Source organism: Haladaptatus sp. HS23 (genome assembly GCF_056892285.1).
Genome location: NZ_JBXGLH010000001.1, coordinates 220,604 through 275,736, shown reverse-complemented (window position 1 = coordinate 275,736; position 55,133 = coordinate 220,604). Strand labels below are relative to the sequence as shown.

Below are 55,133 nucleotides of genomic sequence, written 5' to 3'. Positions count from 1 at the left end.
GATGAACAGGTAGGTCAGCCCCAGTTCGTTCTGCAAGTCCTGTAGCAGGTTCAACACCTGCGCCTGAACGGACACGTCCAACGCCGAGACCGGTTCGTCCAGCACGATGAACTCGGGTTCGAGCGCGAGCGCGCGAGCGATGCCGATACGCTGGCGCTGTCCTCCCGAGAACTCGTGTGGGTACCGGTCTATCTGTCCCGCCGACAGGCCGACGCGTTCCATGAGGTCTTGTACGCGCTCGCGGCGCTCCTCACGCGACGCGACGCCGTGAACGTCGAGCGGTTCGCGGATGATTTCGCCCGCGGTCATCCGCGGGTCGAGGCTGGAAAACGGGTCCTGAAAGACGACTTGTGCCCGCTTTCGGAACTCCGTCAGGTCGTCCATGTCGTAGACGTCCTGTCCGTCGAAGACGACTTTCCCGTCCGTCGCATCGCGGAGGTTCAACAGAGTCTCCCCCGTCGTTGATTTGCCACACCCGGATTCGCCGACCAATCCCAACGTCTCGCCCTCTTCGATGGCGAACGAGATGCCGTCGACCGCTTTCACGCTTTTCGGCTCGCGGCCGAGGATGCGGTCGGTCAGGGTGTTCTGTTCGAAGTAGTACTTCTGCAGTTCTTCGACGCGAACGAGGTGGTCGGTCATCGTTTCTCCTCCGTTTGAGCGTCCTCGAAGTAGTCCGTCGAGAGCGCACGTGCCTCGTCGTACTCGGTTTCGGTGAGGACACAGCGCGCTTCGTGTTCGGTGCTTCCGCCCGCGTCGTGCATCGACGGATGGGAGAGACACTCCTCCATCGCCTTCGGACAACGGTCGGCGAAGTAACAGCGGTTGCCCATCTCCGAATCCAACAGGTCGGGGACGTTCCCCTCGATGGGCTGCAGGCGTGGCGCGGGGTCCTCCAAGTCGGGGAGCGACCCGAGCAATCCCTGCGTGTACGGGTGGACCGGCGTGTCGAACACGTCTTCGAGGGTACCGTGTTCGACCAGTTCGCCGGCGTACATCACGCCGACGCGGTCACACATTCGCGCGACGACGCCGAGGTTGTGCGTGATGAGCATGATGCTCATGCCGGTCTCGTCCTGCAGGTCGCGCAGGAGGTCGAGGATTTGGGCCTGAATCGTCACGTCGAGCGCCGTCGTCGGCTCGTCCGCGATGAGCAGGTCCGGTTCCCCGGCGAGTGCTTGCGCTATCATCGCCCGCTGGAGCATCCCGCCCGAGAACTGGTGGGGATACTCGTCGGCGCGCTCGGCCGGGTCGGGGATGCCGACCTGCTCTAATAGTTCGATCGCCTTCGACCGACTCGGTTCGCTGACGTAGCTTTGGGACGGGAGGATGGTTCCTGCGACGAGGTTCCCCAGTCCGTAGCCCTGCGTCCGCGAACGCGTCGAACGCGGGTTGGCTTTCGCCCGTTGCTGAACCTCGACCGCTTCGGCAATCTGCTCGCCGACGGTTATCGACGGGTTCAGACTGCTCATCGGGTCTTGGAAGATCATGCTGAACGACGGGCCGCGTAGAGCGCGGCGTTCGCGCGTCGTCAGCTGGCGAATATCGACGAACTCGCCGTCGACCGCTTCTGGGCGGTCGTCCTCGACTTCTTCGGCGAGCGTGGCGTTTCGGTACCACACCTCTCCCGACGTAATTTTGCCGGGAGACTCCACGAGGTCGATGATGGAGAGCGCTGCGACGCTCTTTCCCGACCCAGACTCGCCGACGACGCCGAACACTTCCTCTTCCCGTACGTCGAAACTGATGGACTCACAGGCGTTGACCTGCCCCTTCTCCGTGAAGAAGCGGGTCGAGAGGTCACGCACGCGAAGCAGATCGCTCATACGCCACCTCCTTCGCCTTCGATGCCGGGGTCGAGGGCGTCACGCAACCAGTCACCGACGAGGTTGATGCCGATGACGGTGATGACGATGGCAAGCCCCGGGACCGTCGAAATCCACCACGACGTCGCGAGGTAGTCTTTCCCCTGTGAGATGTCGAATCCCCACGAGAGGTTCACCCCGGAGAATCCGAGGTACGAAAGCGAGCTTTCGAGGAGGATGATGGCGGCGATTTGAATCGTCGCCAGCACGATGATGGGCGTTACGCTGTTCGGCAGGATGTGCTTTCGAAGGATGAACGAGTCCTTCGCGCCGACCGAACGGGACGCTTTGACGTACTCCTCGCCGACCACCGTCAAGGCCTCGCCGCGCGAGACGCGGGCGAACCAGACCCAGTTGACGAGCGCGACGACGATGACGACCGTTCCCGGAATCGCTATTTGACCCGGCATTCCCGAGACGAGACCGGCCGCCACGAGCGGGTCCGGTATCGTGAACACGGACCGTCTGAACATGCCGACCAGCGCTATCGCTAACACTAACGAGGGAAACGCGAGCATGATGTCCGCGCTCCGCATCAGCGCGTCGTCGACGAGTTCGCCGTAGTACCCCGCGACCAGACCGACGGTGACGCCGATAAGCATCGCCAACAGCGTCCCGAAGAGACCGACGAGCAGCGACGTCCTCGCGCCGTAAATCACCCGCGACAGCATGTCGCGCCCGAGTTGGTCAGTTCCGAGCGGGTGCGACGGCTGGGCCTTCACGTACGTCGTGTTGTTCATTATCTTCACCTGACCATCGACTAGCTGTGAGGTCGTCTGCGTCGTCTTCTTGCTGAACCCGAGCGGCGGCAGTTTGGAGTTGTCCAAATCCTGCCGATACGGGTTGTGCGGGGCGATTACCGGGGCGAACGCCGCGATAAGCACCACCGCGATGAGGACGACGATACCGATTTTCGCCAACAGGCTGCTCCGATACTCCCGTTTGAGGTTCCGGAGCGTCCGTGGCGAAATCATTCGTAGACCACCTGCGGGTTGATGTACGCATACAGGAAGTCGACGAAGATGTTCACGAGCACGAACCCGGTCCCGATGACGATGAGCGACCCTTGAATCAGCGGCCAGTCACGGGCGTTGATGGACGTGATGACCAACGTTCCTAATCCCGGCCACGCGAACACCGATTCCGTGATGACCGCGCCGCCGATGAGCGTCCCCAACTGTAGACCGAGGACGGTGATGACGGGAATGAGGGTGTTTCGGAGCGCGTGCTTGTATCGCACCAGCGTCTCCGGCAATCCCTTCGCCCGCGATGCACGGATGTACGTCTTCCCCAATTCGTCGAGCATGCCGCTCCGTGTGAGTCGCGTGATGAGCGCGGTGAAGTACGTTCCCAGCGTTATCGCCGGGAGGAAGATGTGCTTCGCCCAGGTTACGAGGCCGCTTATGCTCCCCTGTGAGAACAGCATCTCCACTGCGGGAACGAAACCGATTCCACGATGACTCGTCGGAAACGGTCCCGCGACGGCGAGGAGCAACACCAGCATTATTCCGAGCCAGAAGTTCGGGGTGCTGATACCCGCGAGCGAGAACGTCGTCGCGGCGTAATCCACCGGGTCGTGTCGTCGCGTCGCGCTGATGACGCCCAGCGGAATCGAGAGCACGATTGCGACGATGCTCGATGCGACCGCTAGCTCGACGGTCGCCGGAAGGCGAGCGAAGATGCGCGTGCTGGCTTGCGTCCCCGAGATGAACGAGTAACCCATGTCCCCGTGGAGGAGGTTCCAGATGTACTCGCCGTACTGGACGTACAGCGGTTGGTTCAGCCCGAGTTCGACCGCGATTCGATGTTTCAACTCCGGACTGGCATCCAAGGGGGCGATGACCGTAATCGGATTTCCCGGTGTGATGAATCGAAGCAGAAACACCACCGTCACGACCCCCCAGATGACGAAGATTCCTTGCACGCTCCGGCGGAGCAGGAATCGTCCCATCGACATCTATGAACACCCCATCGATTGCAATCTCATCTACTTTGGAGAGATGGCGTATGCGTCGATGCGTTCGTCCGTCCGAGCCTTCCATTTGAGACGCTCACTAACGCCGTACACGCTGTACTGCTGGTTGAGGTAAATCCACGGAGCTTGGTCGTGGAGGACCTTGTTCACCTCCTTGAGTTTCGAGGTTCGCTTGTCCCCGTCCGGCATGTTTTGTGCCTCCTTCATCAGTTTGTCTACCTTCTCGTTGCTGTAGGAGGTCAACGCTCCGTCGGTCGTGAGAAGCGGGATGATGGTTTGGCTCGCGTCGAACGTCGCGTTACCCCAACCGATGAGGTAGAAGTGCGGCCCCGTTTCGATGTCGCCGTCGGTCAACTCCCCGGCGAGCGAGTTGAAGTCACGCTGTTTCACCGAGCAGTTGACGTTCTTGAGTTGGTTTATCTGCTGGGCCACCGCCTGTGCGATTTCCAAATCCTTCAGATAGCGTCCGACGGGCGTGTGAAGGGTGATCGTCGCTCCCGCGTTGCCGCTCTCTTCGACTAACGACTCCGCCTTCTTCTTGTTCGTCGGGTACGGCTTGGCGTTCGAGTTGTAGCCGGTGAACTCCTTCAACGTGGGCTGACCGGTTTGGTCGGCGAAGCCCGAAAGCACGTTCTTGACGATGCTCGGGAGGTCGATGGCGTAGTTCATCGCCTGCCTAAACTTCGGACTGTCGAACGGCTTCACGTCGTACCGCATCGCGTTGTAGATGATGCGCGTACTCGGGACCGCCGCGAGTCGGGATTTCGAGTTCCCTTTCACACGTCCCGCGTCCTGCGGCGGAACGTTGACGATGATGTCCGTCTCGCCGTTGACGAGTTGGTTCACGCGCGTGCTGGACTCTTTCGCCGCGTTGAACGTGAGCTCCGAAACTGAGGCCGGGTCCTTCCAGTAGTCGTCGTTGCGTTCGAAGACGACCTTCACGTCCTCCGTGTAGTTCTTGAGCTTGAACGGGCCGGTCCCGTTCATGTGCTTCGCGATGTAGTTCTTGTCGTGGTTTTCCACCCACGACTTCTGCATGATGTCGCCGTAGGACGCGAAAAGGGCGAACACGATAGGGTTCACGCCGTCGGACGTGACTTCCACCGCACCGTCCATGGCTTTTGCACTCTTCACACCCGAAAGCTGGTCGCTCTGCGGGCTTTCGAGTCCGCCGACGCCGGACTTCACGATACGATTGATGCTGAAGGCGACGTCCTCCGCGGTCAGGGTATCGCCGTTGTGGAACTTCACCCCTTCGCGAATGGTGAATTTGACCGTCTTGTCGCCGCTCCGCTCGTACTTCGTCGCTAACTGCTGGATGATTTTCCCTTCTGCGTCACGCGAGAGCAGACCCTCGTAGGCCTGTAGGACGACGTTGTCCGTGGTCGTCTCCCGGTGGTTTTGCGGGTCGAGCGTGGACGCCATCTGTCCCTGCGTGATGGTCGCCGGGAAGTCCCCCGTCGGGTTTCCACCGTCGCTCCCGTCGCTCTCGGTCGTCGACGTCTGACCGTCACTGGTTCCGGTGCCGTCTTGGTTCTGATTGTCGTTCCCGCCACCGGTGCAACCTGCGAGGGCGGCCGATGCCGCTGCGCCTCCTGCAAACTTCAAATACGTGCGCCGATTTAGTCTCTCGTCGGGCATACCCTGACATGGCGGGCAATCGCATATATATCTGTGGTATTGGACAACATAACCCGTATTCTATTCTATCATTGCATTTTCTGTCGAATTCAACCGCAGATTTATGTAATTCGACGTCGAACCCCGTGATATGGCCGTTAACGGCCGTCATCCCTCATTACGAGACCTGTTCGATGAGTCGCCCACTCCACACATCGCCCACCCACCCCACACCCATCACCGTGATTTCTACGTCACGAGCGACGGGTCGTTCGACCGGGACTCCGGTGCCGGTGGACTCGGCGTCATCATCGAAACACGCGACGGCAGGCGCGTCGCCCGTCTCTCCGTCCCGGACGGTGACGTTCCCGACAACAACGTGGCCGAGTACCGAGCGCTCCACCTCGGACTCGACGTATTGGCCGTCCGCGCACCGAAAAACGCACGGGTCGGCGTGCTGGTAGACCACGACCAACTGGCCGCCAACGTCAACAACGCCGTCCTCGCTCACAATCGGACGGACTGCCGACCGCCGAAACCGTTCTCGGTTCCGCTCGCGGGTAAACACCACTGGCGGGGCATCCGCGCCAGAATCGCCGGGTTCGGAGAACTCCGGGCCGCACGGATTCGAAGCGAGCAGAATCCCGCCCATCCGCTGGCGAACGCGCCCGACCAGTACGTCCACGTCAACCGCGAACCCGAGCGGTGTCTCCTCCCCGACGCGTCGGGGTCGAGCGAGACGCAGATTCCGCCGCCGTCACGCGCCGACAGGCACGCACGGGGCTAACGACCGTACTTCGTCCTCTGTTTCCCGAGCGACGACTCGGTTGCGGAGGTACCGACCGGTCCGCTCGCCCGAACCGAGTCGTCTCCGAGACGGGTCGATAGGCGAATTATGACAACTGAAATTTAGGTTCGATACCCGACGGAACTTCGCCGTCCGATTTCGTTCAGTCGGCCGCTAGAATTGCTCACGAATCAGGAAGATAGAGACAGCGAAACGACTACTATCCCCGTTTGAGTGGTTAATCCAAGGTGGCACGCGAATGGGCACGCGGATAACGAATTGGATCTCGCGGTACTGGAAGCGAAAGACGAATCGACCCGACTACAGGCAGGCGTACGTCAAACTCCCGCTGGACACCGACCTCCCCGTGTTGGCGACCGAGTTCGAACGCGTCTGCGAGGGCAGACTCGACCGGGTTCCGCGCCGGGATTCGCTGGTCGTGGATACCGATTTCGTTCCCGACGGACGGTTCGACGCGGAACACTTTGCGGAGTTGGTCGCCGAACTGAAGGCGCGCGCCCCGCGGCAGTACATCCTCCACGATTCGACGAAGTGGCGACGACACGAGGGCGGCGTGGCGAAGATGCACACCGTCGTCCCGGTGAAGCGGTTGTACTCGGTCGGCGAGGAGGAAAAAGAGGTGACGGAGACGAGCATCCGCTAAGCCACCTTTTTTACGCTCGGGTGTCCTCGTGCCTCCGGCACTGCGGGCACCACTCGCGCAAAAAATCTGCACCGACAGAGCGAAGCGCTGACGAGCCGTTCGTTCGCTCCTTTCAGTCGCTCACGAAGAGGACCAAAGAAGACCCGCTCGCTCGGTTCACGGCTCCGTTCCGTCGCCGTTCACTGTCGAGGCGCGGAGCGCCTCGCGTCGCTCGCGGTGATTACTCTTGCTGTGCGTCTACGACCGCTACACCAGCCAGATTCACGATGTCCTTGACTTCGTCGCCGCGCTGGAGGACGTGGACGGGTTTGTCCATGCCGACGAGCATGGGGCCGATGGCTTCCGCGCCGCCGAGACGCTGGAGGAGTTTGTAGCCGATGTTGCCCGCTTCGAGGTTCGGGAAGACGAGGACGTTCGCGGGTTGGTCCAACTCCGAGAACTCGTACGTTCCGTTCAGGATTTCCTCGACGACTGCGGTGTCGGCCTGCATCTCGCCGTCCACCGGGAAGTCCACGTCGGGGTCCTCGCGGAGCATCTTGGAGGCCTTGCGCGGCTTGCGCGTTCCCTCGTTGTCTACGCTTCCGAAGTTCGAGTACGAGAGGAGTGCCGCGCGCGGTTCGACGTTGAACCGTCGGGCGAGTTTTGCGGTCTGTTTCGTCACTTCCGACAGCACGTCCTCGTCGGGTGCCTGATTGACTGTCGCGTCGGCACAGAAGACGACGCGGTTCTTGAACGTGAGCATGTACACGCCGGCGGCGTAGTTGACGTCCGGCGCGGTGCCGATGACTTGGAGCGGCGGGCGGAGCGCCGACGGGTAGTGGTGAGTCAGCCCCGTCAACATGGCGTCCGCGTCGCCACGTTCGACCATCACGCTGCCGAAGTAGTTCGAGTCCTTCTCGATGAGTTCGCCCGCCTCGCTGTGGGTGATACCCTTCCGGCCGCGCAGTTCGTAGAGTCGGTCGGCGTACTCCTCGTTGTCGCCGTTCTCCGGGTCCACGATGTTGGGGTCGAAATCGAGGCCGAGGTCGTCGACGTTCGTCCCGATCTCCTCGCGGTCGCCGATGAGGACGGGGTCCGCGATTCCCTCCTCGCGCATCTGGTACGCCGCGCGAATCATCTTCCTATCCGTCCCCTCTGCGAGGGCGACGCGCTTGGGGTCGCTCTTAGCCTTGTTCAGGACGACGCGCATCATCTCGCGGGATTTGCCGAGGCGCGCTTCGAGCGTCTCGACGTACTCTTCAGGGTCGAGTTCGCTTCGGGCCACGCCGGTTTCCATCGCCGCCTCCGCGACGGCGGGCGCGACTTCGAACAGCACGCGCGGGTCGAGCGGTTTCGGGATGATGTAGTCGGCCCCGAACTGGAGCGGTTGGTCGCCGTAGGCTTTGACGACGGCGTCCGGCACGTCCTTCTTTGCGAGTTTCGCCAGCGCGCGTGCGGCGGCGACCTTCATCTTCTCGTTGATATCGCTCGCGCGAACGTCGAGCGCGCCGCGGAAGATGAACGGGAAGCCGAGGACGTTGTTAACCATGTTGGGGTAGTCCGAACGCCCTGTCGCCACGATGACCGTGTCGTCGCGGGCCTCCTTGGCATCCTCGTAGCGGATTTCGGGGTCGGGGTTCGCCATGGCGAAGATGATGGGGTCCGCGGCCATCGACCGCACCATATCCTGACTGACGATGCCGCCGACGGAGAGGCCGACGAACACGTCAGCCCCTTCCATCGCGGTTTCGAGGTCGCCTTCCGGCACGTCGCGGGCGAACTCGGTCTTGAACTCGTTGACCTCGCCGTTCCGGACGCGGTTTTCGGTGATGATTCCCGAGGAGTCACACATCAGGATGTTCTCCTTTCGCGCGCCGAGAGAGACGTAAAAGCGAGCGGTGGCGATGGCGCTCGCGCCAGCGCCGGAGAAGACGATTTTCAGGTCGCTCAGGTCCTTGTCGGTTATCTCCGCCGCGTTGAGGAGGGCGGCCCCGCTGATGATGGCGGTGCCGTGTTGGTCGTCGTGGAAGACGGGGATGTCCATCTCCTCGCGCAGGCGCTCCTCTATTTCGAAGCACTCCGGCGCTTTGATGTCCTCGAGGTTGACGCCGCCGAAGGTGGGTTCCATCGCGCTCACGGTTCGAACGATGTCGTCCGGGTCCTGCTGGTCGAGTTCGATGTCGAATACGTCGATGTCGGCGAACCGCTTGAAGAGGACGCCTTTCCCCTCCATCACGGGTTTCGACGCCTGTGCACCGATGTCCCCGAGGCCGAGAACGGCACTGCCGTTCGAAACGACGGCGACGAGGTTCCCCTTCGCGGTGTACGAGTACGCCTTTCCGGCGTCCTCGGCGATTTCGTTACAGGGGGTGGCCACGCCGGGGGAGTAAGCGAGACTCAAATCGCGCTGCGTGTTCGTCGGTTTCGTCGTCGAAATCTCTATCTTCCCCGGTGGGTCGCTCCGGTGGTAGTCGAGTGAATCCTCGTCGAGTCCCATGCCGGGTACGTTTTCGCCCGCCTGTAAAAAGGTATCCCAATGCGTCGAATTTACCTTCGACGTCCGTCGAAATCAGAGTTCGAGTACCGCAGGACGCGGGAGCGCGCCCTCGTAGTCGAACGCCATCACGGATTCCGTCGGCCAGTTCCCCGTCTCCGTGAGGATTTCCATTCCGCTTTCCCCGACGAGAACTGTGTCCTCACTCTTTGCACCCTGCACGGTCGGGTTCCACGCGTAGGCCATCGGCAGCCGAATTTCGTCGTCCGTCGTTGGCGTGGCTATCCACTCCCGTCCGGCGTACCCCGCCGCACCACCCTGATGGTGGAGCTTCCACTCGTCCGCGTAGCCGACGTGTTCGTAGGCCGCTCGAATCGCCTCGAACACGTCCTTCGCCTGCCCGTCGAAGGCAGCTATCTGCCGGGTCGCCGCGAGCGCCGTGGTCTCCACGATTGCCGCTGCTCGGTGTCGCTCCGCGAGCCAGTCCGGCGCGTCGAACGCGACGGTTCGCGTACAACTCGCGTGCAAGCCGCCCCGTTCCGCGGTCACGGAGACGTGCGCGTAGTCGCCCAACTTCGCCTCGGTCGGCGTATAGTGACGGTACTTCTGTGCCCGTTCGCTCCCACCGACGAGCGCCACGGGCGTCTCGATGCCGCGTGCGGAGAGCGCGCCGCGAACAGCCGACACGATTTCCCGTTCCGTGTCGTCGGACTCCAACTCTCTACAGATGGCTTCGACCGCCGCGGCCGTCTCCGCACCCAGTTCCCGGTAGTCGTCCGCGTCCTCGTCGGTGAGCGGTTCCCGAAGCGGCGAGGCGTCCACCGACTCGAATCCCGGCACGTCGAAATCCGCCGCGGCGGGCGTCGTCGCGCGCTCCGCGACGGCCTCGCCGAGCGACGACTCGTACCACGGATACTCCTCGACTGGAACGTCATCCGGGAGTTCCTCCTCGCGGAGGCGCGCCGCCTCGATGGAATCCGTGACGACGCGGAGCGTATCGCCGTCGTAGCCGACTGCCGCGACTCCCACGTCGCCCTCGCGGTCCACGACGTTGTTTCCGCCCGTGAGCCATGCGAACGAGTTCGGGCGCGCGAACCAGACGGATTCGAGGTCACGGTCTGCGAGCAGTCCATCGAGGCGGTCTCGTTTCGTCATATACGACGTATGGTGACCGCACCCCATTAAACGCGTGCTTGGGCCCGTTCGCGGTTGTCGTTCCGAACGCGACATTATCGTTCCACAAAACTTATTACTTACATACATGAAGGTTCGGATGCCGACCCGGTTTCGCCCGCGGTGGTGTCCTCTCCGCCCTCTGGCTCCCCCTGAAACCTTCCGCCCTTTCCTCGTCGAAACGACGTTCCGATGGACGGTTTTTCTCCCGCTCCCAGTCCGCGGGAAAGTCGGACAGACCTAAGTAGGCCGCTTTCCAACTCCCGAGAAAGGGGATTACTGTGATAGGAGACGACCACCCCGAGGTGTGTAACTGATGGGGTCACGATTTCGACGCTTCGCCGCGTTCACGACGGCACTGACGTTCGCCCTCATCCTGCTCGGCGTGTACACCGCCGCGATGGGTGCGGGGCTCTCGTGCAGTCAGCAGTGGCCGTTCTGTGACGGCGGACTGATTCCGCAAACGATTCCGAGTTTCATCGAGTGGTTCCACCGACTCGTCGCCATGGTGACCGGCTTTTTCATCCTCGGCACCACCATCGGCGCGTGGAAGTACTACGACAGCACGCGAATCCGCGCCGCGGCGACCCTCGCGCTGGTCGTCCTGCCGGTGCAGGTGTTGTTGGGCGGTGCGACCGTCCTCATCTACGGTCCACTCGTGCAGACGGCCCACCACGCCGCCGCGATGGTGATATTCTCGTCGCTCCTTGCGACGACGCTGTGGGCGTACGAGGAACCACACCGGGCGACGGCCCCCGCCGCGGATTCGCCCGGCGGCTATCCGTCGGACGACTGACGAGCGGTAAACGACCAACGAACTGTCGGCGAACGACTAACGAACCATCGGCGAACGACCAATGGTTCGTGGGTGAACGACCAACGAACCGCGGCGAAAATTTTTACTGAAATACGGTCAACAACCGATAGTAGCCTTCTATAGGCTGTTTGACTATGTAGTGGTGGGGAGAACCATAATGCACAGACGGACCTTTCTCAGGGGGACCGGCGGAGCTGTCGCCGGCCTGACGTTCGCGGGTAACGCGAGCGCACAGAACGGCGGCACCATCAGAATCGGTTCCGACATCCCGTATCGCCCGTTCGAATACAGAACCACGACCGGCGACCTCGTCGGCTTCGACGTTGACATCGCGAACGCGATTTTCGAGGGCCAACTCGACCGAAACTACGAGTTCGTCCAGACGAGCTTCGACACCATCATCCCGAGTTTGAACAACGGGAACTTCCGGGTCATCATGAGCGCGATGACCATCACGCCGGAGCGAGCGAAGCAGGTCGATTTCTCGAACCCGTACTTCACGGCGTACCAGACCGTCCTCGTCCTGAAAGACAGCGGCATCACGAAACTACAGGACTTGAAGGGTCAGACGGTCGCCGTCCAGAAGGGGACGACGGGTGAAGCCGCCGCACAGGAGTTGAAAAAGCAGTTCGGCGGCGATCTGACCATCGACAGCTACGACCAGATTCCCGACGCCTTCTCGGCGCTGGGGAACAATCAGGCCGCCGCGGTCGTCAACGACAACACGGTCAACGCGGCCTTCGCACAGCAGAACGACCAAGTGACGTTCCTGAAGGGGAAGGGGGCCGCGGAGAGGCAGGGAAAGGAGAGCGCACCGCCCTATCTCACGCTCACCGTGGAGGACTACGGCATCGCCTTCCGAAAGAACGACGACCAACTCAGAAAGCAGGTCAACGGCGCGCTCTCGACCATCCGCAAGAACGGAACGTACGACGAACTGTACAACAAATACTTCCAGATGCCAGGGGGAACGACCAGCGGCTAAGCGCCGCAGGAGTCCCTCATGGCAGAGACCTACACCGAACGAGGTGTCGAACGTCCGACCGACGGCGAGGAGAGTTGGCTGACGGACCGTCGGGTCCGATGGCTCGGAATCGCCATCGCAGGCGTGTTCACGCTCGGCGTCCTGTTCTTCATGCTGTTGATTCTGACGCAGTTCGTGGACTACCAGTTGCTCGTGACGATTCTTCCGCAGTTCATCGATGCGCTGTTTCTCGTCCTACAGATAATCGTCATCTCGGGCGTGCTTTCGCTCATCTTCGGCGTGATGGTCGGATTGGGTCGCGTCTCCCAGACGGGATTCACTCAGCGAATCGCCACGCTGTACGTGGAGTTCTTCCGCGGAACGCCGCTGCTGTTCCAGTTGTTCGTCGTCTACCTCGGCGTGCCGGCGCTCTGGACGAACAGCACGTTTCCGCTCAAGAACTGGAGTTTCGCCGCGGCCATCATCGGGTTGACGCTGAACCACACCGCCTACATCGGCGAGGCGGTCAAAGGCGGTATCAACTCGGTATCGGGCGGGCAGTCGGAGGCGGCGCGGTCGCTCGGCATGTCGTACATCGACTCGATGCGCTACGTCATCCTGCCGCAGGCGTGGCGGAACGCGCTCGCGGCCATCGGTAACGACCTCATCATCCTCGTCAAGGACACCTCGTTGCTGACCGTGCTGGCGATTCCGGAACTCATCAGCGTCTTCCGGAACGTGAACAGCGCGACGTTCGACGCGTGGACGCCCATCGTCGTGGTGTCCGTCGCGTACCTCGTCATCACGGTTCCGCTCGGCAAACTCGTCCGAACGATGGAGTCACGCTCCATGTGGGGGACGGAACGATGAGCGTTCCCGGCGTTCCGGAAGTCGAGTACGAGTCGGTTGACAAGTACTTCGGCGAGACGCACGTCCTGAAGGACGTCTCGCTCTCGGTGGACGACGGCGAAGTCGTCGTCATCGTCGGGCCGAGCGGGAGCGGCAAATCGACCCTGTTGCGGTGTACGAACCGCTTGGAGGAGATACAGGACGGCGACATCCGCATCGAGGGCGAGTCGATATCCGACCCCGAGGTGGACGTGAATCACCTGCGACAGCATATCGGCATGGTGTTCCAGAGCTTCAACCTCTTCCCGCACAAGACCGCGCTGGAGAACGTCGCGCTCGGGCCACAGGTCGTCAAGGGATTCGAGGAGAAGGAAGCGAAGAAGTGGGCGACGGCGATGCTGGACCGCGTCGGCCTCTCGGACCAAGCCGAGAAGTATCCGAACCAGTTATCGGGCGGGCAACAACAGCGCGTCGCCATCGCCCGCGCGCTGGCGATGGACCCGAGCGTCATGCTGTTCGACGAGGTGACGAGCGCGCTCGACCCCGAACTCGTCGGCGAGGTGCTCGAAGTGATGCGCAATCTGGCCGAGGAGGGGATGACGATGCTCGTCGTCACCCACGAGATGGGCTTCGCCCGCGAGGTTGGCGACAGGGTCATCCTCATGTCGGAGGGACGAATCGTGGAGTCGGGGCGGCCCACCGACTTCTTCGCCCACCCGGAGACCGACCGCGCGAAACGGTTCCTCGAACGCGTCCACTGAGTAGTTTTCTTTCGTCCACCGTCTGTCGCGTAACCGCCCAAAACCCATTAGTTCGACTGCTCGGGAACAAGGGTATGGATACGATTCATGCCGGAGTCTGGTCGGTGGTTCCGGCGCTGGTCGCCATCAGTCTCGCGTGGTATTCACGCGACGCGATAATCGGTCTCTTCTGCGGTATCGCCAGCGCTGGCGTCGTCTACGGGGCGTTGAAACCCGCCTCCGCCGGGGTTCCGGGGAGTATGGTCGGCAGCACCGCGGGCACGGTTCTCGGTGCCGTGTTCGGCCTGAAACACGTCCCGGAGATAATCGCCACCGCGCCGCTCTTCTCCGATTCATGGTACGTCGAAAACGTCCTGCTCGCCATCTTCGCCATCGGCGGGATGATAGGACTGATGATTCGGTCGGGGGCGCTTCGGGGCGTCCTCGAAGCGCTCACCGCACGAACCGACTCCGCGGCGGACGCCGAGAAGGCGGCGTTCCTCGCGGGCATCATCATCCACATCGACGACTACTTCAACTGCTTGGTGGTCGGGTCGATGATGCGCCCGCTGACGGACAAGTACGACGTCTCGCGGGCGAAGTTGGCCTACTACGTCGATTCGGCGGGGAGTCCCGCCGCCCGCCTCGCGTTCTATTCGACGTGGGGAGCGGCGCTCATCGGTTTCATTGGCAAGGCGCTCGTGCAGGCCCAGAAGCAGGACAAACTCCCGGACGGAATGAGCCAGTACGTCGCCGGACAGGGCGACAACGCCCACGCGGTGACGAACCAGATATGGCCGCTCTTCTTCAACAGCATCTTCTTCGGCTTCTACTCGTGGGTCGCGCTCATCCTCGCCGCGCTGGTCGCGTGGCAGGTCGTTCCCAACATCATGGGCATGGGTCGTGAGGAGTCGCGGGCGCGAAACGGCGGCGGCGTCGTCGCCGACGACCACGACCCGATGATATCCCGCGAGATAGACGAGTACGAGATGGCCGAGACGGCCACGCCCGACTGGCGCAACTTCGCCATCCCCATCGCCACGATGATTCTCGTCGGCCTCGGCGCGATGTTCTGGCGGAGCAGTCCCGTCCTCACCGCGCCGTCGATGACCACCCTGTTCTCCGTCGGCGGCTATCGGCTCGTGCTCCCGAACGGCGGAAAATGGGCGTTCAACATCGGCGGGGTAAGCCTCGGCCTCGCGTCCTTTTCGGCATTGGTCGTCGCGTTCGTCCTCTACCGTGCGAAAGGCGACATCCCGAGCAACAAGGACGCGACGGAGGCGATGACGCGCGGATTCAAGGGCATCCTGCTCGCCGCGGTCATCCTCATGTTCGCCAGTTCCATCCAGAACGCCGTGACCATCCTCGACATCTCCTCGTTCGTCACCAGCAACTTCTCCGGCGTGCCGCCGGAGTTCGTCCCCGTCTCGCTGTTCCTCATCACCAGCATGGTGAGTTTCTCGGATGGCAGTTCGTGGTCCACCTACGGCATCATGTTCCCCATCGCGATGCCCATCGCCTTCACCACCGGCGCGAACCTCCCGCTCGTCATGGGCGCGGTGTTCAGCGGCGGCATCTTCGGCGACCACAGTTCGCCGATCAGCGACACCACCGTTTTAGCGTCGTCGACCAGCGGGAGCGACCATCTCGTCCACGTCAGAACGCAGATACCCTACGCGGTCATCTGTGCCACCATCGCGGCGACGTTGTTCTTCCTCCTCGGGTTCTTCCTCCCGCAGGGCTTCCGTATCTTCCCGTACTGACCTCGATTGTTCCAAGGGGCTCTTTCTCGGGTAGTTTGATAACTGCCGAGTGAAAACACGATCGACATGCCCGGTTCCGTCTTTCTGGAAAACGACCCCGTCACGCTTCGCCCCGCGACGGACGAGGACATCACCTTCCTCCGCGAAAACCAAAACGACCCGCACGTACGGGCGACCCGACACGCACATCGTCCCGCCGACGAGGACTGGGCGCGACGGCGACTCGGCGGGACGATGGGTCGCAACGACGACTCCATCGGCCTGCTCGTCTGCGTGGACGGCGCGCCCGTCGGATTCGTCCGCCTAATCCGCGAACACCCGTGGGTGCATGTCACGCGGGACGCCGAACTCGGCTACTGGATAACGCCGGATGAGTGGCGAAACGGCTACGCCACCGACGCCGCCGAGTGCATGGTCGAGTACGGCTTTTCCGAACTCGGCCTCCATCGAATCACCGCATCCGCGTTGACGACAAACGAAGCGTCGAAACGAGTCCTGAAGCGGGTCGGGTTCGTGGAAGAGGGCGTGTCACGGGACGCGTCCTTCGTCGATGGGGAGTGGTGTGATATGGTTCGGTACGGCCTCCTTCGCGAGGAGCGGTACCGTCCCTGAACGAATTCGAACTGCGGGCATGGCTCCCGCCGCGGGAACGAATCTCTTCTCGACGGTTGCGACGACTTCGAGAAACGGACCGTTCAGAAGAAGTCACCGAGACCGGACTGCCCATCGTCCGATTGTTCCTCCGTACTCGCCGATTCGGGTTCCGCGTCCGTCTCCGATTCCTCCGCGTCCGCTACGTCCTCGTCGGTTTCGTCGTCCGCGCTCGATTCGTCGGTTTCCGCCTCGTCCCCCTCCGACACGAACTCCTCGAACGCGCCGCCGGAGTTATCGACGGCCGCCGCCGCTTTGGACTCCTCCGCGTCCTCGACGATTCCCTGCACCTTGTTCGTGGTCTTCCCGCTCCCGGTGATGAACGCGACGTGTTTCTCCTCCAAATCGTACTGCGCCGCCATCGTCACCGTCAACTCCCGGTTCTTGCAGTGGTGGGTCATCGCCGAGAGGAACGGGATGACCTCGCGTCGCGCCGTACTCATGCTGATGCCGCTCTCCTCGGCTATCTTCCGGGCGATGTAGTCGCGGGTGTTGCGCTTGCCCCGCGAACTGCCGAGTTTGCGCCAGTAACTCGGCGGTCCGTAGCGCGTCCAGCCACCCTTGCTTCCCCGCCGAGAGGCGGCCACTCCGGCCGTCATGTTGTCGCTCGCGTAGCGCCAGTATTTGTAGTTCTGCGTCGCCCGCACCCGCCCCAGCCAGCGGTCCGCGTTCGCCATGTAGCCGTAGGCGTCGGCGAGTTCCCGCCCCTCGTAATCCTTCGGGAGGTTGTCCTCTATCCAGTTCAGCATGTTGTCGGGCGTCTCGTCCACGTCGTAGGAGGCCTTCAGCGCGCCCTCGGCGTCCTGTTTCTTGATGAGGTCGTCGAGGAAGTCGAAGATGCCGTTCGTCGTGTCGCGCTCGCCAGTCACCACGTCGTCGCGGGTCAGTCGTCCGCCCGTGGTGGCGACGGCCTGCAAGTCGTTCACCGCCGAGCGCAGGTCGCCGCTGTCGTTTTCGGCGATGGCCTCCAACGCTTCGGACTCGTACTCGATGCCCTCCTGTCGGCAGATGTCGCGGAGGGCGGGCACGATGCTCCGCGCCGACACGTTCCGAAACTCGATGGTCTCACAGGCGTTCCGGAGCGAGTTCGACATGTCGTAGAACTCGTTCGCGATGAGGATGAGCGGCTGGTTCGCCGACTTCACCACGTCCGTGATGGCCCGCGAGCCACCTCGGTCGGCGTTGTGCGTCAGGTTGTCCGCCTCGTCCATGATGACGATGCGCCGCCCCGCCGTTCCGCCGGTGAGGGTCCCGCTTTTGGCCGCCTCGCCGGCGATTTGCTTTACCACGTCGCCGGTCCGCTGGTCGCTGGCGTTCAACTCGATGGTCGGCCAGCCCATGTCGTTCGCCAGCGCGTGGGCTGCCGAGGTCTTTCCGACGCCGGGACTGCCGTGGAGGATGACGGCATCTCCGTGGTCCTCCCACGTCTCGGCCCACTCGCGAAGGTTGTCCCGGGCCTTGTTGTTCCCCCGAACCTCCGACAGCGTGGTCGGGCGATATTTCTCCGTCCAGTCGGTCATTACTGGTCCACACTCGGCGTTCGCGGAACTTAACGATACGGTTGTCTACCGGGCAATCGACCGGGCCGCAGGTAGCGTATTTTCAGCCGACCTTCGACGGCATGGATATCGGACTCGCTACAGTAGATTCCCCTCGGCGACCGGAACCACCTGCCCGCCGACATGCACGTCGATGTCGTCGCCGGTCTTCGACGCGCGGAGGTGGAGGAGCGAGGGACGTCCCATCTCGTATCCCTGCTCGACTCGCACGTCGATGTCGTCCGAATCGAAGTAGCCGTGTTCGACCAGATACGCCGCCAGACAGCCGTTCGAGGAGCCGGTCGCCGGGTCTTCGGGGACGCCTGCACAGTCGGCGAACACGCGGGCGTGGAGGTCGTTTTCGTCCTCGGTTTCCGGCGCGAAGAGGACGACGTTCATGTTCCCGTGCGGTTCGATGAGGTCCGCGTAGTACGGACCGTGGTCGGTCTCCGCCCGTCGAACCGCATCGAGCGAGCGAAGCGGCACGACGAGCGTCGGCAGGCCGGTGGAGACGAGTTGCACGGGAAACCGTCGGTCGATGTCCTCCTCGTCGAGCGAGAGGACGCGGGCGGCGAGCGCGTGGTCGAAGGTCCGCTCGAACGTCGGCGGAATCTGGTGCATCCAGAAGGTCTCGTTCCCGCCATCGTCCCGCTCCACGTGGACGGGTATCTGGCCCACGCCGAGGTTGAGCGTGAGTTCGTCGGGACGGTCGTCGCGGACGAACTCGCGTATCACGAACGCCGTGCCGATGGTCGGATGGCCCGCGAACGGAATCTCCTCGGCCGGGTCGAAGATGCGGACGTCGTACCCGCCGTCCCGCATATCGGGCGAATCGATGAACGTCGCCTCGGAGAAGTTCGTCTCGCGGGTGATGGCCTGCATCTCCGCGTCGGTCAGCGACGCCGCGTCGTGAACGACCGCGAGTTGGTTGCCGGCGTACTGCTCCCGTGCGAACACGTCCACCACGTGAAATCGGTTGGTGGCCATGCCCGAAAGAGGCACGACGAACGGGATGAATGTATCCCCGGTCCGGCTACCACCCACCTTTTTCGACCAGTACGTCGTACATCGGTTGCTATGGGGGACATCGAAGCCGTCCAAATGGACGACGAAGAGCGGGACGAATTTCTCACGACCGGCGGAACGGGGGTCATCTCCTTCCCGACCGGAACGGACGAATCTCCGTACTCGGTGCCGGTGTCGTACGGCTACGACGCCGCCGAGGCACACTTTTATTTCCGTCTCGCGGTCGGTCCGGACAGCGGACGCGAGGACATCGTCGGCGCCCCGGTCACGTTCGTCACCTACGACCACACGGACGACGGGTGGCGGAGCGTCATCGCCACGGGCGAACTGGACGAAGTGGCGGAAGCGGACATCGACTCGGAGGTGACACAGGGAATGCAACGGGTGGACATTCCGCTCGTGGACTTGTTCGACCGCGACTCGCGGGAAGTTTCGTTCCGGTTCTATCACCTCCGTCCCGAGGAGATAACGAGTCGCAAGGAAGCCCACACGGAAGCGTAACGCCGCCATCCGGGGGTGCCGTACGCTCGACGATATCGGAGGACGGTCGCACCATAAAGCGGGATAAAAGGAAGTAGACGCGTGGTTCTCGGACCGGCGCAGTGACGGGCCGGTCAGTCGTCCTGCTGGACTCGAATCGACCTGTTGCCCTCGATAGTCACCCGGTATCCGGCGAACACAAACGACAGTTGGAGGTCGGCATCGGTGCTGTGAATCACTCTGCCGAGGGCGTCGGGGTCGATGAAGTCGTACAACGGTGGGAGTTCGTTGGGTTGAACGTCCGCCCGTGCCGCGACTTCGCGAACGACGTCTTGGGTGATCGATTCGTTGCCGTGCGGTTGGTTCATGGGTTCTCTGTGTGGATCTGAAGCATGCATCGTTAAATCCGACCGACAGATGGATTCGGCGTCGGTGTCGGTCCTGCTGTTGTAGTCTGAGAAACGAAGCCACCTCACGGCGTCGCCTATGTCGAACGGTTTGTCACGTGATGTCGTTCACCATCGTCCCCCTGCTTTCCTCCTCGTCCGGACCGAACAGGGAGCGGAGCAACTTCTCCAGTCCCGTCCAGAGGTGCTGACTGAACGTCGGTTGGGAAACGCCCATCACCGCCGCACATTCGGCGGCGGTACTCTCGCGGGGCCACGAGAGGTATCCTTCCCGCGTTGCGACTTCGACCGCCGTGAGTTGTTTGTCCGTCAACCCCGCCGTCAGATGTTCTTTTTGAGACATATTCGAGAGGCCTGGAAGGGTATCCCCGAGCGTTCGCTTGGACAGGAGGTGGGCATCGCCGTGGCGGTCGAAAACCCGATTTACGACCTCCCTGACGTCGCCGTGTGGTGAAACGTCGGCGACGACTCGTGCCTCTCCGTCCTCGGCCCGAATCTCCCGTATCACCGCGTCCGTGGTCGCCAACGTCGCGGCCATACAGGGTTCGGTGACGACGAACTCCATCAACGCGGTGTCCTCGTGGTCGCTCACGACGCGGGCGTCCAGAACCGACGGAAGGTCGGCGACGATGTCGAGGACGATTTCGGATGCCGCGCCGCGAACGGTGAAGAATTCGAGCATGTTCCCGTCCGACCGATGAACCGCCCGCTCGCCGACGAATTCACACCCCGCTCGCTCCGAGGCGACGATGAAGAAACATCGCTCGTCGCGGAGTGAGAAGACCAATTCGACCGCTTCCGATTGGGGCGGTTGATGAGGGGTCATTAGCGGTGGTACGGGTCGAAGACGATTAGAGACTCTGTGACATGCGAAAGCATAACGTGCAAACGCTGACCGGCGGGGAACCATGTGAAACGAACACACGGCCTCGGAAACCTTTTCTCGATTTGCCGTCACCTTCGCACCATGTTCCCCGAGCGAATCGAGACGGACCGCCTCCTGTTGGAGGCCATCACCCACGAGAACGTCGACGTGTTCGAACTGTATCGGTACGTCGGCCACGACGCGCCGGACATCGACGAGATAACCGAACACCTGTCGTGGGACCCGCACGCCACCCCGAAGGAGACGGAGGAGTTCATCGACTGGGCGGAAAAGAACCGAGACGAAGCGACCGGTGCGGAGTACGTTATCACGCTTCGAGAGGGCGAGGACGGCGCGGGCGAAATCGCCGGGACCACCGGATTACACGTGGACTGGGAGAAGCGAACCGGAACCCTCGGCCTGTGGCTTCGAAAACCGTTCTGGGGCCGCGGTTACTCCGGCGAGCGCGCCGGCGCGTTGCTGGAACTGGCGTTCGACCGCCTCGATTTGGAACTCGCCGCCATCGAACATCTCGCGGGCAACACGAAATCGCGGCGCGCCATCGAGAAGTACGTCGAAGAATACGGCGGACAGTACGACGGCATCCTCCGAAACTGGCACCCGGTCGGCGACGAAGTCCGTGACTCCCATCGGTTCACCGTGTCGCGCGAACAGTGGGAAGAGCGCCGTGCGGGTGAGACGTCGTGACAGACGGGTTCGACGTCCATGCGGTTCGCCATCGCCTGAAGTTGAAGAAGGATGCCGGACACAGTTCCCTGTTCGAAAACCGGGACGCCGTCGCCTGTCCGGCGTGCGACGAACCGTTCGAGGAGGTGTTCACGACGGAGAAACGCGCCCACAGCTTTCAGCCGACCGGTTCGATGCGCTTCTGTGTCGTCCGCGAGGACGGCCGAACGCTGCTTTTCATCCACGACTGACCGCTGGTTTCCATCACTCGTCCGTTCGTCGTTCCCGCGTCCCGGCGTTCACAACCGTTAACTGTTGGATTTTCGAACTCGATTCCATGCCGGGCGCACGTATCACCAGCGGCGAGCGAGTCACACTCAGAACGGTCGAAGAGGAAGACGTTCCGTTCGTCCAACGCGCGTTGGCGAACCGGGAGATTCGCCATCCGATGGGCAACCCGGTTATGAATCGGCGGCAACTCGCGGACCACCACGAGGAGGACGATGCCGACCGGTTCCTCGTCTGTTTGGAGGACGGGGCGGCGCGGGACGGCACAGACACGAACGCCGAAACGGCCGCTACCGGGGACGACGGACGCGACGTGACCCGAATCGGGCAGGTGAACGTGACCGACGCCGACTACAAGCGCCCTGAATTAGGCTACTGGTTGGTTCCGACGGTTCACGGCGAGGGCTACGGCACGGAATCCGTCTCGCTCGCCATCGACTACGTCTTTCGAACGTACGACGTCCCGGCGGTGGGCGCGGAGGCGTACGACTTCAACGACGCCTCCCGCGGCCTGCTCGAATCGCTCGGCTTTACCGAGGAGGGCCGCCGCCGAAAGTACATGTTCGTCGACGGCGCGCACCGCGACATGGTGCAGTACGGCCTCCTCCGCGAGGAGTGGCGCGAGCGAACGGTGTGAATCGGAGGCGAGCGGACGACCTACAGTTTTTTCGCGACCATCTCTCCCCAGTGTTCGAAGCCGTGGCGGTCGTAGAAGGCACCGGCGCGGTCGTTTTCGCGGTCGACGTCGAGGACGAGGCGGTCGAGCGGGAGCGCCTGGTCGTCCGCGAACGAAACGGCGGCGTCCATCAACTCGTCGGCGATGCCCGTCCCGCGATGGGGCGGTCGAACGTAAATCTCGTTCAGGACGGCGGCGTCCCAGACGAACGCGAATTCCTCCGGCAGGACGAAGACGTAGCCCGCCAACTCGTCGCCCGTATCGGCGACGATGACGCACCGTTCGTCATCGTCCACGCACCACTCCACCCAGGAGAGATATCGCTCGCGGTAGTCCTCGGTCAGTTTGCCCTCGTACACCGTTTGCTTGTCGTCGCCGCCGGTCCCCGCGCCGAGTCCGAGTTCGAACGCGCGTTTCAGTTTCCAGAACTCCTCGGTATCGTTTTCTTCGTAGGGTCGAATCTCCATACGTTCCGTCGGTGTGAGAGGGGCTTACTTGTTACGAGACTCCCAGACCCGGAAACCGAAGATTCCGAAACTCATCGCGCCGAGAAGCAGTTGTCGCCCGCTTCGAACGATGGGGAACACGCGCTCTTCGTTCCGCGGGTCTGGACCCTGTGCGAGGTCGAATCCGGTGTCGTAGTGCGTCGTGTGGGTCGTTCCGCGGCTCTTCGGTTGGAGGAACGTCTGGACGAGTCCGTGCTTGTTCGAGACGCTGATCTTTCCCGAAACGCTGTAGAACTGGTCGTGAATCGGATAGAACACGTTCACGCCGTTTTTTACGAGGTCGAGACCGATTCCCGCGACGACGAACGCGACGAGGCTCACCCACGCCACGCGAACGCCGTACGCGCCCCACCGTCGACCGATTCGGTTCTCCCCCAGTAGGTCCGCGAGGAGGACGATTCCGACGACCGTCGGCAGGAGGAGGTTGTGAAAGATGGCTCTGTGTCCGCCCTCTATCCACAAGCCGAGCAGCGTGTCGAGGTCCGGGAACGCGGCGGCGGCGAGTACCACGAGCGCCGCCCGCGTGTCGAAGTGCTCCGCGAGGAGCGACGTGGCGAGCAGCGCCCCCACCGCGACGTGTACCACCGTCGATGGCATCGGACGATGGACGGCAGCACCCGGGAAAGTAGTTTGGTGGAATCCGGGACCGTAGGGCGAGCGTACTTTCGGATGGCACCGGTTGGCGACCCAACTGGAACCGATTGTATCGGGTCGTATCCGATGCGATTTTGACGGGAACGATATTGCGGTATCGACGACCCGCTTCCCGACGGGTGATTGGGAGCGTATCGTTCGTCGCTCTCCCGGCACCCTCCTTGACGCGATATTTCGACACCCGTCGAAGGTCGGTTTCGATACGCTTTTCGGAGACTCTCCCACATCGGAAGACATGACAGACGCGCGCCGGACGCTCGCCGAGCAAATCGCGGGCGAAATCACGCTGAGCGACGACCCCGGAGCGACGCTCCGCAAGTGGCGCACCGACTTCGACGTGTCCCAGACGGCACTCGCAGACCACCTCGACGTCTCCTCGTCGGTCATCTCCGACTACGAGAGCGGCCGTCGCGAGAATCCGGGAATCGGCGTCGTTCGTCGGACCGTCACGGCGCTCCTCGACATCGACGAACAGCGCGGCGGCGACCGAATCCGACAGTACGCCCGCGTCCTCTCCGCGGGATTCGACAGCAGCATCGTCAACGACTTGCGTGAGTATCCGACGAGCGTCCCCCTCTCCGAGTTTTACGACGCCATCGACGCGACGGAACTCGCGCAGGGAACCTCGGCGGGCATCACCGGACACACAGTCATCGATAGCATCGAGGCTATTTCCCGCCTCTCCAGCGAGGAGTTCTATCGACTTTTCGGCCAGAGCACGAACCGTGCACTCGTCTTCACGAACGTCACGCGGGGGGAATCGCCCTTGGTCGCGATGCGCGTCGTCACCCCGACGCCGAACGCCGTCGTCCTCCACGGTATCGACCCGGACGAACTCTGGGAGCACGCGCCGAAGATGGCCCAACTGGACGGGTTTTCGCTCGCAGTGACGGACTGCGAGAAGGAGACCATGTTGGACGCCATGCGCGAACTCGCGCCGTGACGACCGTCCGCGTTCATTCTCCTATTCTGACTGTAACGGGTCGCTGATATCTTAAAGGATGGCGTGGTGAAGGACAGGAATGAATCATCTCTGATGTGTCTATATCATGTAATGAGTACGAAGGAATCACGGGAGAGGATCGAGATGATCGTCTCCACTTGCCCGTGGTGTGATGAAAGAGTCGATAATCCGACTGATTGTGTCCAAATCGCGCCGCCCGACCGCCGCCCGCCCGAGCACCGTCCGACGGCCAACCGCTGGTTCCTCCACACCGACTGCGCCGCCGAGTGGCGGGAGTTCGTCACTCACCTCCGAACGCTCGCGGGGCGCGGAGCCTTTCGAACGCTCGTCGAGGGGCCGCTGTCCGGTGACGTCAACGAGATGCTCGAATGGGAGATACCCGACACGAGCTAAAATATATTTTAGCTAACACTTTTCCGTTCTCACCCCCTTCCTCTCTCCATGTCCGATACGATAGTCAAGACAGGGACGACGACGGTTGCGCTGACGACCGAGGAGGGCGTCCTCCTCGGCGCGGACCGCCGGGCCAGCCTCGGCGGCCGGTTCGTCTCGAACAAGAAAACTCAAAAAATCCAACAGATTCATTCGACGGCCGCGGTGACGATGGCCGGTGGCGTCGGCGACCTGCAGGCGTTCATCCGTACGCTCCGTGCGGAAGCCTCCCTGTACGAAACGCGCCGGGACACGCCCATCGACATGGCCGCGCTCTCGACGCTCGCCGGGAATCTGCTTCGCAACGGTCCCTACCGCGCCGGACAACCGACGCTCGGCGGCGTCGATGCAACTGGCCCGCACGTCTACAGCCTCGATGGTGCCGGTGGCGTCATGGAGGACGATTACGTCGCGGCCGGAAGCGGGATGCAACTGGCCTACGGCGTCCTCGAACGCGAGTACGAACCCGGCCTCTCCATCGACGACGCCCGCCGCGTCGCGGCCGACGCTATCGAGAGCGCCACCCAGCGCGATACCGCCAGCGGGAACGGCATGACGATAGCGACCGTCACCTCGGACGGCGTCGAAATCCACGCGTACGACGAGTACACGGAGGTGGCAGCATGAACGGACAGCAACAGCAGGCCTACGACCGCGGGACGAACATCTTCTCGCCCGACGGCAGACTGTATCAGGTCGAGTACGCCCGCGAAGCGGTCCGCCGCGGCAGCGTCAGCGTCGGCGTTCGCGCTCGGGACGGCGTCGTCTTGGCCGCGAGAAAGCACGTCCGCTCACCCCTCCTCGAAGCCGAGGGTATCGAGAAACTTCACAAGATAGACGACCACATCGGCGTCGCCAGTGCGGGTCACGTCGCCGACGCCCGCCGCCTCGTGGACTTCGGCCGTCGGCGAGCACAGACCGACCGCCTGCGCTACGGCGAACCCATCGGCGTGGACCCGTTCACCAAGGCCGTTACGGACCACGTTCAAGAGTTCACCCAGCAGGGCGGCGCACGCCCGTTCGGCGCGGCGCTGTTGGTGGGTGGCGTCGAACCACGTTCGACGCAGCAAGCGAGCGGGTCCACTCCGCGAGACGACGTCGAACCCTCCATCGCCGACGAGGACCCGCAACCGCGCCTCTTCGAAACCGACCCCTCGGGGACGCCGCACGAGTGGCGGGCGACGGCTATCGGCGCGAACGACGACACGGTTCAGGAGTATCTCGAAGCAAACTACGACACTCAGAGTTCGGTTCAGTCCGGTGTCGAACTCGCCCTCTCGGCGCTCGCGGCGGCCGAAGACGGCTCGCTCGCTCCCGAGGAGGTGTCGGTTGCGACCGTCGCGCCCACGTACCAGGCGCTCGACGCGGACGCTCGGCGGAAAACACTCGATTCGCTTGACCTGTTGGACGAGCAGGCGTCGTAAAACGCGTTCCCCTACGAGGCCGTCTGCCCCGCCGTCGATTTTCGAACCGTCACGACCTCCAGATTTTCCGCGACGAACAGCGCGAGGACGTCGCCGTCGAGTTCCGTCGAAACCCGAACGCACCACGGGTTCTCGGAGACGACGCGCTCGCGCCACTCGTCGCCCACGTTCCAGACGGGGCGCTCACGCACGTCGATTCCGTGGCGATGGTAGAACGAGATGACCGCCGGATGTTCCAACACCGCGAGCGTCACGGGCGAACGAAGGCGACAACCACAGCGTTCGCAGTCGAACCGGACCTGCGGACGGCGGTGGCTCTCGGTGTCTTCCGCCGCTTCCTCGTTGCCCTCGTCGGCGTCGTGATATCCGACGTGGGCGTTCGCCGGGGCGCTACACTCCGGACAGACGCCGTCGGCCATCAGCGAGAGGCGATGTCTGTGGTGGCGGTCGAACGCCGAGAGAAGCCCCTCAGGGTCGTGTGCGCGGTGGCTCTCGGTTTCGCCGGACTTTGTCTGGCTGACTGCCGAGATTTGCTCGGCAATTTCGCCAGACTCTGTCTGGCTGACCGCCGAGCTTTGCTCGGCGATTTCACCGTTCACTTGCGAGGTTTCTGCGAAACCTCGGTGACCTCCGGGTGGAAACGGTAGCGTGAGCGTCGGGCGTTCGCACGCCCGGCATTCGACGACGACGTAGTTGTCCTCGCCGTGTGCCTCCATTTGTTCTTCTCCGCAGAACGGACACGGGTCGTCCACCGCGATGGGGTCGAAATCCACGCTGTCGGTGTACGTTCCGGCGCGAATCGCCCGCGCGATTTCCCGCCCGGCGTAGGTCAGGGTGTACCCCCGCTCCGTCTTTCGAACGAAATGGTCGGTCAACTGCCGCAGATGATAGGAAAAGCCCGCCGTGTTGTCCGCCGACGTCGCCTCGAACAACTCCGAGAAGGCGAGTGTCTCCTCGCCCTCCGCCTCGGCGTCCAACAGCGCGCGAAGCGCGGCCATTCGGACTTCGTTGCCGAGAACCGCGAACGCGTCCGTCGGGTCGCCGTCCTCTTGCGGTTCGGTTCCGATGGTTTCGGGCAGTTCGTCTCCCGTCCGTGTCGACTCTGTTTCGGTCATTTCGATGGGTACCGTCGGTGTACTTCGACGTCGAGCGCGTGTTGCTTGGTCGCACGGACGGGTGCTACGCGGATAAGTCGTTTGCTGTCGGAAGGAAGTCGAAAAACGGAACGGGACGAAAACCGCGCTTCGGCGGCTTACTCGACGTATTCGTAGATGCGCTCGTCCATCTCGCCGCGACCGGTGAACACGAACTCGTTTTCGGGTTCCGTGAAGTCGTCGAGTTCGACGCGCTTGTCGTGGTTGTGCCGGTCGTGGACCTGCTCGTACTCGTCGTAAGTCAGGTCGTAGCGGTTCCGAACCTGCTCGTCGATGCTGAGTTGGGAGAGTTCCTCTTCCCAGCCGTCCTGGACGGTTTCGGCGTGGATTTCGGCCTGTGCACCGCTCCCGTAGGACCCGACGAGGAGCTTCTTGCCGACCATTTCCATGTCGTTTTCGGCGGCGTACTGGAGCGCCGAGGCGCGGGCGATGTGAACCGACCCGGTGTACCAGTTCCCGACTTCACGCGAGATGCGAAGCGTCGGTTCGATGGTGTTCGCGTACCACTCCTGATACTGGTCAGTCGCCTTGAGGTCGTCCATGTACGTGCTGATGGCCTCCTCGAACTCCTCTCGGTCGTCGTAATCCTGCTCGCGGGGTTGGCGGCCGATTTCGGCGGCGAGTTCCTCCTCGATGTCCGTGTCCCGAATGGTGTGACGGAACGCGAACAGCCCCGCCTTGCGGACCATTCCCGGGAAGGGCGTGTGGTACGGGCCGAAGACGTAATCGCCGGGGTGGGTTTCCCCACCGGCGCGCTCGAAGTCCTCCAACGCCTCGCGCATGCGAGCGAGGTAGACCTGCATGGAGCGTTTGCCGTCCACGCTGGGGAACTGCTGGTTGGGCTTCAGAAAGTCCGTCTCGTCGGCGCTGCCGTAGCCCTGTTCGGTCGAGAGTTCGACGAGGGACGGGTTCTCGCTGATAAGCATCGCCACGGCACCGGCACCCTGCGTCGCCTCGCCGGGGTCGCCACGGGCGTACAGCGCCGTGTCCGTCGCGATGACGAGCGCGGAGCGTCCGCGGTTGCGGCCCGCCTTTATCCAGTTGTAGGCGTCGTCCAGACTCTGCGTTCCAGCGATGCAGGCGAACTTGCGTTCACCTTTGTTCGCGTGGTGGAAGTCGCCGTCGTACACCTGTTCGAGACATCCCGCGATGTACGTCGAAACGGGCTTCGAGTTGTCGAACGCGCTTTCGGTCGCCACGTCGATGCGACCGATGTCGTCCGGCGTCAGTCCCTTGCGCTTCATCAGTCGATGAGCCGCGTTCGCGCCCATCGTCACGATGTCCTCGTACGCGTCGGGGAACGAACTGGCGTTCAGCCCCAATCCCTTCGTGTAGTACGCCGGGTCATTGTCCTTTACCGGTGCGACCGTTTCAGGGAGGTCGAGTTTCAGCTTTCCCGTCCAGATTTCGATTGCGTCGATACCGACGGCTGTCATTCTTGCCATCACGTTGTCTAACGTGCTATAAGTGTTTGTCGATGAAAGTATCGACGGCTGTCGAAACGCAGTGCGTTCGAATCAGGAGTCCGTCACGTCTCCGGTATCGTTGACCTTCCGTACGTCCACGAGGGCACCGGATTCGTCGTACACTCGGACGATTATTTCGAAGCTGTTGCCGTGGTCCGCGTACTCCTCCAGTTGAACCGTCCCGCTCGGCGTGGTACGCGTGTGATTCTCACGGCTCAGGTCCGCAGTCAGGTCGTGGAACTCGACTTCGACGCTTCCGAACGTTCCGGCCGGGTCGGAGACGTCGTACTGTACCTCGAACGAGGAGTCGTACGGCGAACTCCGGTCGTCCACGGCGACGTTCGTCAGTTTCGGACTCGAATCGTTCCGGAGTTTTTCGTTCCCGGCCGGTTCGACGCCGTCGGAGTCGTCCGAAACCGTCACGTCATCGACTTTCACGCCGGACGTGTCGTAGACGCGGAAGATGATTTCGTACTCGTCTCCGTCGGCACCGCTTCGGGTATAGAACACCCGTCCACGCGAGGCGTTCGACGATTTCGTCCGGGTCGCCCAGTCGTGGTCGATGTTCCGGAACTCGATTTCGATGTGGCCGAACGTGCTCCGGTTGGTCACGTTGTATGAGGCTTGATACACCCCTCCGTCTTCGTTGTCGCTTTGGTCGGTTATCCACCGTCCGGCGAGCGCCGGACTGGACTCCCCACCGAGCGAACCGTTTCCGTCCGGGTTGGTGCTGTCGGCTTGGTCTACCACCGACGCCGAACGGAGGACGCTTCCGTTCTTTGCGACCACCTGTATCGTGATGTTGTACGTGTCGCCCTGACCGTATCCGGCGTCGTATCGGACGAGTCCCCGAGCGGTGTCGTTCGTTACGTTGGTCTGTGTCAACTCCGGTTCGTCGAGGTTCGTGAAGTCGACCCGCACGTAATCGAACGACGACCCGGCGTTGGACACGTCGTACGATATCTCGTAGTGAACGCTGTTTCCGCTGATGTCGGTGTTGTCCGTCACGACGTAACTGAGGTTCGCGGGGCCGCCGCCACCGCCACTTCCGTTATCCGAGGAGTTGGGCGGTTTCACTAATCGTATGGTTGCGCTGTCGACGTCGTCCCCGCTCGCCGCGTACACCGTGACCGTGCCGTTCCGAGCGTCCTCTACGTGCAGCGTGGTGGTGTTGGACCCGTCGGCCGCTGTCTCGCCGTTCGTCGTAACCGTCGCCAGCGTCGAGTCGTTCACGGCGTAATCGACCGTCGCCGACGTAATCGGACCCTCATCCGCCGCCACGCGGACCGGGAGCGTAACGTTCGTTCTCTCGCTCACGTTCACACAGGTGTCGAATCCGCTACAGTCCGAGACGCCGCTTCCGGCGAACTCGTCGGTTTGCCACTTGACCGTGTAGTACGAACCGGATGCCAGGGTCGTTCCCTCATCCATGTTCATCTCGAACGACACCTGTTCTCGGCTACTGTCACCGATGGAAAGCGTAACCGTCTCCGTGCCGGACGCGGGGGCGTCGTACTTGAACCCCACGCGACCCCGTTCGTCCGTCGTCTCGTTTTCCCCGGTGTCGTTTCGTGTCACGCCGATGCCGCTCACGGGATTGTTGTACTCGTCACGCACCTCCGCGACGAGCGTCGTCGTTCCGTCGACAGACACGTTCTTCGGACTGACGTTCGTGATGTACTCCGCCTCCGTCTCCGTAGTACCCGACCCCACGCCGACCTTCGCCATTCGAAGGTCGTAGGTGACGTTCCTTTCGAGCGAGATGGCAATCGTGCCGTCGGTCCCCTTCTCGACCGTTTTCACGTGCTCGGCTTTCTGGTCCGCGAGCAACCGGTTCCACGTCTCATTGCTCAGGTTCGTCGGCACGCGAATCACCGGATTGTGCTCGGTCGAGCACACGGAAATCGTGCGCATTTCCGTCGATGGACTCGGCGCTCGCGGGTCGAGGCTTATCGCACCGGACTGGGTCCGCGAGAGATTTCCGGCGAGCGTAACGAGTGTAATCCGTTTCCCCTGAATCAGTTGCTGGTCGGTCAGTGTCGCGTTCCCGTCCCGGCCCCGGTTGTAGACGACGGAGTTCTCGTACACCGTGTCGGGTGCGTTGCCGTACTGGTCGTAGTTCGGGGCGTAGACGAGTGCCCGTGTCGAAAACGAGAGCGTGCTCCCATTCAAATACTCCTTCGTTTCCGGGTCGATGGCGGTGAGGTTCTCGACGGAGAGAGTTTCGGGGTCGGTCGTTCGAAGCGTCCCGGACGCGGGCGGCGGAGTGACGAAGAGAACGTGTCCCGGATACTGCGTTCCAAGCGTTACGGTGGCCGGTTGGCTCGTTCCGGTCGCACCTGTTCGGAGGATGGCGTTTCGCACGTCCTGCATCTGACCCTGCACCCGCTCGTTGTGTCGAAACTCAACGCCCTCGTTTTGGCTCGGGATGGCAGTCGCCTGATACAGCGACATGGCGACGACGAGCGTGGCGAACAGGAGAACCGTTCCCACCTGTACGGTCACGCCACGGTCGTCGGACCGGAACGTCATGGATGGGACAGATACGGGAAAAGGATAAAAAACCTGTTACTCTTTCACTCGTCGTCTTCTTCGACGAGTTCCGGGTCGCTCATCGCGCTCTGAAGGCTGTCCAGACCGTTCGCCCACTCCGTAACGAGGCCGTACTCCATCTCCTCCATCACTGATATGTCGAGTTCGTCGCCGTCGAAGATGCGGGTTCCGCCCGCCGCGACGAGACCGAGAGCCGAGTCCAAATCCTCGGCCGATTCGGCTTTTTCCGCTTCGCGGATGTACTCCTCCACGGGTGCGTCCTCGGCGGGTCCGTGTGCGACGTACTCCTCCGAGGCGTAGAACACGCATAGAAGACTCGTCTGGACGCCGTCGATGAGCATCGCTTTCTCCTCGTCCTCGAAATCGACCTCGCCGAGGACGGTCTCGCGGATGTCGGTGAGTTCCGAGAGGGCCGTCTCCTCGTCGATGTCCTCGTCGTCGTACGCGGTGACGATTTTGGCGACGGCGATGGCCACGTCGTCCTGCAGGTTGAGCAGGAGACGCGCGGAATCCTCGTTCTCCGGGTCGACGTCCTCGTCCTTTATTCTGTCCAGCCAGTTCTGCCAGCGTTCTTCGGAGTAAAACTCCTCTGGAGGAGCGCTCATACCTCTTCCGTGCGTAGCACGATTCATAAATCCTCCGAGGCGGCCTGAGGAGCGCGAAGCGGTTTGAAACGATGGGAAAAATGATAGAACGATGGCTCGGAAACAGCCCAACCCGATAGAAGGGGCGTTTCGGACCGAACGGGACGAAATGCGGGTCGCTGTTCTCTCTGCGGAAATGTCGCCGAAATGGATAACCGGCTGGTAAAAGTCGCCTCAGTCGGAAAGCGTCGCTTCGGTATTTACCCCGTAAACGAGTTCGGGTGTGGTGACGTGTGCGGTCCGAATCGCCTCGTCGTAGTCCCGCTCCTGCATCCACGAGACGCGGCGTGGCACCGTTTTCGGCCCCATCACTGCGCCGGGTCGGTCGGGGTCGTCGATGAAGTCCGTCTCCATCAGGAACGGGTCCCCGCGCTCGGCGGCGCGTTCGAGGCGGTCCTTGTCGCTCATCACGCTCGGCGTCACGCCCGCCAGTTCGCCGCCCGCGTAGTGTTTGACGACGCGTTCGGGTGCCAACCCCGCCGCCCGTGCCCACTCCGCCACTTCGGTTAGGTCCTCCGTCGCCTCGGTGTGCAGTTGGACGGCGCATCCGGTTTCCGCGCCGAGTTCCAGCGCGCGTCGAAGGACCGCGTTCGACGCGTCCCAGACCTCGTCGGTCACGTCGTAGTGTGGCCGTCCGGACTTCAGGGCGAGGGCACGCCCGTCCGCGACGTATTCGGCCGCCACTTCGAGTCCGGCTTGCATCAGGTCACGCGCGTCCGCGGCCGAGTAATCGCGTTCGTCCACGAGTTTCGAGACGAGTCCGGGGTGGACGCCGAGGACGGGCCACGCGCGTCCTGGGAGAATGTCGTTTGCGCGCGAAACGACGTCGACCGTCGTGTCGAAGACGGGTCGGAAGTCGTCGTCCGATTCCGCCTCGACGCCGAGCAGCCACGAGGGTTTGTTTACGACGAGGAGGTGTGTGCCGCCGCTCCGCGCGAAATCCTTGACCGCTTCGAGGCCACGGCCGTGGTCGGGGTCCAAATGAAGGTGGTCGTCGAGTACCGGCGTCCCGAGGTCGTTCATACGTCTACGTTGAGTCCCACGGAAAAAACGCCCGTGGTTCGCCCTCGCCTCGGTCGTCTATTCGTCCGGCTCTGCGTCCTCGTCCTCGATGACGAACGCCTCGTGGGCTGCGTTCTGGAGCGCGTCGGACCGCCCGTACTCGCCGGGCGCGATGGCGACCGTTCGGATGCCGTTTCGCGCCGCCTTTTCGAGGACGGGTTTGAAATCCGTGTCGCGCGATGCGATGGCGAGAACGTCCACGCGCTCGTCGAGCGCGAGTTCCGTCGCGTCGATGGCGAGTTTCACGTCGACGTCGCCGCTCGTGATAACGACCTCGAACCCGCGCGCTTCCGCCGCCTGAATCAGTCCCGGTGTCGCGTGTTCGTCCAGATAGAGACGGGTCGTCGCGAGTTGGCCGAGCTGCCGTCCGGCGGTTCGAACGTCGTCCAAATCGACGTCGAAGTCGTCCCGAAGGACGTTCGGACCGTCGACGAAAAGCGCCACCGTTCGGTCGTGTTCGTCGTCGTCTTCCTCGTGGAGAGACCGCAAGCCGCCGCTCATGCACCGAGCTAAACGACAGCGGGACATAGCGGTGGCGATTCGTTCTCGTGTTCGGGGTTTCGACCCATCCCGTATTATTTCCATATAGTATAACCTGATTCTATGATTAGTTCCTATGAACTTCGTATTTATTTATCGTTTCAAATAAAAAGATTTCATGAACTACAATGAATAAAATTTAAATGTGTATGCTGGCTTTGTCAACTCGCCGTATGGCAGACGACAACACATCGCGATTCGACAGGCGTACATTCCTCAAAGCAACCGGTGCAGTCGGTGCGGCGGCGGCCTTTAGCGGCGTTACGGTGGCGACGCCGGGTCGTAGTCCGGGACCGAAAGAAGACGAGATTCTGGTCGGCGTCTCGGCCGGTCACGGCGACATCGAACAGGCCGTCACGCAGAACGCACCGATGGACGTCAACGTCGTTCACAAGAACGAACACCTGCGCTACGTGGCGGTGAAACTCCCGAGTGCGATGTCCGACTCCGCTCGACGGAGCTTCATGGACGCCATCGAACAGCGTGACGGCATCAAATACGCGGAGGAGAACGCGACGCACGAGTCACTCCTCACGCCGGACGACCCCAAATTCGGCCAGCAGTACGCGCCACAGATGGTCAACTCCGACGACGCGTGGGACACGACCCTCGGCAGTTCGGACGTCACCATCGCCGTCGTCGACACGGGCGCACAGTACGACCACCCCGACCTGGCGGCAAACTACAAATCCAACCCCGGCAAGGACTTCGCCGACGACGACAGCGACCCGTACCCGGACGTGCCGCAGGACGAATACCACGCGACGCACGTTTCCGGCATCGCCGCCGGCGTCATCGACAACGGCACCGGCGTCGCCGGGCAGGGTAACTCCTCGCTCATCAACGGCCGTGCGCTCGACGAGGGCGGCAGCGGTTCCACGTCTGACATCGCGGACGCCATCCGCTGGGCCGCGGACCAAGGTGCCGACGTCATCAACATGTCCCTCGGCGGCGGTGGCTACACGAGCACGATGAAGAACGCGGTCACGTACGCGTCCAACAACGGCGTCTTCATCGCCTGTGCGGCGGGCAACGACGGGTCGAGCAGCGTCTCGTACCCGGCGGGATACAGCGAATGTCTCGCCGTCTCCGCCATCGACTCGAACGGAAACCTCGCTTCCTTCTCCCAGTACGGTAGCAAGGTCGAACTCTGTGCGCCCGGCGTGGACATCCTCTCGACGACCACCGAGACGCGCGGCTCCTACGAGAAACTCTCCGGCACCTCGATGGCGACACCCGTAGTCGCCGGTGTGGCCGGTCTGACGCTCTCCCAGTGGGACCTCACCAACTCGGAGCTTCGAAGCCACCTCAAGAACACGGCCGTCGACGTGGGCCTCTCCTCGAACAAGCAGGGCAGTGGCCGCGTCGACGCTTACAACGCCGTCACCACCCAACCCGGTAGTGGCGATGGTGGCGACGGCGGAAGCGGTTCCACGTCGGATTCGGTCAGCGGCTCGCTCTCGAGCTACGCCGACTACGACGACTACTCGTGGTCGTGGGAGTACAGCAGCCCGAGTCAAATCGTCGTGGAACTCGACGGCCCGAGCGGTGCCGACTTCGACCTCTATCTCAACACGGGGACGACGAGCGCCGCGAGCCCGAGCAACTACGACTACTCGTCCACCAGCACGAACAGCCAAGAGACGGTCACCATCGACAGCCCCGACACCTCGACGGATCTCCAAATCGACGTCGATTCCTACAGCGGGTCGGGCAGCTACACCGTGACCATCACGGAATACCAGTAAATCCCCTCTTCAATTGGTCCCTTCTCCCGCCGCTTCCCCGTGAGTGGAAACGCCGGTCGTCATCCACCGCCGACCACCGACCACGGCGACTCCGAATGCGAATCTTTCCCGCGATTCTACCATTCGGTTTATCCGTTGTTACGACAAATCGTCGCCCATGGTTGCGCCGACTGGAATCACCGCCGGACTCATCAACCTCCTCGCCGTCTTCATCATCGCGGCGAGCGTGGGTATCTTCGTCGCCAAAGTCGGACGGTTTCCGTACACTATTGCCCTCCTCCTCGCGGGTCTCGCTGTCTCGGTGCTCGGCATCAACATCGACATCACGTTGACACACGACCTCATCCTCCTCGTACTCCTCCCGCCGCTCCTGTTCGAGGGCGCGGCGACCACCGACCTCGATAGCTTCCGCGAGAACCTCGTCCCGGTGCTCGTCCTTGCCGTTCCCGGACTCATCGTCTCGATTCTCGTTCTCGGGGTGCTGGGTCACTACGCGTTCGGCTATCCGCTACTACTCGCCACGCTGTTCGCCGCGATGATCCTCCCGACCGACCCCGTTTCGGTGCTGGCGCTGTTCGAGGAACTCGGCGCACCCGACCGACTGTCCGTGTTGGTCGAGGGTGAGAGCCTGCTCAACGACGGCGTCGGCGTCGTCGTCTTCTCCGCGCTCTTCCTTCTGGTGAAAGACTCGATAGAGAATAATACCGAACTCTCGGAACTCATCACGCCGAAGGTCCTCGTCAATACGGGTCTCGAAATTATCGTCGCCAGTCTCGGCGGCTTGATAGTCGGCCTCGCCGCCGGCTACCTCATCTACCGCGTCATGGTCAATCTTGACGAGCACATGACCGAAATCGTCCTCACGCTCATCCTCGCCTATGGCAGTTTCCTGCTCGCGGAACACTACTTCCACGTCAGCGGCGTCATCGCCACCGTGACCGCGGGACTGCTCATCGGCAACCGCGGCGCGGAGTACGCGATGAGCCCCCAGACGAAGATTTCCGTGTTCAACACGTGGGACACCGCCGCGTTCCTCGTCAACACCCTCATCTTCGTCCTCATCGGCGCGAAGACGCCTATCCACCAGATGGTGGACAACTGGCAACTCATCGCCATCGCCATCGTCCTCACCATCTTCGTCCGCACCCTCACGGTCTATCCCTTCACCGCGGCAGTCAACCGGTTTAGTCGGCGCGACATCCCGTTCTCTTACCAGCACGTAATGGTGTGGGGTGGGCTTCACGCGTCGATTCCCATCGCGCTAGTGCTTGGCCTTCCGAGCAACTTCCCGCACATCAGCGAACTTCGCTCGATGGTGTTCGGCGTCGCGGCGTTCAGCCTCGTCGTCCAGGGGCTGTCGATGAGCAACCTCCTCGACTACCTCGGTATCATTACGCGGACGGAAACGGAGGAGCTATACGAACTCCTCCTCGGGCGTGCGCGTGCGGTCGATTCCGCGCTCAACGCCGCGGAGCGCCTGCACAACCGCGGCGACCTTCCGGGTGACGTGTACGATGACTTCCGCGGCGAGTACGAGAAAGAAAAGGACGACCTGAACTCCGCTATCTCCCGTCTACTCCGGGAGAATCCCGAACTCCGCCGCGAAGAACTCCTCGTCGGCGAACGCCGCGTCCTCAAACAGGAAAAGAGCGCCATCATGGACGCAACCCACTCGGGCGTCATCAGCGACGACATCGGCGAACGACTGCTCCAAGAGGTTGACCTCAAACTCGACCGCGTCGACACCGGCCAGAGTACCGTCCGCGACGACCCCGATAACGAAGCCTACGAGGAGTTCTGGCGCGCCCGCGCGGCCGAATACGGTCTCGACTTCTCACCCAGCAACGACTGACGCGACGGAAAAACGATGGGAATCGTCGGAGGACTACTCCGTGACGTATATTTTGCCGACCATCCCCGCGCTCTCGTACGGCACGCTGTGGAATCTGTAGAACCCCGGAACGTCGAAGGTGTGACCGTACTCGTACCCCTCGTCGTAGAGCTTGCTCGACCCACCTGGCGTTCCCCGCCAGTTCGCGCCGTCGGGTTGCTCGTCGACGACGAGATTGTTGTCGTCCGATTTCCAGACGAAGGCGACTTCCGTTCCGACGGGGACGGCGAGCGGACGGTCCGTACCGGGTGCGAATTCGAGGTTCCCGTCGGGACCTACTTCGACCGGGAGGTCGGCTTTCGTCGCGTGGTTTCCCGGTGGTTCCGCGTCGCCGTCCTTCGATTCGGCGACCGTGACCGAACCGGTTGCCCCCGCCGCCTTGTGCGGGGCGCAGTAGTACTCGTATCTGCCGAGTACATCGAAGGTGTGGGTGTAGCGATAGCCGTCGTCGTACACCTCCGATACCTCGCCGGGCGTCCCCTGCCAGTTCCCGCCCTCGGGTTGGTCGTCCACGTAGATATTGTGGGTGTCGGAGTCCCACACCCACTCCACCGTCGTTCCGGGGAGAACCGTGATGTCTCGGGGGTCGAACCCGAGGTTTCCGCTCCTGCCGATGGTCACCGTGACGTCCGCCTCGGAATCGTCGCCGCTCGAATCGGGTCGACCGAGCGCGAGACAGCCACCGAAGGACATTCCGAGGGCCAACGCGCCGGTCGCTTTCATTATCGTCCGTCTGTCGTGTTTGGGGGTCATGTGAAAGGACAGGGATACCTACACGTCTGCGGCAAAAAATACCGGTATCCGGTTCCCAGTTGTTGAAAATCGAATAGTTTTCCTCCCCTTCCTGACGACCCGAACGTTCAAGTAGCGAAACGGGACCACTCCGTGACGGCCGACAACGTGAATCCACCAGTCGGTCCGCTATCCATGAACTGCCAAAACTGTGGACACTCCGATTCGTTCGTCTTGCTTCTCGACGTCGCCGCTCGTGTTACGAATACGGACGCGACGCCGTGTGACTGGTCGTTCTGTGTCCAATGTCCGGCCTGTGAGAGTACCGACGTCGATGGGGACCCGACGCGACTGTTCGACCGACTTCAGGACTCGACGATGTCGTCGTAAACCGCGTCGTTGGCGGGCGTCGTCTCGTCCGTCCACGTCACCAGCGTCGTCCCGGACCTGTCGGCCGTCTCGGCTAAGCGCCGTTCGAGCGCGCCGACGCGAACCGGATGCAGACAATCGACCAAATGCGGGTGTTGGCGAAGCCAAACGGCCTCGAACGCCGTATCGGAGAGCGCTTGTGCCACGTAGTCGGTGGCGTCCAGCAGCGTTTGCGTATTAAACCGTCGTCGTGCCCGTCCGTCCTCCTTCGCCGTCGTGACGTAGACGGGAAGATGCGGGGCGTCCCCTCGGTACGTCGCGACGAACCCCGCATCGAACGCGACGACGGTATCGAGTGGTTCGAGCGGCGACTCCCACCCACGGACGAGGACGCACCTCGACTCCCTCTCGTGTATCCGACGAACGCGGCGTTGTGTCATTATAGTCATATGTGACTATATAACCGAAATAGCTACAAATCCATAATGGTACCGATTACCTAGGGGGGTGTAGATGACGTCCGAACAGATACTCGGCACCACGACCGTAACACAACGCTGGCGAATCAGTCTCATCAAGGCGGTTCGAGAGGAGTTCGAGGAGGAAGGCGAGGAAGTGAAGGAGGGCGACCGGCTCGTATTCAAGAAGCGGGATGGTCAAATCGTCGTCGAGCCGGCGTGAAAAGCCAGTAGACTACGGTCTCGAATCGACCCCGGCAGTCGCGGGGGAGAAAACAAAACATTACTTACTACGCTTCGAGGGTTCGGGTATGCCCCTTCGGAAACCGCCGTTGCGCGACCGACACGACGAGCGGGGCGCGACGTTCACCGAGTTCGGCGGCTGGGACATGCCAGTCGAGTTCGATTCGATAAAGCAAGAACACGAGAGCGTCCGGCACTCCGTCGGCATCTTCGACGTCTCCCACATGGGAGAAATAGAGGTCAGCGGACCCGATGCCGAGCGTCTCATGCAACGACTGACGACCAACGACGTGACCCAGCTGTCGCCCGGTGACTCCCAGTACGCGATGATAACCGACGAGAACGGCATCATCATGGACGACACCGTTCTCTACCGACTGCCGGAGGAGGACGACGCGGAGTTCCTGTTCATCCCGAACGCCGGCCACGACGAGATGATGCACGACCGCTGGAAGCGGCTCCGTAGCGAGTGGGATTTGGACGCGGAAATCCGAAACGCGACGGACGACTACGCGATGTACGCGGTCCAAGGCCCCGACGCGGCCGGTGCGGTAAACGAGGCCGCAGACGAGTCGCTCGCCGACCTCTCGAAGTTCCAAGCGGTGTACGCGAGCGTCGCGGGCGTTCGGTGCTGGGTCGCCCGCACCGGCTATACGGGCGAAGACGGATTCGAACTCATCCTGCCCTCGGACGAGGCCGAAACCGTCTGGGATGCCTTCGAGTGTCAACCCTGCGGACTCGGCGCGCGCGACACGCTTCGAACCGAGATGGGGTATCTCCTCTCCGGACAGGACTTCGACTACGAGAACGACCCGCGGAACCCATACGAGGCCAAAGTAGGTTTCACGGTGAAACTCGATACGGAGTTCGTGGGCCGTGATGCGCTCGAACAGGCGAAAGAGGAGGGCGTCGAGGAGACGTTCGTCGGATTCCGACTCGTGGACAGGGGCATCCCCCGACACGGCTACGACATCACGAGTACCGAAGACACCATCATCGGAACGGTCACGAGCGGGACGATGAGTCCGACGCTCGGCGAACCCATCGGTCTGGGATACGTTCCGACGGACTACGCGGACCCCGGAACCGTCATCCGCGTGATGGTGCGCGGACAGTCGAAAAAAGCAAAGGTTGAGAGCACACCGTTTCTGAAAGACAAATAATGAGCTTCGAAGTACCAGAAAACCGCAAGTATCTTGAATCGCACGAATGGGTGGAAGTAAACGACGGAACCGGGAAAATCGGCATCACCGACTTCGCACAGGACGAACTGGGCGACGTCGTGTTCGTCGAACTCCCCTCCGAAGGTGACGAACTCGAACAGGAAGGCGACCTCGGCGTCGTCGAGAGTATCAAAGCGGTTTCGGACCTCTACTCGCCCGTTTCCGGAACCGTCACGGCCGTGAACGACGAGTTGGAGAACACCCCGGAACTCGTCAACGACGACCCGTTCGGCGACGGGTGGATGCTCGAAGTCGAACTCGACGACGAGGACGAACTGGACGACCTCCTCTCCGCGGACGAGTACCGCGAGCAGATAGAGTAACGTTCTCCGACGAGTCGCCCGCTTTTTCAGCCGACGTCGCGATGATAGCTGAGCGGCCGCAGGCGGTCGAACGCGGTCGTTGAACGGCGATGAAACCCGAATGACTAACCGGGATTGTTCCGGCTTCGTTTGCGCTTTCGTGCATACTTTACCGCCTTTCATGCCGTCGATATGTGTGTTATATACACGAACGTGCAACTCCCCCGGTCGCTTTCCTCGCATATTAAAAGGGTGCGCTCCCTAGCCGGAATCAATGACCGGAGGCAACGCGAGTACGGGAAGCCCGTACGCACCGCACACGGCCGAAGAGACGGCGACGATGCTCGATGCTGTCGGTGTCGAGAGCGTCGAAGACCTCTTCGACATTCCCGAATCGGTTCGCTTCGACGGCGAGTTCGGCATCGACACGCGCACCGAACAGGCGACCCGCCGCGAGTTGCAGCGAACGCTCGGTGAGAACCGCAATCTGACGGAATTTTTGGGGCGCGGCCACTACAGTCACTACGTCCCCTCGTTGGTCGACCACCTCGCGGACAGGTCGGAGTTCCTGACCTCGTACACCCAGTACCAACCCGAGGTCACGCAGGGATTCCTGCAGGCGCTGTTCGAGTACCAGTCGATGCTGGTCGAGTTGACCGGCCTCGAAATCGCCAACGCCTCGATGTACGACCACGCGACGGCGCTGGCCGAATCGGCACTCCTCGCCGCACGCGTGCGACAAACCAGCGGCAACCGCGTTCTCGTTCCCGATTCGCTCCTCTCCGAACGACGGAACGTCCTCGAAAACTACACCGACGGGCCGGGACTCGTCGTGGACGAGTACGCGATGGACGACGGAAACGTGGACCTCGACTCGCTCGCCGAGACGATAGACGAGGAGACGGTCCTCGTCTACGCCGAGAACCCGACGACGCGCGGGACCATCGAGGAGAACCTCACGGAAATCGGTACCCTCGCACACGATAACGATGCGCTGTTCTGTCTCGGTACCGACCCCGTCGCGCTCGCGCTGTTACAGGAACCCGCCGCGGTGGGTGCCGACGTGGTCGTCGGCGACGCCGCGACGCTCGGCCTACCGACGAGTTACGGGATGGGACTCGGCCTGTTCGCCACGCGCGAGGAGTTCGTTCGACAGGTCCCGGGCCGACTCGTCGGCGTCAGTGAAGATGGAGATGAGAACCGGGCCTACACGCTCACCCTCCAGACGCGCGAACAACACATCCGCCGTGAGCGTGCGACGTCGAACATCTGTACGAATCAGGCGTGGGTCGCCCTCCGAACCGCGATGCACATCGCGTATCTCGGGTCGTCCGGGTTGATCGAGTTGGCCGAGAAATGTGTCACGTTGGCCGACGACCTCGCCGAGCGACTCGACGACATCAGCGGCGTGCAAGCGCCGGTGGACGACCGCCATCACTTCCGCGAGTTCGTCGTCCACACCGACCAACCCGCACCCCCCATCGTCGCTGACTTGGAGGAACGCGGCTTCGCGGTCCACGAAGTCGGCGAACACGAGGTACAGGTCTGTGTAACCGACGTGAACGAACACGCCGTCGGCAAGTTCGTCACGCTGTTTGCGGAGGTGGCGAAATAATGGAGTACACACAAGCGAAGTGGGAACACGACGAGGAGAACTTGTACGAACCGCTCCTGTCCGAGAAGGACGGAAAGGAGGTCGAAATCGAGTCGTCGCTCCCCGACGAGTTGACCCGCGATAGTCTCGATTTGCCCGAACTTTCCGAACCCGAATTGGCTCGCCACTACACCCGGCTGAGCCAGATGAACTACGGCATCGACAGCGGCCCGTACCCGCTTGGGTCCTGCACGATGAAGTACAACCCGAAGTTCACAGAGGACGTGGCCGCGCTCCCCGGTGCGAGCGTCCACCCCGACCGTTCGGCGGAGAGCGTGCAGGGAACCCTCGAACTCCTGTACGGCTTGCAGGACTATCTCGGTCGAATCGGCGGAATGGACGCGGTCAGCCTCCAACCTCCCGCGGGAGCGGCGGGCGAGTTCACCGGAATTCTCGTCGCGAAGGCCTTCCACGAGGCGAACGGCCAAGGCGACCAGCGGACGGAAATCATCGTCCCCGACAGCGCCCATGGCACCAACCCCGCGAGCGCGGCACTCGGCGGGTACGACGTGGTCGAATTACCCAGCGCCGACGACGGCCGTGTCGATATCGAGGCGCTCGAAGCCGCGGTCGGAGAAAGCACCGCGCTGTTCATGCTCACGAACCCGAACACGCTCGGGTTGTTCGAGCGTGACATCGAGCAAATCGCCGAAATCGTCCACGGTGCGGGCGGCCTGCTCTACTACGACGGTGCGAACCTGAACGCCCTTCTCGGCCGTGCCCGCCCCGGCGACATGGGCTTCGACATCATGCACTACAACGTCCACAAGACGTTCGCCACGCCGCACGGCGGCGGTGGCCCCGGTGCCGGTCCCATCGGTGTCGGCGAAAAACTGGCCGAGTTCCTGCCAGCGCCGCGGGTCGAAAAGACGAACGGAACGTACGAGCGCTTCGACCCCGAACACACCATCGGCAAGGTTCACGGCTTTACGGGTAACTGGCTCGTGTTGATCAAAACCTACGCCTACATCGCCCGACTGGGCGACGATGGATTGAGCGACGCCAGCGCGAAGGCCGTCCTCAACGCGAACTACCTCGCCTCCCAAATCGACTACGAGGTGCCGTTCTCGCCGTTCCACCACGAGTTCGTCGCCAGCGCAGGAGACCAAGATGCCGCCGACGTGGCGAAACGGATGCTCGATTACGGCGTCCACCCCCCGACGACGAAGTGGCCCGAAATCGTTTCCGAGGCCCTGATGACCGAACCGACGGAAATCGAGAATCGCGAGACGCTGGACGAACTCGCCGACGCGTTCAACGCCGTCATCGAGGAGGACGACGAGACGCTCGAAGCCGCACCGCAGAAGACCACCGCGAAGCGCATTGACCAAGCGAGCGCGGCACGGAACCTGCGGCTTTCGTGGCACGCGCTGGACGACTGATACCCTGTTCGTATCGTATCACAAAACGTATCGTTCGGTTTCACCTCGCTTGAAAGGTGAAGCGAGTTCTGAAACCGTCGTGTCTCGTCCTCCTCTTGCTCCTCGCTGGATGTAACGGCATGAGTGTCGACTCGTCGACGACGACATCGAACCCCGCTCCGACCGGTCAGACCACGACGGACACCGTGACGGGGAATATCACTACCACTCACGCCACGACGACACTTCCGACGGAAGCCTGTGCCGTCACGAACGAAACGAAGGAGGGGGCCCGCATCGACGTTCGGCCGACGATGCACGGTAGCGAGCGGGAAGTAATCATTTCGACACGGTGGCGTTCGGACGCGAACGTCTCGAAACTCGAAGTGACGTTGGACGGGGACCGATTGTTCGAAGTACAGTCATCGGTATTGGCCGGGGAGACTGTGAGCGGCTTCGGACGACCGGTGGGAGTCGCCCCGCTTGTCGGCCAACTACACGTCGAACTCCACGACAACGGAACGCGGGTCGCACGGTACGACGCGTCCGTCGTCTGTGAGCGGTAACGAATTCGCCGTTTTCAGGAACGTGACGGCGACTATCGATCCGGCAGCTTTCGTCACGTATCTCGACGTACCGAAAGCCGTCACTTTCCACAACCTCGGAGGATGGGTTCGATGCGTGCCTATCTTTCAGCGTGGTCTTCGCTTACTCATATCCTTAGAGACTGGGGTTGTGTTCTATCTTGTCAGTACGGCCAGACAAAATAATTCTCATGATGGAAATGTTGACCGTTGTTCCAATTATTTTCCATGAATGTGAGTGAGTTGAAAGGGGAGTGAATCATCTCATCAGGAGAAATTAGACGTACTCGTACCCACAGGGTGTGCAACTAATGTACCATGGTAAATCTGTAGCATGACTGGACAGTGATATTATAATTCTTCGGGCACTGTCTAGTTAAGCGATTTTGTTGTAGAGTGGCGTTTCAACGTCTCTACCGAGAGTGGCTAACGAATCTCGTTGTCTCATCATGACTAGGTTTTCGGTGAAGCAATCGAATTCAGTCTTCTCATGATGCAGCCGATCTCACTTTCAAGAATCAGTCACTTACGGGTAGTGTATAAAACGCCGTCAATCGTACCGTTGTCGCTTGATTTTCCTTATCTAGACAGTGCCATTCTTCGACTTCACCAGCAAGTATGGCATTACCCGAGCGTTGGAAAATGGGGCCTGAGTGGGATGGGTACAATAGCGTTGACGAAGAAACGCAGAAAGCCCTTGCCCTCTGGGCGGCTGATTGTGCCGAGCATGTTCTACATTACTTTGAGAAGGAGCTTCCAGACGACCCCCGTCCTCGGAAGGCGATCGAAGCAACCCGTGCATGGACGCGCGGGGAAGTGACTGTGGGTGAGGCGATAGATATTTCCCGTGAAACCCATGCAGCAGCTCGTGAAGCTACAGACACTGCCGCCCGTGAAGCCGCTCGTGCTGCTGGGCACGCCGTCGCAACTGCGCACGTTGACGCCCATTCCAGAGGAGCAGCGATCTACGCGATTAAAGCGGTTATTGACGCTAGTCCGACTGACACCGACGCTGGGGATACCGAATTAGCGTGGCAGTCCGAACAGCTTCCGGAACAGCTCCAATCCGTCGTCATCGTTAACGGAAGTTAAGCAGTTTTCCACCGAGATGTTGTAATAAGTGCTAAATTTTTGACCACCCAGTTGCCTCAAAATATGAGTGAACACTCCTGTCTGTGTGAAACAAGCGTTGAAACAGTCCATCCCCCGAAACTGAGTTACTATCACGCGACACCGTATTTCATATACCTGAATTCAGTTTATACGGTGTGGGACGCGACAAAGAATGTCGTCACTGAGCGGTGAAAACGGTCGGGAGAAGCCGAAAATCGAGGTTACGCCGACGCGGAGTCGATGTCGCCGTTGATTCGAACGAGCGCGAAGTCACATTCCGAGCAGTGCCATTTCGTCTTCTCGCCGAGGTGGAGATTCGTACTCGCACTACGCCAAAACGTCTGTTCGCTTCCGCATTGCGGGCATTGGTGTTGAATTTCGAGGCTCATGTCTGCCTCTCCGGGATTGACGAAGTTTAAGATACTGGTTTCCCGTGGCTACTCCTCGCCCCGTTCGAGATGCAAGGCGTCGAAAAACCGGTGTAGCACGCGTCGGGACGCGAACTGAACGAGTTCGGTGTCGTCAGCATCCGAGTCGGCGAACAGACCGAGCGGGATCTGGGCGCCAGCCATATCGGCGTGTCCGCCCGCGCTTCCGACGTCGCCGAACGCCTGTCGCAGGACGTTACCCGCGTGAACCCGGGGGTCGATGGACCGCGCACTCATCTCCACGGACCCGTTGACGACGCCGAACACGAGAACCGTATCCACGCCTTCGACGTTCAGAAGGTAGTCGGCCGCCTGCGCGAGCGCGTCGCGTTCGCTCGTCCGACCGGCCGAGGTGGCGAGCGTCGCCCCGCGCTGGACGCGATTTCGAATCGCCTCGCCGATGGCGTCGACCGTCGCCGGGGAAAACGCCGCGCCGTACAGCTCTTCCAGCAGTTCGAGGTCGGCGTGCCGGCAGACGTAGAGTGCGGCCTCGTAATCGTGTGGCGTCGGATTGCGAATGAAGTCGATCCGTTCGCGGTGGAGTGCGAACAACAACGCCGACCCGAGTTGGACGTTTACCTCGATGCTGAGGTCCTGTAGGTACTCGATGAGAATGGTCGCCGTTGCACCGTAGTCCTTACGCACATCGACAAATTCGGCTGTCGGGTCCTCCGTGGAGTGGTGGTCGATGATGATGTCCGGTTTCACCGAGTCGAGTTCCGTGTGGCCAGCAGGGGTCGAGTGGTCGACGAACGCGACGCGCTCGAACTCCTCGGGGTCGAACGTGTCGAGATGGTCCAACTCGACGTGGAGTAGGTTGACGAACGCCCGGTTCTGCTGATGGGAAATCACCCCTCCGTAGAACAGTGCCACGTCTTCAACGCCGGCGGATTCGGCGATGACCGAGAGTGCGAGCGCGCTGGCGATGCAATCCGGGTCGGGGTTGTCGTGGCATACGACCGCGAGCGATTCGACCCCCGCGAGGTATTCGACTAACTCCTGGGCGCGGGTCATGTTCGCTGTTCGACCCGAGACAGCATGAAAGCGTGGCTGGGTATCCGACGGAATTGGGGGAAATAAACTACATATTGCGATACAAAATTAGAGGACGAGTAAAACCGGTTCGGGAGAAGATTCGGTCACACTCGTCGGAAGGGACGACGGTGACACTCTCTTCAGAAGAGGACTGGGTCGCTCTCTTCAGATGAGGACGCTGGGTCGCTCTTCTCGGTTCTTAGCTCCCTGCTGGTTGCTGTGTCTTAAAAATCGTTCTGACAGGCTTGGATGACCAGTTTCGGCTCGTCGTAGAGGCTGTTGACCGTGTGTTTTCCCTTTCCTCGCCCCCGTCCTCGCTGGTCCTGTTTGATGAGGTCGAGGAACTCCAACTCGGTCAGCAGGTCCCTGACGCGCCGCTCTTTCAGCGGTTCGGAGTCCATCTGCTCACATATCTGGTGATAGGAGTGCTGGACGACTTTGTTGGGAATCACTGGCTCCTCCTCGTTCGACTGTTGGACCTGTGAGGCGAGTGCGAGCAGCACGTAGCGTGCGTGGGGTGGTTGTTTGGAGATGAGTTCCGATATCCGGTTCGCCCCTTCGCGGTCCTGTGCGACGTCGACGTGTTCGTCTCGAACGACGGATTCGCGCTCCTCCTCCGCGACTTCGCCCGCGAACCGAAGCACGTCTATCGCTTTGCGGGCGTCGCCGTGTTCGCGTGCCGCCAGTGCGGCGACTTTCGGAATCACGTCGGTTTCGAGGACGCCGTCCACGAATGCGTCGCGCCGCGATTCGAGGATTTCCCGGAGTTGCGTTGCGTCGTACGGCGGGAAGACGTAATCACGCTCACAGAGGCTGCTTTTCACGCGCTCGTTCAGTTCGTCCTTGTACCGAATCTTGTTCGAGATGCCGATGACGCCGAGGTTACACTCGTCGATTTTTCCGGCCTCGTTCGCACGCGAGAGGTTCATCAGGAGGTTGTCTCCGGCAGTGTCACCGCTCTTGTCGCCGATTCCTTCGAGCTTGTCCACTTCGTCGAGGATGATGATGGCGACGTCGTACATGTGTTCGAGGACCGTCCACAGCCGGTTGTAGTACATCGAGGTGCTGATTCCCTGCTCCGGGATGGTCGTGCCGCTTCGCTTCTCGTCGTTGAGTTGGGCGGCGATGGACTGGACGACTTGCGTCTCCGTCGAATCCTGTAGACAATCGATGTAGGCGAACCCGGCATTGACGTCGTTACGTCCGGCACGCTGCATCATTTGGCGACTGATGAACTTCGTGCAGAGGGATTTTCCGGTACCGGTTTTCCCGTAGAGAAAGATGTTGTTCGGGGTGTTACCGTTCAGTGCGGGTCGAAGCGCCGTTCCAAGTCGACGGAGTTCGTCTTCCCGTCCAATGATTCGGTCGCCATCGGGGAGGTGCGAGACCTGCAAGAGCTCCTTATCGTTGAAGATAGCCGTATCGTCGCCGAAATAATCCACTGACTCGGACATCTATAAACACGTATGGCGAGAGGACATATATAAAGGTGCCTCCACAATGCCGCTGTAAATGTGGGAAATTGACAATAGAATGGTTCTAACGCCGATTTCTGGCCCCCTACTGCCGTTGTAACGACACCGCATTGCCGTTGTAACGTTCGTCCAAGAACGTCGAACGGACACCGTGTTGCCGTTGTAACAGTGAGCGTCGTTTAAATACGTGTGGATTTGGTATTGTAGCTGGGAGACCCCGGGTTGCCGCTGTAAGTTGGGGAGGTGTGGTGGAGGGGAAAGGGGGGTGAGGATGGGGGTGGGAATAGAGTGGATGGGAGCGAAGGCGCTGAAGATGCAGTGAAGTTGGGACGAGGGTGAAGATGTTGAAGGTAGGACGAAGATGTTGGAGGTAGAGCGAAGGTGGGATAGCGGTAGAATGAAGGTGGAATTCGCGAAGCCGCATGTCGGGGGATTCGACGGAGGGAACTCCGTTTTCCAATGGTGAACGTCGAAGGCGCCCATTACGGGCAACGTGGGACTTCTACTGGAGTCAAAACGCGACCGAGTCGCTATCGTTGGTTTGCGACTCTCCTGCAGAACAATTAGCAGATCGGCTATTTAATTCTGTTGTTCTCGACATAGGTGTATCAACCGCTCGTCTCCGAATTATCGCGGATTGTATCTTTTTATCATCATTTTCTCATCCGTATCGACCTTATGACAACCGACAAAAGATTATCTCCGAATTCAAAAACACACTTTCCAACAACATCTGCTGTTTCCCCGACTTCAACCCCTCTACCACGAACTTACAGCGGCAACCTGGGGTGTCCGACAGACATCTCTGAATATGACTGTTTCGACATCACCCAAACTGCCATCTCGTCGCATCGTTCGGGTAGTCACTCCACGCGAAGACGGTTTCCGGGCGCACCGCGAAGAAGGGGGTTCCGTGGTGAATTCCGTACTTTCCCTGATACGCTGAATCGAGTCGTTCCTGGAGGTTCGTGTCGGTGACGCGCTCTGCGGCACCTTCGACGATGACGACCGCTTCGCCGCTCTCTCGATGGACGACGACCCTGGAATCGACTTGCAAGTTCCGGACCCAGCGGGTTCGCTCCCCACCGCCACAGAAAAGTGTGTCATCGACCCAGACGCCCCACACGGGGCGGGCGTGTGGATGGCCATTCGGTCGCGTCGTACAGATCCAGTAGTACTCGTCGCTCGCCATCTGTTCGCGTACGAACGTCCACGAGAGCATCCCGGCCTCCTCCTCGGGGATACCGTAGCTCTGTTCGGTTTCCGGTCGACTTCGAAGCGAATCGAATTCCGAGACGTCGTTCCCCACCATCGAGGAGCGTACGACGCGAGAACGCAAAGAGATACCCATCACTCCACAACAGTTCGTATCCATCACTCCGCAACGATTCGTATCCATCACTCCGCAACGATTCGCATCCATCACTCCGCAACGGCAGCTAACCATTCCGGGACGGTAGCTTACTTTACGCTCGCGTCCCATTGCTCGTGTATGAGTTCGATAACCCTCTACTCGCTCGACGGGTGTCCGTACTGCCAGAAAGTCCACGACGCGCTCGATGACGCCGACATCGAGTACGAAACGGAGTGGGTCGAAGCGCTCCACTCCAAGCGAAACGAGGTCAAACGCGTCAGCGGCCAGCGTGGCGTTCCCGTCCTCGTGAACGAGGATTCGGGCGTCACGATGGCCGAGAGCGACAAAATCGTCGAATACGTGGAGCAGTCGCTCGCATAAAAATGGAGAAATCACTCGCATGAAAATCTACACCGGACGCGGCGACGCGGGGCAGACCGACCTGCAGAACATGTCTCGCGTCTCGAAGGCCAGTCCGCGAATCGAAGCCTACGGGACGGTGGACGAGGTGAACGCCCTCATCGGACGCTGCCGACCGACGGGTCACGACGACGTGGACGAGAACCTCCGCGAAATCCAGAACCACCTCCACATCGTGCAGGCCGACTTCGCCAACCCGGACCCGGACGAGGACGACCCGAAAGTAACCGAGGAACACGCGGACCTCCTCGAATCGTGGATGGATGCCTACGACGAGGAGTTGGACCCGCTCACCTCCTTCATCCTTCCCGGCGGAAGCGAAGCGGGGGCGAACCTCCATCACGCCCGTGCCGTCTGCCGTCGTGCCGAGCGCCGCGCAGTCGCGCTGGCGAGCGAAGAAGACATCAACGACGCCGCCGTTACCTACCTGAATCGACTCTCCGACGCCCTGTTCGTCCTCGCACGCGTAGTCAACAAACGCGACGGGGAACGCGAAGAGAGTCCAACGTACTGAATCCATCCTTTCTCGGTTTCGGTCTCTCGCTCACGATACCGGCCTCCGAACGTTACTTTCACAACGAACGTTACTTTCACAACGAACGTTACTCTCACGACGAACGTTACTCTCACGAGATTTAATCGCATTGTGAAAAACGGCCTTCAACAAGCGTTCCAATCTCCTCCTGGCAGCCTGACTCTCGGTTCTCAGACCTACAGACCCAACTCGCGCCCGATAACCAAATGCTGAATCTCGCTCGTTCCTTCACCGATTTCCATCAGTTTAGCATCGCGCAGGAACCGCTGCGGGGCGAAGTCTTCGGTGTAGCCGTACCCGCCGAGAACCTGCACGGCGTCCTCGGAGACCTTCCGCGCCGATTCGCTGGCGTCGAGTTTCGCCAGCGCGCTCTCGTGGGAGACGGAGTAGCCCTCGTCGTACTTGCACGCTGCCTTGTGGGTCAGCAGGCGCGAGCGCTCGATTTTTCGGTCCATGTCCACGATTTTGTTGCGGATGGCGTCGAACTTCGAAATCGGCTTGCCGAACTGCTCGCGCTCCTGACTGTACTTATGGGCCGCTTCGTAGGCACCTTGCGCTATTCCGGTCGAGAGCGCGGCGATGGAGATGCGCCCCCCGTCGAGCGTCTTCTTCGTCTGCTCCCAACCGTCGCCTTTCTCGCCGAGCAGGCGGTCCTCGGGAATCCGGCAGTCGGTGAACTGGATTTCACAGGTCGGCGAGGCGTTGAGTCCCATCTTGTCCCAGACGGTCGTGACCTCGAATCCGTCGTCTTCCTCGGGGTCCACGATGAACGTCGAGATACCGCCGTAGCCCGCACCGGAGTCCGTGACGGCTTTCACGAGGACGCTTCCGGCCTCACTGGCGTTGGTGATGAACTGCTTCGTCCCGTTGAGAACCCATTCGTCACCCTCCTTCACTGCGGTGGTGTCCATGTCGCTGGCGTCGGAGCCGGAACCGGGTTCGGTGAGCGCCCACGAACCGAGGTACTCCCCTTCCGCGAGCGGCGTGAGCCACCTCTCCTTCTGTTCTTCCGTGCCGAACATCTCGATGGGCTTCGACGCTAACGAGATGTGTGCGGCGTAGGACAGACCGATGGACCCGGACACCCGGCCTAATTCCTCTGTGACGAGGGCGTACATCAACTGGTCGCCACCCAGTCCGCCGTATTCCTCGGTGATGGGAACGCCCATCATGTCGAGGTCGGCGAGTTCGTCGAAAATCTCCGCGGGGAATCGGTGTTCGGTCTCGATTTCCTGCGCGATAGGCTCTATCTCCTCGTCGCAGAACTCCCGAACGGTGTCCCGCACCATCTTGTGTTCGCCGGGAAGGTTGAAATCCATGCACAATTTTTGCGCGGGTTTCGCTATAAAGACACCGAAGCGACAAAGTCGCTTCGAGCCTCCGCTCGTTTCACTCGCGGAGACACCGCCATGTCTTCGACATGGCGAGCCCCCACTCACTTCGTTCGTGGGGACACCGAGGCATGGAAACCTGCTTCGAGGTCTCGTTCATTCCATTCACGAGACCACCGCAACGGCGTTGCCGTTGCGAGCCCTCGTTCGCTTCGCCCACGAGGACACCGCCATGGTTCCACCATGACGAGCCTTCAGTCGTTTCACTCGCGGACCCCGAAATCATCATCCGATAATTGAACTATCCTCGACAGTGAGTGTCTTTATCAATAGGGGAGACTAACCAACCTTCGATGGGTATTCGGCGACTGGTTCGCGGCACGATAGAGTGGCCGCGCATCGAGGCGGTCATTCGGGAAATCGCGGAGCGATACGACCGCGAGGAGGTTCGCGTCGAGTTCATCGACGCCGACAATTGGCTCTCGACGCCGTGCGTCGTGGACGACGAGTGGTTCGTCAAGATAACCACCGACCAGAACTCGCTCGTCCACGCGCTGTTCACCAGCGTGCGAAACCTCGGTGCGTTCAGTAGCGGCACCGAGGGCTTTTTCGAACACTTCGCCGGGCCGGACGAGATGGCCGAACACGAACTCGAAGCCACACAGAAGATGCGTGAAATCGGCTTGAACGTCCCGGCACCGATAGAGTCGTTCGAGTACGACAACCTCGGCGTGCTGGTCATGGAGTACCTGCCCGACTTCGAGACGTTCGAGCAGATGCCCGAAGCGGAGGTGCGTGCGTACGCCACGAACCTCTTCGCAGCGCTGTCGCGAATGCACGAGAACAATTTAGCACACGGCGACCTGCGCGGCGAAAACGTCCTCGTCAGCGACGAGGAGATATACTTCATCGACGCGACGAGCGTGAACGAGGAGCGAATCGACGAAGCGAGGTCGTACGACCTCGCCTGTGCGCTTGCATCACTCACGCCGCTCATCGGTGCCCGTGACGCGGTGGTAGCCTCGCGGGAGCATTACTCGGCCGAGGAACTCCTCGCCGCTCGCGAATTCCTCGACTTCGTGAACATGCGCCCCGACCACGACTTCGACGCCGTGAGCGTCAAAGGCGAAATCGAAAAACTCGCCGACACCGAAGAAGGCGGCTGAATCCACTGATCTATTGATCGATATTTTATATCACCGGAACGCTCTTCGCGACGGTCGATGACTGTCACGGTATGAACGACGAGCGACCGCGAATCATCAGCGAGTCGAACCTCGATTGGGACGAAGAATCACACGGCTCCGACTTTGCGATTCGGCGGAAACAACTCGGAGCGATGGCTGGCGGCGAGCGGTTGGGGTGCAGTCTCTACGAACTCCCGCCGGGCAAAAAATCGTGGCCGTATCACTACCACACCGGTAACGAAGAGGCGATTTTCGTCCTCGATGGAGCGGGAACGCTTCGAACCGAGGCCGGCGAACAGGACCTCGAAGCGGGCGATTACGTCGCGCTTCCGGTCGGAGAGCGGTACGCCCGGAGAGTCGTCAACGACTCAGAGGATACGCTTCGGTACCTCTGTTTTTCGACCATGCGCGAACCGGATGTCGCGGTGTATCCCGATTCGGGGAAGTTCGGCGTGTACGCGGGGTCAGCACCGGGCGACCACGACGGGAGAACCTTGGGCGGCTATTTCCCGCTCGACGCCGAAGTGGGATACTGGGATGGGCGAGACGAACAAGAGTGAAAAGCGGAATGACCAGTAGGGGATAGAAGAGTGACCAGTAGGGCATAGAAGAAGGGCCAGCAGGGAATAAAAGGAGGGCCAGTAGGAAATAGAGGGAGTGTCGGTGGGGGGAAAGCTTCTTACTATTTTCATCTCCCACGCGCGGTAAAATTCACCTCGTTCGCTTGGAATTGGGAGTCTTTTTTAGCGTACCCGTCCGAGTTCTTCTCGAAGATATGAGTCAACAAGCCAGCGAGCAGGTTTACAGCCACTACATCGGCGGCGAATGGCGCGACGGCGCGGGCGACGAAACGTTCGAGAGCGTCAACCCGGCGACGAAGGAGTCGCTCGGCGAGTTCCATCGCGGAACTCCCGAGGACGTCCAAGCCGCCCTCGACGCCGCGGAAGAGGCGAAAGAAGAGTGGCGCGAACTTTCGTACATCAACCGAGCGGAGTACCTTTGGGACATCTACCACGAACTCCGAGAGCGAACGGACGAACTCGGCGAAGTCATCACGAAAGAATGTGGAAAGGAGATTTCGGAAGGGAAAGCGGACGTCGTCGAGGCCGCGCACATGGTCGAGTGGGCCGCGGGCAACGCCCGTCACCCGCACGGCGACCTCGTTCCGAGCGAGATTCCCAGCAAGGACGCCTACATGCGCCGCAAGCCGCGGGGCATCATCGGTTGTATCACCCCGTGGAACTTCCCGGTCGCCATCCCGTTCTGGCACATGGCCCTCGCGTTGGTCGAAGGGAACACCGTCGTCTGGAAGCCGGCGGAGCAGACGCCGTGGTGTGGCCAGATAATCGCCGAGATGTTCGAGGATGCGGGCATCCCGGACGGCGTGTTCAACATGGTCCAAGGCTTCGGCGACGCCGGTAACGCCATCGTCGAGGACGAACGCGTGGACACCGTGCTGTTCACCGGTTCCTCGGAAGTCGGTCACAAAATCGCGGGCAAGGTCGGCGGCGAACCCGGCAAACTCGCGGCCTGTGAGATGGGCGGCAAGAACGGCATCGTCATCACCGAAGAGGCGGACCTCGACGTCGCAGTCCACAGCGCCATCATGTCCTCGTTCAAGACGACGGGCCAGCGCTGTGTCTCCTCCGAGCGTCTCATCGTCCACGAGGACGTCTACGACGAGTTCAAGGAGCGATACGTCGAAACCGCGAAGGAAGTCTCCGTCGGCGACCCGCTCGACGAGACCACCTTCATGGGACCGATGGTCAACGAGGAACAGGTCGAGAAGTTCGGCAAGTACAACCAACTCGCCAAGGACGAGGGTGCCGAGGTGCTCGTGGACCGCGAGGAACTCGACGACGAGGAGATTCCGGACGGCTTCGAGGACGGCTACTGGGTCGGCCCGTTCGTCTACGAGGTCGATTACAGCCCCGACCTGCGCTGCATCCACGAGGAAGTGTTCGGCCCGCACGTCGCCCTGAT

Annotated in this window: 57 protein-coding genes (2 of these 57 running past the window's edge); 31 read left to right on the top strand and 26 right to left on the bottom strand. The window is 61.5% G+C overall.

Annotated elements, in window-relative coordinates:
* The 5 genes in view from AC1XDK_RS01470 to AC1XDK_RS01450 are tightly spaced (at most 30 nt apart) and all read right to left on the bottom strand, a layout consistent with a single transcriptional unit that may run on beyond the window.
* Positions 1–642, bottom strand: the 5' portion of a protein-coding gene (locus tag AC1XDK_RS01470) for an ABC transporter ATP-binding protein (RefSeq protein WP_483348004.1). The gene continues 678 nt to the left of window position 1, outside the view; 642 of the gene's 1,320 nt are visible here — the first part of the coding sequence; it begins with the start codon at positions 640–642; its stop codon lies beyond the left edge, outside the window.
* A complete protein-coding gene (locus tag AC1XDK_RS01465; RefSeq protein WP_483348003.1) occupies positions 639–1,826 on the bottom strand; it encodes an ABC transporter ATP-binding protein in 1,188 nt (395 codons plus the stop codon). The genes AC1XDK_RS01470 and AC1XDK_RS01465 overlap by 4 nt, the downstream gene beginning before the upstream one ends.
* On the bottom strand, positions 1,823–2,839 hold the full coding sequence (locus tag AC1XDK_RS01460) for an ABC transporter permease (RefSeq protein WP_483348002.1): 1,017 nt from the start codon (positions 2,837–2,839) through the stop codon (positions 1,823–1,825). The genes AC1XDK_RS01465 and AC1XDK_RS01460 overlap by 4 nt, the downstream gene beginning before the upstream one ends.
* Positions 2,836–3,822, bottom strand: coding sequence for an ABC transporter permease (locus AC1XDK_RS01455; RefSeq protein ID WP_483348001.1), 987 nt, complete (start codon positions 3,820–3,822; stop codon positions 2,836–2,838). The genes AC1XDK_RS01460 and AC1XDK_RS01455 overlap by 4 nt, the downstream gene beginning before the upstream one ends.
* A 30-nt stretch (positions 3,823–3,852) precedes the next feature.
* Positions 3,853–5,481: an ABC transporter substrate-binding protein gene (locus AC1XDK_RS01450; RefSeq protein WP_483348000.1), complete on the bottom strand. Its 1,629-nt coding sequence runs from the start codon at positions 5,479–5,481 to the stop codon at positions 3,853–3,855.
* Positions 5,482–5,611: 130 nt separating this feature from the next.
* Here AC1XDK_RS01450 and AC1XDK_RS01445 point away from each other — a divergent pair, with 130 nt between their 5' ends.
* A complete protein-coding gene (locus AC1XDK_RS01445) occupies positions 5,612–6,247 on the top strand; it encodes a reverse transcriptase-like protein (protein WP_483347999.1) in 636 nt (211 codons plus the stop codon).
* A 259-nt stretch (positions 6,248–6,506) separates the two neighbouring features.
* A complete protein-coding gene (locus AC1XDK_RS01440; protein WP_483347998.1) occupies positions 6,507–6,911 on the top strand; it encodes a hypothetical protein in 405 nt (134 codons plus the stop codon).
* 220 nt (positions 6,912–7,131) lie between these two features.
* Here AC1XDK_RS01440 and AC1XDK_RS01435 read toward each other — a convergent pair whose 3' ends face one another.
* Positions 7,132–9,387: an NADP-dependent malic enzyme gene (locus tag AC1XDK_RS01435; protein WP_483347997.1), complete on the bottom strand. Its 2,256-nt coding sequence runs from the start codon at positions 9,385–9,387 to the stop codon at positions 7,132–7,134.
* Positions 9,388–9,459: 72 nt separating this feature from the next.
* The gene (locus AC1XDK_RS01430; protein WP_483347996.1) at positions 9,460–10,539 is read right to left on the bottom strand and encodes a M24 family metallopeptidase; all 1,080 of its coding nucleotides are present in this window, start codon (positions 10,537–10,539) and stop codon (positions 9,460–9,462) included.
* Between the two features lie 334 nt (positions 10,540–10,873).
* Between AC1XDK_RS01430 and AC1XDK_RS01425 the strand changes: the two genes are divergently transcribed.
* The 6 genes from AC1XDK_RS01425 (at position 10,874) to AC1XDK_RS01400 (ending at position 16,302) form a co-directional block, all read left to right on the top strand.
* Positions 10,874–11,353, top strand: a complete 480-nt coding sequence (locus tag AC1XDK_RS01425) for a COX15/CtaA family protein (RefSeq protein WP_483347995.1) — start codon at positions 10,874–10,876, stop codon at positions 11,351–11,353.
* Between the two features lie 178 nt (positions 11,354–11,531).
* The gene (locus tag AC1XDK_RS01420; RefSeq protein WP_483347994.1) at positions 11,532–12,359 is read left to right on the top strand and encodes a transporter substrate-binding domain-containing protein; all 828 of its coding nucleotides are present in this window, start codon (positions 11,532–11,534) and stop codon (positions 12,357–12,359) included.
* 18 nt (positions 12,360–12,377) lie between these two features.
* The gene (locus AC1XDK_RS01415; RefSeq protein WP_483347993.1) at positions 12,378–13,208 is read left to right on the top strand and encodes an amino acid ABC transporter permease; all 831 of its coding nucleotides are present in this window, start codon (positions 12,378–12,380) and stop codon (positions 13,206–13,208) included.
* Positions 13,205–13,948 carry an amino acid ABC transporter ATP-binding protein gene (locus AC1XDK_RS01410; RefSeq protein ID WP_483347992.1) on the top strand — a complete coding sequence of 248 codons (744 nt, stop codon included), beginning with the start codon at positions 13,205–13,207 and terminating at the stop codon, positions 13,946–13,948. The genes AC1XDK_RS01415 and AC1XDK_RS01410 overlap by 4 nt, the downstream gene beginning before the upstream one ends.
* A 74-nt stretch (positions 13,949–14,022) precedes the next feature.
* Entirely contained in the window at positions 14,023–15,690 is a 1,668-nt protein-coding gene (locus AC1XDK_RS01405) for a Na+/H+ antiporter NhaC family protein (RefSeq protein WP_483347991.1), read from the top strand.
* Positions 15,691–15,756: 66 nt separating this feature from the next.
* Positions 15,757–16,302 carry a GNAT family N-acetyltransferase gene (locus AC1XDK_RS01400; protein ID WP_483347990.1) on the top strand — a complete coding sequence of 182 codons (546 nt, stop codon included), beginning with the start codon at positions 15,757–15,759 and terminating at the stop codon, positions 16,300–16,302.
* A gap of 83 nt (positions 16,303–16,385) precedes the next feature.
* Here AC1XDK_RS01400 and AC1XDK_RS01395 read toward each other — a convergent pair whose 3' ends face one another.
* Together AC1XDK_RS01395 and AC1XDK_RS01390 are read right to left on the bottom strand one after the other, a co-directional pair.
* The gene (locus AC1XDK_RS01395) at positions 16,386–17,861 is read right to left on the bottom strand and encodes a replication factor C large subunit (RefSeq protein ID WP_483347989.1); all 1,476 of its coding nucleotides are present in this window, start codon (positions 17,859–17,861) and stop codon (positions 16,386–16,388) included.
* A gap of 117 nt (positions 17,862–17,978) precedes the next feature.
* Entirely contained in the window at positions 17,979–18,866 is an 888-nt protein-coding gene (locus AC1XDK_RS01390) for a PhzF family phenazine biosynthesis protein (protein ID WP_483347988.1), read from the bottom strand.
* A 90-nt stretch (positions 18,867–18,956) separates the two neighbouring features.
* On the opposite strand from AC1XDK_RS01390, the gene AC1XDK_RS01385 reads away from it, so the two are divergent.
* Positions 18,957–19,406, top strand: coding sequence for a pyridoxamine 5'-phosphate oxidase family protein (locus tag AC1XDK_RS01385; protein ID WP_483347987.1), 450 nt, complete (start codon positions 18,957–18,959; stop codon positions 19,404–19,406).
* A 113-nt stretch (positions 19,407–19,519) separates the two neighbouring features.
* On the opposite strand, the gene AC1XDK_RS01380 is transcribed toward AC1XDK_RS01385, so the two are convergent.
* A complete protein-coding gene (locus AC1XDK_RS01380) occupies positions 19,520–19,753 on the bottom strand; it encodes a HalOD1 output domain-containing protein (RefSeq protein WP_483347986.1) in 234 nt (77 codons plus the stop codon).
* Between the two features lie 133 nt (positions 19,754–19,886).
* Positions 19,887–20,618 carry a bacterio-opsin activator domain-containing protein gene (locus AC1XDK_RS01375; protein WP_483347985.1) on the bottom strand — a complete coding sequence of 244 codons (732 nt, stop codon included), beginning with the start codon at positions 20,616–20,618 and terminating at the stop codon, positions 19,887–19,889.
* 141 nt (positions 20,619–20,759) lie between these two features.
* Here AC1XDK_RS01375 and AC1XDK_RS01370 point away from each other — a divergent pair, with 141 nt between their 5' ends.
* The 3 genes from AC1XDK_RS01370 to AC1XDK_RS01360 all read left to right on the top strand — a co-directional run bounded on the left by AC1XDK_RS01370 (position 20,760) and on the right by AC1XDK_RS01360 (position 22,269).
* Positions 20,760–21,365 (top strand): GNAT family N-acetyltransferase, encoded by a 606-nt coding sequence (locus AC1XDK_RS01370; RefSeq protein ID WP_483347984.1) that lies wholly within the window; start codon positions 20,760–20,762, stop codon positions 21,363–21,365.
* Complete coding sequence (locus tag AC1XDK_RS01365; RefSeq protein ID WP_483347983.1) at positions 21,362–21,595, top strand: DUF7385 family protein; 234 nt, start codon at positions 21,362–21,364, stop codon at positions 21,593–21,595. The genes AC1XDK_RS01370 and AC1XDK_RS01365 overlap by 4 nt, the downstream gene beginning before the upstream one ends.
* A gap of 86 nt (positions 21,596–21,681) precedes the next feature.
* Complete coding sequence (locus AC1XDK_RS01360; protein ID WP_483347982.1) at positions 21,682–22,269, top strand: GNAT family N-acetyltransferase; 588 nt, start codon at positions 21,682–21,684, stop codon at positions 22,267–22,269.
* A 20-nt stretch (positions 22,270–22,289) separates the two neighbouring features.
* On the opposite strand, the gene AC1XDK_RS01355 is transcribed toward AC1XDK_RS01360, so the two are convergent.
* Together AC1XDK_RS01355 and AC1XDK_RS01350 are read right to left on the bottom strand one after the other, a co-directional pair.
* Positions 22,290–22,775, bottom strand: a complete 486-nt coding sequence (locus tag AC1XDK_RS01355; RefSeq protein ID WP_483347981.1) for a GNAT family N-acetyltransferase — start codon at positions 22,773–22,775, stop codon at positions 22,290–22,292.
* Between the two features lie 24 nt (positions 22,776–22,799).
* The gene (locus AC1XDK_RS01350) at positions 22,800–23,411 is read right to left on the bottom strand and encodes a metal-dependent hydrolase (protein ID WP_483347980.1); all 612 of its coding nucleotides are present in this window, start codon (positions 23,409–23,411) and stop codon (positions 22,800–22,802) included.
* A gap of 292 nt (positions 23,412–23,703) precedes the next feature.
* Between AC1XDK_RS01350 and AC1XDK_RS01345 the strand changes: the two genes are divergently transcribed.
* The 4 genes from AC1XDK_RS01345 to AC1XDK_RS01330 all read left to right on the top strand — a co-directional run bounded on the left by AC1XDK_RS01345 (position 23,704) and on the right by AC1XDK_RS01330 (position 26,288).
* Positions 23,704–24,411 carry a helix-turn-helix domain-containing protein gene (locus AC1XDK_RS01345; RefSeq protein ID WP_483347979.1) on the top strand — a complete coding sequence of 236 codons (708 nt, stop codon included), beginning with the start codon at positions 23,704–23,706 and terminating at the stop codon, positions 24,409–24,411.
* Positions 24,412–24,522: 111 nt separating this feature from the next.
* A complete protein-coding gene (locus AC1XDK_RS01340) occupies positions 24,523–24,825 on the top strand; it encodes a hypothetical protein (RefSeq protein WP_483347978.1) in 303 nt (100 codons plus the stop codon).
* 48 nt (positions 24,826–24,873) lie between these two features.
* Positions 24,874–25,491 (top strand): Ntn hydrolase family protein, encoded by a 618-nt coding sequence (locus AC1XDK_RS01335; protein ID WP_483347977.1) that lies wholly within the window; start codon positions 24,874–24,876, stop codon positions 25,489–25,491.
* A complete protein-coding gene (locus AC1XDK_RS01330; RefSeq protein WP_483347976.1) occupies positions 25,488–26,288 on the top strand; it encodes an archaeal proteasome endopeptidase complex subunit alpha in 801 nt (266 codons plus the stop codon). Before AC1XDK_RS01335 ends, AC1XDK_RS01330 begins: the two co-directional genes overlap by 4 nt.
* A gap of 11 nt (positions 26,289–26,299) precedes the next feature.
* On the opposite strand, the gene AC1XDK_RS01325 is transcribed toward AC1XDK_RS01330, so the two are convergent.
* The 6 genes from AC1XDK_RS01325 to AC1XDK_RS01300 form a co-directional block, all read right to left on the bottom strand.
* Positions 26,300–27,403, bottom strand: a complete 1,104-nt coding sequence (locus tag AC1XDK_RS01325; protein ID WP_483347975.1) for a DUF7351 domain-containing protein — start codon at positions 27,401–27,403, stop codon at positions 26,300–26,302.
* A gap of 137 nt (positions 27,404–27,540) precedes the next feature.
* Entirely contained in the window at positions 27,541–28,878 is a 1,338-nt protein-coding gene (gene hmgB, locus AC1XDK_RS01320; RefSeq protein WP_483348902.1) for a hydroxymethylglutaryl-CoA synthase, read from the bottom strand.
* A gap of 81 nt (positions 28,879–28,959) precedes the next feature.
* Positions 28,960–31,440, bottom strand: coding sequence for an Ig-like domain-containing protein (locus tag AC1XDK_RS01315; protein ID WP_483347974.1), 2,481 nt, complete (start codon positions 31,438–31,440; stop codon positions 28,960–28,962).
* Positions 31,441–31,484: 44 nt separating this feature from the next.
* Entirely contained in the window at positions 31,485–32,066 is a 582-nt protein-coding gene (locus AC1XDK_RS01310) for a DUF2150 family protein (protein ID WP_483347973.1), read from the bottom strand.
* A gap of 213 nt (positions 32,067–32,279) precedes the next feature.
* On the bottom strand, positions 32,280–33,128 hold the full coding sequence (locus AC1XDK_RS01305; RefSeq protein ID WP_483347972.1) for a TatD family hydrolase: 849 nt from the start codon (positions 33,126–33,128) through the stop codon (positions 32,280–32,282).
* Between the two features lie 57 nt (positions 33,129–33,185).
* A complete protein-coding gene (locus tag AC1XDK_RS01300) occupies positions 33,186–33,668 on the bottom strand; it encodes an NYN domain-containing protein (protein ID WP_483347971.1) in 483 nt (160 codons plus the stop codon).
* 212 nt (positions 33,669–33,880) lie between these two features.
* On the opposite strand from AC1XDK_RS01300, the gene AC1XDK_RS01295 reads away from it, so the two are divergent.
* Together AC1XDK_RS01295 and AC1XDK_RS01290 are read left to right on the top strand one after the other, a co-directional pair.
* The gene (locus AC1XDK_RS01295; protein WP_483347970.1) at positions 33,881–35,455 is read left to right on the top strand and encodes a S8 family peptidase; all 1,575 of its coding nucleotides are present in this window, start codon (positions 33,881–33,883) and stop codon (positions 35,453–35,455) included.
* 157 nt (positions 35,456–35,612) lie between these two features.
* Positions 35,613–37,307, top strand: a complete 1,695-nt coding sequence (locus AC1XDK_RS01290) for a Na+/H+ antiporter (RefSeq protein ID WP_483347969.1) — start codon at positions 35,613–35,615, stop codon at positions 37,305–37,307.
* 33 nt (positions 37,308–37,340) lie between these two features.
* On the opposite strand, the gene AC1XDK_RS01285 is transcribed toward AC1XDK_RS01290, so the two are convergent.
* On the bottom strand, positions 37,341–38,099 hold the full coding sequence (locus tag AC1XDK_RS01285) for a plastocyanin/azurin family copper-binding protein (RefSeq protein ID WP_483347968.1): 759 nt from the start codon (positions 38,097–38,099) through the stop codon (positions 37,341–37,343).
* Positions 38,100–38,273: 174 nt separating this feature from the next.
* Between AC1XDK_RS01285 and AC1XDK_RS01280 the strand changes: the two genes are divergently transcribed.
* Entirely contained in the window at positions 38,274–38,468 is a 195-nt protein-coding gene (locus AC1XDK_RS01280; RefSeq protein WP_231185075.1) for a hypothetical protein, read from the top strand.
* Here AC1XDK_RS01280 and AC1XDK_RS01275 read toward each other — a convergent pair.
* Positions 38,444–38,887, bottom strand: coding sequence for a hypothetical protein (locus tag AC1XDK_RS01275; RefSeq protein WP_483347967.1), 444 nt, complete (start codon positions 38,885–38,887; stop codon positions 38,444–38,446). The genes AC1XDK_RS01280 and AC1XDK_RS01275 overlap by 25 nt on opposite strands.
* Before the next feature lie 73 nt (positions 38,888–38,960).
* On the opposite strand from AC1XDK_RS01275, the gene AC1XDK_RS01270 reads away from it, so the two are divergent.
* The 7 genes from AC1XDK_RS01270 (at position 38,961) to AC1XDK_RS01240 (ending at position 45,364) form a co-directional block, all read left to right on the top strand.
* Positions 38,961–39,128, top strand: coding sequence for a hypothetical protein (locus tag AC1XDK_RS01270; protein ID WP_483347966.1), 168 nt, complete (start codon positions 38,961–38,963; stop codon positions 39,126–39,128).
* A gap of 88 nt (positions 39,129–39,216) precedes the next feature.
* Positions 39,217–40,311, top strand: coding sequence for a glycine cleavage system aminomethyltransferase GcvT (gcvT, locus tag AC1XDK_RS01265; RefSeq protein ID WP_483347965.1), 1,095 nt, complete (start codon positions 39,217–39,219; stop codon positions 40,309–40,311).
* On the top strand, positions 40,311–40,694 hold the full coding sequence (gene gcvH, locus AC1XDK_RS01260; RefSeq protein ID WP_483347964.1) for a glycine cleavage system protein GcvH: 384 nt from the start codon (positions 40,311–40,313) through the stop codon (positions 40,692–40,694). The genes gcvT and gcvH overlap by 1 nt, the downstream gene beginning before the upstream one ends.
* 253 nt (positions 40,695–40,947) lie before the next feature.
* Positions 40,948–42,288: an aminomethyl-transferring glycine dehydrogenase subunit GcvPA gene (gene gcvPA, locus AC1XDK_RS01255; protein WP_483347963.1), complete on the top strand. Its 1,341-nt coding sequence runs from the start codon at positions 40,948–40,950 to the stop codon at positions 42,286–42,288.
* Positions 42,288–43,709, top strand: a complete 1,422-nt coding sequence (gcvPB, locus tag AC1XDK_RS01250; RefSeq protein WP_483347962.1) for an aminomethyl-transferring glycine dehydrogenase subunit GcvPB — start codon at positions 42,288–42,290, stop codon at positions 43,707–43,709. Before gcvPA ends, gcvPB begins: the two co-directional genes overlap by 1 nt.
* Before the next feature lie 119 nt (positions 43,710–43,828).
* Complete coding sequence (locus AC1XDK_RS01245) at positions 43,829–44,254, top strand: hypothetical protein (RefSeq protein ID WP_483347961.1); 426 nt, start codon at positions 43,829–43,831, stop codon at positions 44,252–44,254.
* Between the two features lie 636 nt (positions 44,255–44,890).
* Positions 44,891–45,364 (top strand): putative immunity protein, encoded by a 474-nt coding sequence (locus tag AC1XDK_RS01240; RefSeq protein WP_483347960.1) that lies wholly within the window; start codon positions 44,891–44,893, stop codon positions 45,362–45,364.
* Between the two features lie 242 nt (positions 45,365–45,606).
* Here AC1XDK_RS01240 and AC1XDK_RS01235 read toward each other — a convergent pair whose 3' ends face one another.
* The 4 genes from AC1XDK_RS01235 to AC1XDK_RS01220 form a co-directional block, all read right to left on the bottom strand.
* Positions 45,607–45,774, bottom strand: a complete 168-nt coding sequence (locus AC1XDK_RS01235; RefSeq protein WP_483347959.1) for a DUF7838 family putative zinc beta-ribbon protein — start codon at positions 45,772–45,774, stop codon at positions 45,607–45,609.
* A 48-nt stretch (positions 45,775–45,822) separates the two neighbouring features.
* Positions 45,823–46,827 carry a DHH family phosphoesterase gene (locus AC1XDK_RS01230; RefSeq protein WP_483347958.1) on the bottom strand — a complete coding sequence of 335 codons (1,005 nt, stop codon included), beginning with the start codon at positions 46,825–46,827 and terminating at the stop codon, positions 45,823–45,825.
* Between the two features lie 245 nt (positions 46,828–47,072).
* Positions 47,073–48,302 (bottom strand): Cdc6/Cdc18 family protein, encoded by a 1,230-nt coding sequence (locus tag AC1XDK_RS01225; protein WP_483347957.1) that lies wholly within the window; start codon positions 48,300–48,302, stop codon positions 47,073–47,075.
* Positions 48,303–49,149: 847 nt separating this feature from the next.
* Complete coding sequence (locus AC1XDK_RS01220) at positions 49,150–49,635, bottom strand: DUF2255 family protein (RefSeq protein ID WP_483347956.1); 486 nt, start codon at positions 49,633–49,635, stop codon at positions 49,150–49,152.
* A 180-nt stretch (positions 49,636–49,815) separates the two neighbouring features.
* Between AC1XDK_RS01220 and AC1XDK_RS01215 the strand changes: the two genes are divergently transcribed.
* Entirely contained in the window at positions 49,816–50,058 is a 243-nt protein-coding gene (locus AC1XDK_RS01215) for a glutaredoxin family protein (RefSeq protein WP_483347955.1), read from the top strand.
* 19 nt (positions 50,059–50,077) lie between these two features.
* Positions 50,078–50,611 (top strand): cob(I)yrinic acid a,c-diamide adenosyltransferase, encoded by a 534-nt coding sequence (locus tag AC1XDK_RS01210; protein WP_483347954.1) that lies wholly within the window; start codon positions 50,078–50,080, stop codon positions 50,609–50,611.
* A 197-nt stretch (positions 50,612–50,808) separates the two neighbouring features.
* Here the strand turns inward: AC1XDK_RS01210 and AC1XDK_RS01205 are convergent, their stop codons facing one another.
* Positions 50,809–51,951: an acyl-CoA dehydrogenase family protein gene (locus AC1XDK_RS01205; RefSeq protein ID WP_483347953.1), complete on the bottom strand. Its 1,143-nt coding sequence runs from the start codon at positions 51,949–51,951 to the stop codon at positions 50,809–50,811.
* 365 nt (positions 51,952–52,316) lie between these two features.
* Between AC1XDK_RS01205 and AC1XDK_RS01200 the strand changes: the two genes are divergently transcribed.
* The 3 genes from AC1XDK_RS01200 to AC1XDK_RS01190 form a co-directional block, all read left to right on the top strand.
* The gene (locus tag AC1XDK_RS01200) at positions 52,317–53,129 is read left to right on the top strand and encodes a lipopolysaccharide core heptose(II) kinase RfaY (RefSeq protein WP_483347952.1); all 813 of its coding nucleotides are present in this window, start codon (positions 52,317–52,319) and stop codon (positions 53,127–53,129) included.
* Between the two features lie 71 nt (positions 53,130–53,200).
* Positions 53,201–53,710 (top strand): cupin domain-containing protein, encoded by a 510-nt coding sequence (locus AC1XDK_RS01195; protein ID WP_483347951.1) that lies wholly within the window; start codon positions 53,201–53,203, stop codon positions 53,708–53,710.
* A gap of 215 nt (positions 53,711–53,925) precedes the next feature.
* Positions 53,926–55,133 carry the 5' portion of an aldehyde dehydrogenase family protein gene (locus tag AC1XDK_RS01190; protein ID WP_483347950.1) on the top strand. 328 nt of this gene lie beyond the right edge of the window, so the window shows 1,208 of its 1,536 coding nt (coding positions 1–1,208); its start codon is at positions 53,926–53,928; the stop codon falls past the right edge of the window.

What these genes read in the sequence shown, in the direction of transcription:
- AC1XDK_RS01405 (WP_483347991.1), top strand. Translation starts at nt 14,023, where the DNA reads ATGGATACGATTCATGCCGGAGTCTGGTCGGTGGTTCCGGCGCTGGTC.
- AC1XDK_RS01340 (WP_483347978.1), top strand. Translation starts at nt 24,523, where the DNA reads ATGAGTACGAAGGAATCACGGGAGAGGATCGAGATGATCGTCTCCACT.
- AC1XDK_RS01345 (WP_483347979.1), top strand. Translation starts at nt 23,704, where the DNA reads ATGACAGACGCGCGCCGGACGCTCGCCGAGCAAATCGCGGGCGAAATC.
- AC1XDK_RS01245 (WP_483347961.1), top strand. Translation starts at nt 43,829, where the DNA reads ATGAGTGTCGACTCGTCGACGACGACATCGAACCCCGCTCCGACCGGT.
- AC1XDK_RS01360 (WP_483347982.1), top strand. Translation starts at nt 21,682, where the DNA reads ATGCCGGGCGCACGTATCACCAGCGGCGAGCGAGTCACACTCAGAACG.
- AC1XDK_RS01310 (WP_483347973.1), bottom strand. Translation starts at nt 32,066, where the DNA reads ATGAGCGCTCCTCCAGAGGAGTTTTACTCCGAAGAACGCTGGCAGAAC.
- AC1XDK_RS01285 (WP_483347968.1), bottom strand. Translation starts at nt 38,099, where the DNA reads ATGACCCCCAAACACGACAGACGGACGATAATGAAAGCGACCGGCGCG.
- AC1XDK_RS01420 (WP_483347994.1), top strand. Translation starts at nt 11,532, where the DNA reads ATGCACAGACGGACCTTTCTCAGGGGGACCGGCGGAGCTGTCGCCGGC.
- AC1XDK_RS01370 (WP_483347984.1), top strand. Translation starts at nt 20,760, where the DNA reads ATGTTCCCCGAGCGAATCGAGACGGACCGCCTCCTGTTGGAGGCCATC.
- AC1XDK_RS01305 (WP_483347972.1), bottom strand. Translation starts at nt 33,128, where the DNA reads ATGAACGACCTCGGGACGCCGGTACTCGACGACCACCTTCATTTGGAC.
- AC1XDK_RS01225 (WP_483347957.1), bottom strand. Translation starts at nt 48,302, where the DNA reads ATGTCCGAGTCAGTGGATTATTTCGGCGACGATACGGCTATCTTCAAC.
- AC1XDK_RS01330 (WP_483347976.1), top strand. Translation starts at nt 25,488, where the DNA reads ATGAACGGACAGCAACAGCAGGCCTACGACCGCGGGACGAACATCTTC.
- AC1XDK_RS01335 (WP_483347977.1), top strand. Translation starts at nt 24,874, where the DNA reads ATGTCCGATACGATAGTCAAGACAGGGACGACGACGGTTGCGCTGACG.
- AC1XDK_RS01280 (WP_231185075.1), top strand. Translation starts at nt 38,274, where the DNA reads ATGAACTGCCAAAACTGTGGACACTCCGATTCGTTCGTCTTGCTTCTC.
- gcvPA (WP_483347963.1), top strand. Translation starts at nt 40,948, where the DNA reads ATGACCGGAGGCAACGCGAGTACGGGAAGCCCGTACGCACCGCACACG.
- AC1XDK_RS01205 (WP_483347953.1), bottom strand. Translation starts at nt 51,951, where the DNA reads ATGGATTTCAACCTTCCCGGCGAACACAAGATGGTGCGGGACACCGTT.
- AC1XDK_RS01290 (WP_483347969.1), top strand. Translation starts at nt 35,613, where the DNA reads ATGGTTGCGCCGACTGGAATCACCGCCGGACTCATCAACCTCCTCGCC.
- AC1XDK_RS01355 (WP_483347981.1), bottom strand. Translation starts at nt 22,775, where the DNA reads ATGGAGATTCGACCCTACGAAGAAAACGATACCGAGGAGTTCTGGAAA.
- AC1XDK_RS01315 (WP_483347974.1), bottom strand. Translation starts at nt 31,440, where the DNA reads ATGACGTTCCGGTCCGACGACCGTGGCGTGACCGTACAGGTGGGAACG.
- AC1XDK_RS01200 (WP_483347952.1), top strand. Translation starts at nt 52,317, where the DNA reads ATGGGTATTCGGCGACTGGTTCGCGGCACGATAGAGTGGCCGCGCATC.
- AC1XDK_RS01440 (WP_483347998.1), top strand. Translation starts at nt 6,507, where the DNA reads ATGGGCACGCGGATAACGAATTGGATCTCGCGGTACTGGAAGCGAAAG.
- AC1XDK_RS01430 (WP_483347996.1), bottom strand. Translation starts at nt 10,539, where the DNA reads ATGACGAAACGAGACCGCCTCGATGGACTGCTCGCAGACCGTGACCTC.
- AC1XDK_RS01270 (WP_483347966.1), top strand. Translation starts at nt 38,961, where the DNA reads ATGACGTCCGAACAGATACTCGGCACCACGACCGTAACACAACGCTGG.
- AC1XDK_RS01325 (WP_483347975.1), bottom strand. Translation starts at nt 27,403, where the DNA reads ATGACCGAAACAGAGTCGACACGGACGGGAGACGAACTGCCCGAAACC.
- gcvH (WP_483347964.1), top strand. Translation starts at nt 40,311, where the DNA reads ATGAGCTTCGAAGTACCAGAAAACCGCAAGTATCTTGAATCGCACGAA.
- AC1XDK_RS01295 (WP_483347970.1), top strand. Translation starts at nt 33,881, where the DNA reads ATGGCAGACGACAACACATCGCGATTCGACAGGCGTACATTCCTCAAA.
- AC1XDK_RS01390 (WP_483347988.1), bottom strand. Translation starts at nt 18,866, where the DNA reads ATGGCCACCAACCGATTTCACGTGGTGGACGTGTTCGCACGGGAGCAG.
- AC1XDK_RS01395 (WP_483347989.1), bottom strand. Translation starts at nt 17,861, where the DNA reads ATGACCGACTGGACGGAGAAATATCGCCCGACCACGCTGTCGGAGGTT.
- AC1XDK_RS01375 (WP_483347985.1), bottom strand. Translation starts at nt 20,618, where the DNA reads ATGACCCCTCATCAACCGCCCCAATCGGAAGCGGTCGAATTGGTCTTC.
- AC1XDK_RS01220 (WP_483347956.1), bottom strand. Translation starts at nt 49,635, where the DNA reads ATGGTGGGGAACGACGTCTCGGAATTCGATTCGCTTCGAAGTCGACCG.
- AC1XDK_RS01415 (WP_483347993.1), top strand. Translation starts at nt 12,378, where the DNA reads ATGGCAGAGACCTACACCGAACGAGGTGTCGAACGTCCGACCGACGGC.
- AC1XDK_RS01425 (WP_483347995.1), top strand. Translation starts at nt 10,874, where the DNA reads ATGGGGTCACGATTTCGACGCTTCGCCGCGTTCACGACGGCACTGACG.
- AC1XDK_RS01240 (WP_483347960.1), top strand. Translation starts at nt 44,891, where the DNA reads ATGGCATTACCCGAGCGTTGGAAAATGGGGCCTGAGTGGGATGGGTAC.
- AC1XDK_RS01410 (WP_483347992.1), top strand. Translation starts at nt 13,205, where the DNA reads ATGAGCGTTCCCGGCGTTCCGGAAGTCGAGTACGAGTCGGTTGACAAG.
- AC1XDK_RS01350 (WP_483347980.1), bottom strand. Translation starts at nt 23,411, where the DNA reads ATGCCATCGACGGTGGTACACGTCGCGGTGGGGGCGCTGCTCGCCACG.
- AC1XDK_RS01380 (WP_483347986.1), bottom strand. Translation starts at nt 19,753, where the DNA reads ATGAACCAACCGCACGGCAACGAATCGATCACCCAAGACGTCGTTCGC.
- AC1XDK_RS01465 (WP_483348003.1), bottom strand. Translation starts at nt 1,826, where the DNA reads ATGAGCGATCTGCTTCGCGTGCGTGACCTCTCGACCCGCTTCTTCACG.
- AC1XDK_RS01210 (WP_483347954.1), top strand. Translation starts at nt 50,078, where the DNA reads ATGAAAATCTACACCGGACGCGGCGACGCGGGGCAGACCGACCTGCAG.
- AC1XDK_RS01235 (WP_483347959.1), bottom strand. Translation starts at nt 45,774, where the DNA reads ATGAGCCTCGAAATTCAACACCAATGCCCGCAATGCGGAAGCGAACAG.
- AC1XDK_RS01385 (WP_483347987.1), top strand. Translation starts at nt 18,957, where the DNA reads ATGGGGGACATCGAAGCCGTCCAAATGGACGACGAAGAGCGGGACGAA.
- AC1XDK_RS01230 (WP_483347958.1), bottom strand. Translation starts at nt 46,827, where the DNA reads ATGACCCGCGCCCAGGAGTTAGTCGAATACCTCGCGGGGGTCGAATCG.
- AC1XDK_RS01450 (WP_483348000.1), bottom strand. Translation starts at nt 5,481, where the DNA reads ATGCCCGACGAGAGACTAAATCGGCGCACGTATTTGAAGTTTGCAGGA.
- AC1XDK_RS01435 (WP_483347997.1), bottom strand. Translation starts at nt 9,387, where the DNA reads ATGGGACTCGACGAGGATTCACTCGACTACCACCGGAGCGACCCACCG.
- gcvT (WP_483347965.1), top strand. Translation starts at nt 39,217, where the DNA reads ATGCCCCTTCGGAAACCGCCGTTGCGCGACCGACACGACGAGCGGGGC.
- AC1XDK_RS01455 (WP_483348001.1), bottom strand. Translation starts at nt 3,822, where the DNA reads ATGTCGATGGGACGATTCCTGCTCCGCCGGAGCGTGCAAGGAATCTTC.
- hmgB (WP_483348902.1), bottom strand. Translation starts at nt 28,878, where the DNA reads ATGACAGCCGTCGGTATCGACGCAATCGAAATCTGGACGGGAAAGCTG.
- gcvPB (WP_483347962.1), top strand. Translation starts at nt 42,288, where the DNA reads ATGGAGTACACACAAGCGAAGTGGGAACACGACGAGGAGAACTTGTAC.
- AC1XDK_RS01195 (WP_483347951.1), top strand. Translation starts at nt 53,201, where the DNA reads ATGAACGACGAGCGACCGCGAATCATCAGCGAGTCGAACCTCGATTGG.
- AC1XDK_RS01445 (WP_483347999.1), top strand. Translation starts at nt 5,612, where the DNA reads ATGGCCGTTAACGGCCGTCATCCCTCATTACGAGACCTGTTCGATGAG.
- AC1XDK_RS01300 (WP_483347971.1), bottom strand. Translation starts at nt 33,668, where the DNA reads ATGAGCGGCGGCTTGCGGTCTCTCCACGAGGAAGACGACGACGAACAC.
- AC1XDK_RS01400 (WP_483347990.1), top strand. Translation starts at nt 15,757, where the DNA reads ATGCCCGGTTCCGTCTTTCTGGAAAACGACCCCGTCACGCTTCGCCCC.
- AC1XDK_RS01460 (WP_483348002.1), bottom strand. Translation starts at nt 2,839, where the DNA reads ATGATTTCGCCACGGACGCTCCGGAACCTCAAACGGGAGTATCGGAGC.
- AC1XDK_RS01215 (WP_483347955.1), top strand. Translation starts at nt 49,816, where the DNA reads ATGAGTTCGATAACCCTCTACTCGCTCGACGGGTGTCCGTACTGCCAG.
- AC1XDK_RS01275 (WP_483347967.1), bottom strand. Translation starts at nt 38,887, where the DNA reads ATGACACAACGCCGCGTTCGTCGGATACACGAGAGGGAGTCGAGGTGC.